Origin of the sequence: Lelliottia sp. RWM.1 (assembly GCF_016859735.1) — a bacterium.
GTDB lineage: Bacteria > Pseudomonadota > Gammaproteobacteria > Enterobacterales > Enterobacteriaceae > Enterobacter.
Map to the genome: position 1 here is coordinate 1 of NZ_WLVC01000023.1, position 57,671 is coordinate 57,671.

Annotated in this window: 55 protein-coding genes, 2 pseudogenes and 1 riboswitch (1 of these 58 running past the window's edge); of the genes and pseudogenes, 30 read left to right on the forward strand and 27 right to left on the reverse strand. The window is 50.8% G+C overall.

Annotated features, from left to right (window positions below; genetic code table 11):
• Positions 1 to 279: 279 nt before the first annotated feature.
• Positions 280 to 1,794: a diguanylate cyclase DgcJ gene (gene dgcJ / locus GF617_RS16075; RefSeq protein WP_203452082.1), complete on the reverse strand. Its 1,515-nt coding sequence runs from the start codon at positions 1,792 to 1,794 to the stop codon at positions 280 to 282.
• A 209-nt stretch (positions 1,795 to 2,003) separates the two neighbouring features.
• Complete coding sequence (locus GF617_RS16080) at positions 2,004 to 2,945, reverse strand: VirK/YbjX family protein (protein WP_203452083.1); 942 nt, start codon at positions 2,943 to 2,945, stop codon at positions 2,004 to 2,006.
• 179 nt (positions 2,946 to 3,124) lie between these two features.
• Between GF617_RS16080 and pphA the strand changes: the two genes are divergently transcribed.
• Positions 3,125 to 3,769: a protein-serine/threonine phosphatase gene (gene pphA, locus GF617_RS16085; protein ID WP_181619808.1), complete on the forward strand. Its 645-nt coding sequence runs from the start codon at positions 3,125 to 3,127 to the stop codon at positions 3,767 to 3,769.
• Positions 3,770 to 3,803: 34 nt separating this feature from the next.
• Here the strand turns inward: pphA and GF617_RS16090 are convergent, their stop codons facing one another.
• The 4 genes from GF617_RS16090 to yebS form a co-directional block, all read right to left on the reverse strand.
• A complete protein-coding gene (locus tag GF617_RS16090; RefSeq protein WP_181619807.1) occupies positions 3,804 to 4,043 on the reverse strand; it encodes a YebV family protein in 240 nt (79 codons plus the stop codon).
• Positions 4,044 to 4,146: 103 nt separating this feature from the next.
• Positions 4,147 to 5,589, reverse strand: coding sequence for a 16S rRNA (cytosine(1407)-C(5))-methyltransferase RsmF (gene rsmF, locus GF617_RS16095; RefSeq protein WP_203452084.1), 1,443 nt, complete (start codon positions 5,587 to 5,589; stop codon positions 4,147 to 4,149).
• Between the two features lie 76 nt (positions 5,590 to 5,665).
• Positions 5,666 to 8,299: a PqiB family protein gene (locus GF617_RS16100; RefSeq protein WP_203452085.1), complete on the reverse strand. Its 2,634-nt coding sequence runs from the start codon at positions 8,297 to 8,299 to the stop codon at positions 5,666 to 5,668.
• A complete protein-coding gene (gene yebS, locus GF617_RS16105) occupies positions 8,268 to 9,551 on the reverse strand; it encodes a membrane integrity lipid transport subunit YebS (protein WP_203452086.1) in 1,284 nt (427 codons plus the stop codon). Before yebS ends, GF617_RS16100 begins: the two co-directional genes overlap by 32 nt.
• A gap of 132 nt (positions 9,552 to 9,683) precedes the next feature.
• Here yebS and GF617_RS16110 point away from each other — a divergent pair, with 132 nt between their 5' ends.
• From GF617_RS16110 to htpX, 4 genes are all read left to right on the forward strand, one after another.
• Positions 9,684 to 10,181 carry a GAF domain-containing protein gene (locus GF617_RS16110; protein ID WP_181619803.1) on the forward strand — a complete coding sequence of 166 codons (498 nt, stop codon included), beginning with the start codon at positions 9,684 to 9,686 and terminating at the stop codon, positions 10,179 to 10,181.
• Positions 10,182 to 10,277: 96 nt separating this feature from the next.
• Entirely contained in the window at positions 10,278 to 10,964 is a 687-nt protein-coding gene (gene proQ / locus GF617_RS16115) for an RNA chaperone ProQ (RefSeq protein WP_181619802.1), read from the forward strand.
• A 19-nt stretch (positions 10,965 to 10,983) separates the two neighbouring features.
• Complete coding sequence (gene prc, locus GF617_RS16120; RefSeq protein WP_203452087.1) at positions 10,984 to 13,032, forward strand: carboxy terminal-processing peptidase; 2,049 nt, start codon at positions 10,984 to 10,986, stop codon at positions 13,030 to 13,032.
• A 191-nt stretch (positions 13,033 to 13,223) separates the two neighbouring features.
• Positions 13,224 to 14,105, forward strand: a complete 882-nt coding sequence (gene htpX / locus GF617_RS16125; protein ID WP_181619800.1) for a protease HtpX — start codon at positions 13,224 to 13,226, stop codon at positions 14,103 to 14,105.
• An 81-nt stretch (positions 14,106 to 14,186) separates the two neighbouring features.
• Here the strand turns inward: htpX and GF617_RS16130 are convergent, their stop codons facing one another.
• Positions 14,187 to 15,560, reverse strand: a complete 1,374-nt coding sequence (locus GF617_RS16130) for an MFS transporter (RefSeq protein ID WP_181619799.1) — start codon at positions 15,558 to 15,560, stop codon at positions 14,187 to 14,189.
• Positions 15,561 to 15,738: 178 nt separating this feature from the next.
• On the opposite strand from GF617_RS16130, the gene kdgR reads away from it, so the two are divergent.
• Positions 15,739 to 16,530, forward strand: a complete 792-nt coding sequence (kdgR, locus tag GF617_RS16135; protein ID WP_181619798.1) for a DNA-binding transcriptional regulator KdgR — start codon at positions 15,739 to 15,741, stop codon at positions 16,528 to 16,530.
• A gap of 64 nt (positions 16,531 to 16,594) precedes the next feature.
• On the opposite strand, the gene GF617_RS16140 is transcribed toward kdgR, so the two are convergent.
• Positions 16,595 to 16,834 (reverse strand): YobH family protein, encoded by a 240-nt coding sequence (locus tag GF617_RS16140; protein ID WP_181623777.1) that lies wholly within the window; start codon positions 16,832 to 16,834, stop codon positions 16,595 to 16,597.
• 160 nt (positions 16,835 to 16,994) lie between these two features.
• Between GF617_RS16140 and mgrB the strand changes: the two genes are divergently transcribed.
• From mgrB to rlmA, 7 genes and pseudogenes are all read left to right on the forward strand, one after another.
• On the forward strand, positions 16,995 to 17,138 hold the full coding sequence (mgrB, locus tag GF617_RS16145) for a PhoP/PhoQ regulator MgrB (protein ID WP_181619797.1): 144 nt from the start codon (positions 16,995 to 16,997) through the stop codon (positions 17,136 to 17,138).
• A 74-nt stretch (positions 17,139 to 17,212) separates the two neighbouring features.
• Positions 17,213 to 17,509, forward strand: a complete 297-nt coding sequence (locus GF617_RS16150; protein WP_181619796.1) for a YebO family protein — start codon at positions 17,213 to 17,215, stop codon at positions 17,507 to 17,509.
• Between the two features lie 23 nt (positions 17,510 to 17,532).
• Positions 17,533 to 18,522: pseudogene (locus GF617_RS16155) on the forward strand (MBL fold metallo-hydrolase).
• Positions 18,523 to 19,049: 527 nt separating this feature from the next.
• Positions 19,050 to 19,194, forward strand: a pseudogene (locus tag GF617_RS16160) (DUF2627 domain-containing protein).
• Positions 19,195 to 19,206: 12 nt separating this feature from the next.
• The gene (cspE, locus tag GF617_RS16165) at positions 19,207 to 19,416 is read left to right on the forward strand and encodes a transcription antiterminator/RNA stability regulator CspE (protein WP_001062678.1); all 210 of its coding nucleotides are present in this window, start codon (positions 19,207 to 19,209) and stop codon (positions 19,414 to 19,416) included.
• Between the two features lie 189 nt (positions 19,417 to 19,605).
• Complete coding sequence (gene ftsI / locus GF617_RS16170; RefSeq protein ID WP_239006505.1) at positions 19,606 to 21,354, forward strand: peptidoglycan glycosyltransferase FtsI; 1,749 nt, start codon at positions 19,606 to 19,608, stop codon at positions 21,352 to 21,354.
• A gap of 67 nt (positions 21,355 to 21,421) precedes the next feature.
• Positions 21,422 to 22,237: a 23S rRNA (guanine(745)-N(1))-methyltransferase gene (gene rlmA, locus GF617_RS16175; RefSeq protein WP_203452088.1), complete on the forward strand. Its 816-nt coding sequence runs from the start codon at positions 21,422 to 21,424 to the stop codon at positions 22,235 to 22,237.
• On the opposite strand, the gene mntP is transcribed toward rlmA, so the two are convergent.
• The 5 genes from mntP to manX all read right to left on the reverse strand — a co-directional run bounded on the left by mntP (position 22,234) and on the right by manX (position 26,390).
• Positions 22,234 to 22,800, reverse strand: coding sequence for a manganese efflux pump MntP (gene mntP, locus GF617_RS16180; RefSeq protein WP_181619790.1), 567 nt, complete (start codon positions 22,798 to 22,800; stop codon positions 22,234 to 22,236). The genes rlmA and mntP overlap by 4 nt on opposite strands.
• 10 nt (positions 22,801 to 22,810) lie before the next feature.
• Positions 22,811 to 23,002: riboswitch (yybP-ykoY riboswitch) on the reverse strand.
• 199 nt (positions 23,003 to 23,201) lie between these two features.
• Positions 23,202 to 23,660 carry a DUF986 family protein gene (locus GF617_RS16185; RefSeq protein ID WP_181619789.1) on the reverse strand — a complete coding sequence of 153 codons (459 nt, stop codon included), beginning with the start codon at positions 23,658 to 23,660 and terminating at the stop codon, positions 23,202 to 23,204.
• Between the two features lie 55 nt (positions 23,661 to 23,715).
• Positions 23,716 to 24,567, reverse strand: coding sequence for a PTS mannose transporter subunit IID (locus GF617_RS16190; protein WP_181619788.1), 852 nt, complete (start codon positions 24,565 to 24,567; stop codon positions 23,716 to 23,718).
• Positions 24,568 to 24,579: 12 nt separating this feature from the next.
• Positions 24,580 to 25,380, reverse strand: a complete 801-nt coding sequence (locus GF617_RS16195) for a PTS mannose/fructose/sorbose transporter subunit IIC (protein WP_203452089.1) — start codon at positions 25,378 to 25,380, stop codon at positions 24,580 to 24,582.
• A 47-nt stretch (positions 25,381 to 25,427) separates the two neighbouring features.
• Positions 25,428 to 26,390: a PTS mannose transporter subunit IIAB gene (gene manX / locus GF617_RS16200; RefSeq protein WP_203452090.1), complete on the reverse strand. Its 963-nt coding sequence runs from the start codon at positions 26,388 to 26,390 to the stop codon at positions 25,428 to 25,430.
• 317 nt (positions 26,391 to 26,707) lie between these two features.
• On the opposite strand from manX, the gene GF617_RS27540 reads away from it, so the two are divergent.
• Both GF617_RS27540 and yoaE read left to right on the forward strand, forming a co-directional pair.
• A complete protein-coding gene (locus GF617_RS27540) occupies positions 26,708 to 26,866 on the forward strand; it encodes a hypothetical protein (RefSeq protein ID WP_375290487.1) in 159 nt (52 codons plus the stop codon).
• Positions 26,854 to 28,413: a CNNM family cation transport protein YoaE gene (gene yoaE, locus GF617_RS16205; protein ID WP_203452091.1), complete on the forward strand. Its 1,560-nt coding sequence runs from the start codon at positions 26,854 to 26,856 to the stop codon at positions 28,411 to 28,413. Before GF617_RS27540 ends, yoaE begins: the two co-directional genes overlap by 13 nt.
• 6 nt (positions 28,414 to 28,419) lie before the next feature.
• On the opposite strand, the gene GF617_RS16210 is transcribed toward yoaE, so the two are convergent.
• From GF617_RS16210 to pabB, 4 genes are all read right to left on the reverse strand, one after another.
• On the reverse strand, positions 28,420 to 30,012 hold the full coding sequence (locus GF617_RS16210; RefSeq protein WP_203452092.1) for a cyclic diguanylate phosphodiesterase: 1,593 nt from the start codon (positions 30,010 to 30,012) through the stop codon (positions 28,420 to 28,422).
• Positions 30,013 to 30,145: 133 nt separating this feature from the next.
• A complete protein-coding gene (gene sdaA / locus GF617_RS16215) occupies positions 30,146 to 31,510 on the reverse strand; it encodes an L-serine ammonia-lyase (protein ID WP_181619783.1) in 1,365 nt (454 codons plus the stop codon).
• A gap of 184 nt (positions 31,511 to 31,694) precedes the next feature.
• On the reverse strand, positions 31,695 to 32,273 hold the full coding sequence (locus GF617_RS16220) for a CoA pyrophosphatase (protein WP_203452093.1): 579 nt from the start codon (positions 32,271 to 32,273) through the stop codon (positions 31,695 to 31,697).
• Positions 32,274 to 32,276: 3 nt separating this feature from the next.
• A complete protein-coding gene (gene pabB, locus GF617_RS16225; RefSeq protein ID WP_203452094.1) occupies positions 32,277 to 33,635 on the reverse strand; it encodes an aminodeoxychorismate synthase component 1 in 1,359 nt (452 codons plus the stop codon).
• 61 nt (positions 33,636 to 33,696) lie between these two features.
• Between pabB and GF617_RS16230 the strand changes: the two genes are divergently transcribed.
• Positions 33,697 to 33,882 carry a YoaH family protein gene (locus GF617_RS16230; RefSeq protein WP_181619780.1) on the forward strand — a complete coding sequence of 62 codons (186 nt, stop codon included), beginning with the start codon at positions 33,697 to 33,699 and terminating at the stop codon, positions 33,880 to 33,882.
• Between the two features lie 6 nt (positions 33,883 to 33,888).
• Here GF617_RS16230 and GF617_RS16235 read toward each other — a convergent pair whose 3' ends face one another.
• A complete protein-coding gene (locus GF617_RS16235; protein ID WP_181619779.1) occupies positions 33,889 to 34,233 on the reverse strand; it encodes a RidA family protein in 345 nt (114 codons plus the stop codon).
• A gap of 132 nt (positions 34,234 to 34,365) precedes the next feature.
• Between GF617_RS16235 and GF617_RS16240 the strand changes: the two genes are divergently transcribed.
• From GF617_RS16240 to rnd, 5 genes are all read left to right on the forward strand, one after another.
• Positions 34,366 to 36,276 carry an ATP-dependent DNA helicase gene (locus GF617_RS16240; protein WP_181619778.1) on the forward strand — a complete coding sequence of 637 codons (1,911 nt, stop codon included), beginning with the start codon at positions 34,366 to 34,368 and terminating at the stop codon, positions 36,274 to 36,276.
• Positions 36,277 to 36,342: 66 nt separating this feature from the next.
• On the forward strand, positions 36,343 to 37,038 hold the full coding sequence (gene tsaB, locus GF617_RS16245) for a tRNA (adenosine(37)-N6)-threonylcarbamoyltransferase complex dimerization subunit type 1 TsaB (RefSeq protein ID WP_181619777.1): 696 nt from the start codon (positions 36,343 to 36,345) through the stop codon (positions 37,036 to 37,038).
• A 37-nt stretch (positions 37,039 to 37,075) separates the two neighbouring features.
• The gene (locus GF617_RS16250; RefSeq protein WP_181619776.1) at positions 37,076 to 37,657 is read left to right on the forward strand and encodes a Slp family lipoprotein; all 582 of its coding nucleotides are present in this window, start codon (positions 37,076 to 37,078) and stop codon (positions 37,655 to 37,657) included.
• Between the two features lie 202 nt (positions 37,658 to 37,859).
• Positions 37,860 to 39,545, forward strand: coding sequence for a long-chain-fatty-acid--CoA ligase FadD (gene fadD, locus GF617_RS16255; protein WP_181619775.1), 1,686 nt, complete (start codon positions 37,860 to 37,862; stop codon positions 39,543 to 39,545).
• Positions 39,546 to 39,616: 71 nt separating this feature from the next.
• A complete protein-coding gene (gene rnd, locus GF617_RS16260; RefSeq protein ID WP_203452108.1) occupies positions 39,617 to 40,744 on the forward strand; it encodes a ribonuclease D in 1,128 nt (375 codons plus the stop codon).
• Positions 40,745 to 40,828: 84 nt separating this feature from the next.
• On the opposite strand, the gene minE is transcribed toward rnd, so the two are convergent.
• From minE to minC, 3 genes are read right to left on the reverse strand one after another with little or no spacing between them, the layout of a single operon-like run.
• On the reverse strand, positions 40,829 to 41,098 hold the full coding sequence (gene minE, locus GF617_RS16265; protein WP_181619774.1) for a cell division topological specificity factor MinE: 270 nt from the start codon (positions 41,096 to 41,098) through the stop codon (positions 40,829 to 40,831).
• 3 nt (positions 41,099 to 41,101) lie between these two features.
• Positions 41,102 to 41,914, reverse strand: coding sequence for a septum site-determining protein MinD (minD, locus tag GF617_RS16270; RefSeq protein WP_181619773.1), 813 nt, complete (start codon positions 41,912 to 41,914; stop codon positions 41,102 to 41,104).
• 23 nt (positions 41,915 to 41,937) lie between these two features.
• On the reverse strand, positions 41,938 to 42,645 hold the full coding sequence (gene minC / locus GF617_RS16275) for a septum site-determining protein MinC (protein ID WP_181619772.1): 708 nt from the start codon (positions 42,643 to 42,645) through the stop codon (positions 41,938 to 41,940).
• A 124-nt stretch (positions 42,646 to 42,769) separates the two neighbouring features.
• On the opposite strand from minC, the gene GF617_RS16280 reads away from it, so the two are divergent.
• The 3 genes from GF617_RS16280 to GF617_RS16290 all read left to right on the forward strand — a co-directional run bounded on the left by GF617_RS16280 (position 42,770) and on the right by GF617_RS16290 (position 44,287).
• Positions 42,770 to 43,045 (forward strand): YcgL domain-containing protein, encoded by a 276-nt coding sequence (locus tag GF617_RS16280; protein WP_181619771.1) that lies wholly within the window; start codon positions 42,770 to 42,772, stop codon positions 43,043 to 43,045.
• A 47-nt stretch (positions 43,046 to 43,092) separates the two neighbouring features.
• The gene (locus tag GF617_RS16285) at positions 43,093 to 43,752 is read left to right on the forward strand and encodes a fumarylacetoacetate hydrolase family protein (protein ID WP_181619770.1); all 660 of its coding nucleotides are present in this window, start codon (positions 43,093 to 43,095) and stop codon (positions 43,750 to 43,752) included.
• A 94-nt stretch (positions 43,753 to 43,846) separates the two neighbouring features.
• Positions 43,847 to 44,287, forward strand: coding sequence for a YcgN family cysteine cluster protein (locus GF617_RS16290; protein ID WP_181619769.1), 441 nt, complete (start codon positions 43,847 to 43,849; stop codon positions 44,285 to 44,287).
• Between the two features lie 125 nt (positions 44,288 to 44,412).
• Here GF617_RS16290 and dsbB read toward each other — a convergent pair whose 3' ends face one another.
• Together dsbB and nhaB are read right to left on the reverse strand one after the other, a co-directional pair.
• Complete coding sequence (dsbB, locus tag GF617_RS16295) at positions 44,413 to 44,943, reverse strand: disulfide bond formation protein DsbB (protein WP_181619768.1); 531 nt, start codon at positions 44,941 to 44,943, stop codon at positions 44,413 to 44,415.
• Between the two features lie 144 nt (positions 44,944 to 45,087).
• Entirely contained in the window at positions 45,088 to 46,626 is a 1,539-nt protein-coding gene (nhaB, locus tag GF617_RS16300) for a sodium/proton antiporter NhaB (RefSeq protein WP_203452095.1), read from the reverse strand.
• 198 nt (positions 46,627 to 46,824) lie between these two features.
• Between nhaB and fadR the strand changes: the two genes are divergently transcribed.
• Positions 46,825 to 47,544, forward strand: coding sequence for a fatty acid metabolism transcriptional regulator FadR (gene fadR, locus GF617_RS16305; protein WP_181619766.1), 720 nt, complete (start codon positions 46,825 to 46,827; stop codon positions 47,542 to 47,544).
• Positions 47,545 to 47,595: 51 nt separating this feature from the next.
• Here fadR and GF617_RS16310 read toward each other — a convergent pair whose 3' ends face one another.
• Positions 47,596 to 49,128 carry a SpoVR family protein gene (locus tag GF617_RS16310; protein WP_181619765.1) on the reverse strand — a complete coding sequence of 511 codons (1,533 nt, stop codon included), beginning with the start codon at positions 49,126 to 49,128 and terminating at the stop codon, positions 47,596 to 47,598.
• Between the two features lie 322 nt (positions 49,129 to 49,450).
• Here GF617_RS16310 and GF617_RS16315 point away from each other — a divergent pair, with 322 nt between their 5' ends.
• Both GF617_RS16315 and dadX read left to right on the forward strand, forming a co-directional pair.
• Complete coding sequence (locus GF617_RS16315; protein ID WP_181619764.1) at positions 49,451 to 50,749, forward strand: D-amino acid dehydrogenase; 1,299 nt, start codon at positions 49,451 to 49,453, stop codon at positions 50,747 to 50,749.
• A 12-nt stretch (positions 50,750 to 50,761) separates the two neighbouring features.
• Positions 50,762 to 51,832, forward strand: a complete 1,071-nt coding sequence (dadX, locus tag GF617_RS16320) for a catabolic alanine racemase DadX (protein WP_203452096.1) — start codon at positions 50,762 to 50,764, stop codon at positions 51,830 to 51,832.
• A 45-nt stretch (positions 51,833 to 51,877) separates the two neighbouring features.
• Here dadX and GF617_RS16325 read toward each other — a convergent pair whose 3' ends face one another.
• Together GF617_RS16325 and ldcA are read right to left on the reverse strand one after the other, a co-directional pair.
• Positions 51,878 to 53,611 carry a potassium/proton antiporter gene (locus GF617_RS16325; RefSeq protein WP_181619762.1) on the reverse strand — a complete coding sequence of 578 codons (1,734 nt, stop codon included), beginning with the start codon at positions 53,609 to 53,611 and terminating at the stop codon, positions 51,878 to 51,880.
• Positions 53,612 to 53,708: 97 nt separating this feature from the next.
• A complete protein-coding gene (gene ldcA / locus GF617_RS16330) occupies positions 53,709 to 54,623 on the reverse strand; it encodes a muramoyltetrapeptide carboxypeptidase (RefSeq protein WP_203452097.1) in 915 nt (304 codons plus the stop codon).
• A 108-nt stretch (positions 54,624 to 54,731) separates the two neighbouring features.
• Between ldcA and emtA the strand changes: the two genes are divergently transcribed.
• Positions 54,732 to 55,343: a membrane-bound lytic murein transglycosylase EmtA gene (gene emtA / locus GF617_RS16335; RefSeq protein WP_181619760.1), complete on the forward strand. Its 612-nt coding sequence runs from the start codon at positions 54,732 to 54,734 to the stop codon at positions 55,341 to 55,343.
• Between the two features lie 38 nt (positions 55,344 to 55,381).
• On the opposite strand, the gene GF617_RS16340 is transcribed toward emtA, so the two are convergent.
• Complete coding sequence (locus GF617_RS16340; RefSeq protein WP_181619759.1) at positions 55,382 to 56,113, reverse strand: flagellar brake protein; 732 nt, start codon at positions 56,111 to 56,113, stop codon at positions 55,382 to 55,384.
• A gap of 207 nt (positions 56,114 to 56,320) precedes the next feature.
• Here GF617_RS16340 and GF617_RS16345 point away from each other — a divergent pair, with 207 nt between their 5' ends.
• On the forward strand, positions 56,321 to 56,575 hold the full coding sequence (locus GF617_RS16345; protein WP_181619758.1) for a GlsB/YeaQ/YmgE family stress response membrane protein: 255 nt from the start codon (positions 56,321 to 56,323) through the stop codon (positions 56,573 to 56,575).
• 112 nt (positions 56,576 to 56,687) lie between these two features.
• Positions 56,688 to 57,671 carry the 5' end (the start) of a TonB-dependent siderophore receptor gene (locus GF617_RS16350; RefSeq protein WP_203452098.1) on the forward strand. Its footprint extends 1,119 nt past the window's final position, so the window shows 984 of its 2,103 coding nt (coding positions 1-984); the start codon lies at positions 56,688 to 56,690; its stop codon lies beyond the right edge, outside the window.

Sequence of the window (57,671 nt, forward strand, 5' to 3'; positions counted from 1 at the left end):
TTGGTGTTAACTTACTGAAGTATATGGATTATTGAGGTTTGAATTGTAAACAGGAATCGTATTCGGTCTCTTTTTATTTGTCTGTTTTCAGAGTGTTTTTCAGTGTTAACTTAAAATCCCCTGAAAGTTACTCGAAACTTCCATATCCTTTCTAAACCATAACACACTCTGCACCGCGTGCGTCCAGGTATTTTGGGGCGTTGTTAAATTTTTGCGGCTGACTGATCGTAGCATCAAAAGATATGCCGACAGACGCGTGAGTATGGTGTTATCAACATGTTATCGAGCCTCATACTTATTTCGTTTATGCTGATAAAGCAATTCGTCCGCTTTCAGGAAGGCGACTTCCAGGGTGTCGTCCTGGTGCAACTGATAGCTACCATATGAGAAGGCGACAATCTTATCCGTATCGATAGCCTGCAAATGATCCTGCGCCCGCGAAATAACATCCCGCGATTTCGATAATGTTGAATCGATAAGTATCAGGCTGAACTCATCTCCCCCCAGTCGTATCCCGTAATCACTTTTACGAATGGATTGCGCGAGAGCTGTGCCCAGGGATTGAATGGCTTTGTCTCCCATATGATGCCCGAGGGTGTCATTAATTTTTTTGAGACCGTCGCTATCAATGGCAACCACCGTAACAGGAATATTCTTTTCAATCAGAGTATTAATTTTATGTTCCAGCTCAGTAGTCAGAACTTTTCGGTTATAAAGTCCGGTCATTGCATCAGTGATGTTATCCCTTGATAGGGAATCATGACGCAGGAGTTGTTTTTGGGTATACCGAATTAATAACCAGGTACTTAGCAAATATAATGCAACCAACCACATGTTACTGATAATGATATATATAGCGTCGAGTTTTATGTGAAGGGTATAATATTTTGTAATGTCTTCTTTATGATTTATTAGATCAATGGACTTAATCGCGGGTTTATGGAATAAAATATCCGCACCTGTTGTGTTATCAGTGACGTATAAAGAAAGGAATTTCCAGAGTAAGGGGCGGTCGAATGTTTTAAATGATGTCGCCAGATCGTTAATATTAACATCAGTAATAAGAATTCCTTTGACTGTATTATTAATAAATACAGGGGTGAGCATGCTGATGATATTTTTCCTGGTGTAGCCATCTTTGTAAATATGTGACACGATATTTTCACCATGAATAAGGTCATTCAGGGCTGAGTCATCAATGGTGATGGTATGACCACTACGCGCAATATTAATACTATCTCCATCACCGACTAACCAGTTGCTAAATGTATAGTTGCGGCTGTCTACAAGATGATTGATATAAATATAATTATGTGCAAGATCAATATAATACCGAATGTTGTTGAAAGCGTATCCGGTGTAATTTGAAAAACTGTATTTAGGTGCGGTTTTTGTCTCAGTTTCGTGAAGGATCGGAAGTGCAGGGATATCGCTAATCCATTGCTCACACGATAAGTTCCGTGTCTGCAGAGTGCCATCAAGAGTCGCAACTTTTTTTGTCTTTAAGTTTAATCCAGAAATACTCCCCACTGTTTCGACATGGTGGCAAAGTTCCGCAAGTTTTTTTTGTGTATCACTATCCAGTGGTGCTTTCGACGAGAATGCTCTCGAAAGCCTGAATGCAATATTCTGATTAATGAACTCTTCATGAAAAAGTGCTGATTTACCATTTTCAGCAATATAGCCCATGTAATTTTGTAAGTTACGGACTTCGCGTAAAATAAGGGCGGAGAGAATAGAGGTTGTGCAAACAATGATAAGTATGGTTGCGCTAATGTACTTGCGTTGTGACAAAATGGTTATCTCCCTTTTAGAACCCCCCTAAAATACCTTCAAGTATAGCATTTATAATGGCAAGTTCTGTAAATCAGGAGTTTTTTGGAGTCGATTAAGAAACTTATACTTCTTATAAACCATCCCTTTTATTATTAAATAAAGAGTATGGAGATAAATTTCGCGTCTCCAGACAACAGAGACGCGCGGCCAAATGCAACAACGCCGGGTTAAAAGTGCGATTTCATGGCAGCTTCGATCTCATCCAGGAGTTCAAAGCGACGGCGATATTCAGCACGTTTTTTGCTGGCAATCTCTTCCAGGGATTTACGTTCCATTTGCAATGGTAATTGCCAGCGGAAAGTGGACAGTTTTTTTCCGTCGAGGGAACCCCAGAACTCATCATAGCTGGCGTGGAAATGGCGACCTTTGCTCAGGCGATAACGCAATGCACGAAATACATGGCCCTCATCACTCACCGCGTAGATGGCGCTGATGTTTGAGAGTGTTGCCAGCTGGAAAAGGACCTCCATCAGCACACGCTTTGGAAACAGTCCATGACAGGCGCGGGTTGCCAGCTTAATGGTGTCACGGGACACGCTACGGCGAGGACCTTGTAACCCGCCTATAATCAGTACGGATTGGCCATTTTCACGGGCAACGCTAAAGGTGAGGCTCGCAAGCAGTGTGTCTTCGTTGTCACGCAGCCACAATGTACTTTCACCTTCGCGCTCTGCCTTGCTGGCATTGGTTGCGTTGACGGAATAGCAGGCTCCGTCTTTGGCGTGAAACTGTACGATAGACTGCTCTTGTGGACTGGTCAGCGCATTGACAAGCTCTGCATCTTTCAGTGAGTCAATCCATTCATAGTGGCTCACAATCGCTTCCGCACGATCGTTAGCATTCATACCGCGCATAAGATACTGGCGATGCGTTTTACTCGGCAGCGTGATTTGCGATGCCAGCAGCTTGTCGAAGTCATCCCGACGAGACAAGGCTTCGAGCATACGGTGTGTTGACGACCAGAACAGCAAAGAGCGTAAAAGGAATTTCAACCGGTATTCGCGTTTTTGCCAGATGGGGCCTGGAACCCGTTTACCTTTCACCAGATCGGAAATGATAGTTGTGCGATGCGAATGTGGCGCATCGTTTTGCAGGCGCGTATTTGACACGTAAGAACCTCAGATTTTATGCATTGTATATTTTAGGGGGCATGCAAAAGTGGATTAATACTGGCGAGATCTTTATTTCCATTTAGTTTACTGTTTGTTTAGCTTCGTGGAAAGCAACAAAAAAACAGCGCCCTGAGCGCGTCTTTTGTGCGTAGCTATACTGCTTTAGAGGAGGCGCTATGTACCAGAGAATCAATGGTCAAGAGTGGCGGCACGTCTGGGTTGTCAGCGATATTCATGGCTGTTATCAGTGGCTGATGGAGGAATTAAAGCGCTGTCATTTTAATCCATATGAGGATTTGCTTATTTCCGTGGGAGATATCATTGACCGCGGACCAGACAGCGTGAAATGTCTGGAGCTCATGCATGAAAAATGGTTTCGTGCCGTCCGGGGAAACCATGAGCAAATGGCACTTGATAGCCTCGCCAATAATCACTTTGCTCTTTGGGCGATGAATGGCGGGCAGTGGTTTGCGGCGCTTGAAGAAGAGAAGAAGCAGCATGCATTCATATTGCTGGCTGCCTGTCGGGCATTGCCACATATTATTGAAATCACCTGTACAAATGGTCTGAACGTGATTGCACATGCTGATTACCCTGCTGCGGAGTATGCGTGGGGCAAACCCGTCAGTACCCACCGCGTGTTGTGGGAGCGTGAGCGATTAACGGGGTTTATGATTGGGAAAGGCCAGGGGATAAGCGGCGCGGATCACTTTTGGTTTGGGCATACGCCTGTCGATAAACGTTATGATTTTAACAATTTGCATTATATCGATACCGGGGCGGTCTTCGGCGGGGTTCTGACACTGGTGCAACTACAGTAATAAATAACCCGCCTTTGGGCGGGTTCTCTTTAGGTCAGGCAAGACGCATGACCCAGGCATCGGACTTACGATCGTAATGTTCACGGTAAAGAACGGAATGTTCGCCATCAAGAATCGCCGGGATGCTGATCTCGGCATCCCAGGCGTCCAGTTGCATGCACAAATCTGGATCAGATTTGCAGGGGATACTTAACGTTCGGTCACCTTGTGTTTCGCCGCGCAATTCTGCATCGTCGATTTCAAAAGCGCCTATTCGCACGCTGGTTTTCGTCATAATGCTCTCCGGTTTTTGCTGAAAATCTGGTATGACCAGTGTAGGCATACAATTTTTAGCGTAGACAAGGAGAGCAAAAGCGCCAGTAAAAAAATGCGTTTTTTTATGCGCTGCGATCGTTACCGGTAAACAAGCGACCATCACGAACCAGTTCGCGCGGATAGCTGTTTTTCAGTCGTGAACCGACTTTTTTCGCTAACCCTAATGGATAGCCTTGATACGTCACCACCACTTCATCACGCGAAGGACCCTTCTCCGGATAAATATCACGACCACGATACCATTCTTCGGCTTCCTGATGCGTCAGAGCGAATGTGTTTTCATTATCCGCTAATGCAATTACCGCCTCGTGCTGCCAGCGGTAGCCTTTGTTATGAACTTCGGCGAGCCTGATGCCGATGCGTGAAAAACGGACTTTACCGATGAGCGGTTCAATATTGACCGGGAAAAGCCAAATCTCTTTGTCACGTTGCCAGAGGCGAAGATTTTCGTTCCAGACAATTCCTGCTTTGTTTGCCGCCACTTCAGCCTGTGTGGCATCACGTCCTTTAAGCGGTGTGAAGGGGAAATTACCAACTTTGAATGTGGGCGCGGGTAAGGGAGGGATCGCGCGGGTTTTACGCAGGCGTGCCACAAAGAACCCCTCGCAGTCGAAGATCTGCGGGAAAACGTGCAAAAAACCTTCAGGCGTTACCGCGTCGTTTGCCGAGCTAAATAAATCGCCCAGTGGCAGAAACTCGACGGCATCCGGGTATTGTTTTTTAAGCCACAGGCAGACCTCTTCGTTCTCGTCACGGTTTAAGGTGCAGGTGGAGTAGACCAACGTGCCGCCTGGGCGCAACGCGTGGAATGCGCTGTCGATCAATTCGCGCTGTGTGGCGGCTATCTCCCGGTTACTCTCAGCAGACCAGTTCTTCAGTGCGTCAGGATCTTTACGCACCACCCCTTCGCCGGAGCAGGGGGCGTCCAGCAAAATAGCGTCGAAAGCTTCAGGTAATGCCGCGCCAAACACTCGCCCGTCAAAATGCGTCAGGGCAACATTGTGAATACCGCAGCGGCTGATGTTAGCGTGCAAGACTTTAACCCGGCTGGCTGAGAATTCATTCGCGAGGATCGTGCCCCGGTTTTCCATTCGTGCGGCAATCTGGGTGGTTTTTGAACCCGGTGCGGCTGCTACGTCCATGACCCGCTCCGGAGTATTACCCTCCGCGAAGAGGGCCGCGACGGGTAACATGGAGCTGGCTTCCTGAATATAAAACAAGCCGCTCAGGTGTTCTGCGGTGCTACCTAATGGCAGATCGTCTTCGCTATCCCGTTCAATCCAGAACCCTTCTTCACACCACGGAACAGGTGTCAGTTGCCAGTGATAGGGCGATACCCGTTCCAGAAATGCCTCCACGCTGATTTTTAGCGTATTGACGCGAATGCTACGGCGTAGCGGGCGCTGGCAGGCCGCAACAAAATCATCAAAGGAGAGGTGAGAAGGAAGCATCTCGCGCATTTGCGCCAGGAATTGATCGGGAAGAAAGACGGAATTTTGAGCCACGGGCACACCAAAGGGAATAAATCAGGCACGCAGTGTACCACAAAGGCTCCGGTGCGTTGACACCGGAGCCCGTCGATTATCGCGGCAGAGCCGTGCCCCACTCGCGCCATTCTTTTGGTTCACTTTCCAGTAGCAGGAAGTGTTTACCTGGCTGCGCCTTGGGTGCTAACGGTGTGCCAGGCGGCGTCGCGAAGGCAATTCCTCCCCGGATGAACTGATTGAATGTGCCGGTTTTCACCACACCGCCGGTCAGACCAAAGTCCAGCGAATAGCCTGATGCCAGCCAGAATACCGAGTTGTTACGTACGAGATGCTGATAACGTTCGCTAATTCGCAAGGCCACCATCACACGATCGGACAGTGTACCGAGCGTCAGGCCCGTTACTGTACCCACTTCAATACCGCGGAAAAGCACCGGCGTGCCGATGTTAAGTGAACCGGCTTCCGGAACCTCAACCACAATGCTCAGGCCATCAAGATAACGTGAGTCGGTGATGGTGGCTTCCTGCAATTCGAAATCGCGACGGGCATTGCCCTGGCCGGGTTCGACGTTGATGTAAGGCTGCAAAATAGTGTCGAGGTGCTCCACGCCAGCGGCCGAAATTTGTGGTGTGACCACAGAGAAACGTGTTCCTGTGCGGGCGAAGGTTTGTACATATTCCGGGTACAGTACGGCGGTTGCCTGCACTTCGTTGCGGGCGGTGATCAGCGTCAGCTTTTGGATCTGCCCAATATCTATCCCCAGGTAGCGAATTGGCATGCCTTCAGCCAGTTTCCCGGCGTCGAACGCATGCAGTGTAATTTGTCCGCCCACGGCGCGTGCTGCCGTTTCTGAAGGGAACAGAATGCGTTTATCTCCTTTGCGCAGGTTTGCTCCTGCGCCACTAAGATTGTCGAAACTGATCGCCCCCCGCAGAGCACGGGAGAGAGGAGAGGCCTGAACGGTCAGTCCGCTACCGTTGAGTTGCACTTTCGCACCCCCCTCAGCCCAGAACACGCTATTGCGCGTCAATAAATGACGGTACTCTGGTTTGATGTTCAGTTCGATATCAAAAGCATCCGCGCGTGGACGTACGGTAATTACTTCTCCTATCTGAAATTTGCGGTACAACACAACAGAACCGGTCTGGACATCAGGGAGTGTTTCCGCACTTAACGTCAGAGTGGTCGTGGGTAGATCGCTCAGGCTGTTCTCGACCGCTTTGTCCAGATTGGCGTACAGCGGGTAATTCTCGCGTAGCGGCCCCTTTTCACCGGGCAGAATACGAATACCGCCGTTTACCCATTCACTGGCGCTGGCGCCAAGAAATTCAATGCCATCTAGCCCGACTTTAACGTCAACGCGGCTATTGACCACAAATTTGCTGTCGCCATGCAACAGGTCACGGTATTGCGGATCGATGGCGACAGAAAAGGTTACGCCATTCTCTGTCAGCGTACGCTCCAGAACCTGGCCGACCTGGACACCGTGTAAAATCAACGGCTGCCCTGCGTCAATGCCATAGCTTTCGGGGGCATTGAGTGTGACGGTCACAACCCCTGGTTTTTGCAGAAGCGCCTTGTCTGCCGGGGCAATTGTGAATGTGCTGGTAGGTTCGCCATCACCTGGGATCAACTCAAAAGTGCTACCAGTGAGAAGACTGCTGATGCTGGTATCGCTCAGTGACAATTTAGGATTACGTAGTTCTAACCGGGTGTTGCTGCGCAGGAGATCCACAACGCTTGGGTCGACGGTCATTTCTCCGGATACAGAACCGCCAGGGTTAAGCGTCATTTTGGTCAGTTGCCCGACCTGTAATCCCTGATACATCAGTGGAGTCGAGCCGGCTTTTAACCCTTTAGCATCGGGTAACACCAGTTTTACGATCACACCACGCTGGCTGTGCGCCAAATCAGCATAGAGCCCGAAAATATCATCAGCCGTTGCGTCCGCAGAATGCTCCGGGGAATCGAATGCGATTGCGCCATTGACCAGTGCAGCAAGGCTTTCCAGTTTGACCTTCGCCCCGCTTAAGCTGAGGTCCGCGTCGACGCCGGAAACATTCCAGAAGCGGCTGCCTTTTTTGACCAGATTCGTGAAGCGTCGCTCGATTAACACATCGATGGTGACACCTTGTTTGTTTGGGTTAATGGTGTAGTCATACACACGCCCAACGGGGATTTTCCGGAAATAGACCAGCGAGCCACTATTGAGAGATCCTAAATCCGGCGCTTGCAGATGGATCATCAAATCACCGTTGTTCAGACGGTATTTGGGCTGCGTGTCGAGCGCGGTAAAATGGTCCTGAGGCTCACCTTTGCCAGGCATCATACCGATATAGTTACCGCCCACGAGGGCATCAAGTCCGGAGACGCCAGCCAGAGAGGCTTTAGGCGTCACTAACCAGAACTGGGTTTCGCTACGTAACGCATCTTGCATGTCTGACTTAATGCTCGCCCGAACCTGGATCTTATTCAGACTTTTTCCGAGTGTTATCTCCTGAACGGTTCCCACTTCGACGCCCTGGAAACGCACAGGCGTGCGTCCGGCAACAATGCCGTCAGCAGACTGGAAATCAATGGTGATGGTGTTACCGCGATCTTCATAGCTCGTCCAGATTAGCCAGCCGGCGATCATCAGGGCGATAACCGGCAGCAGCCAGAATGGCGAAATACGACGTTTTGTTTTAATTCTCGCTTCAGTCGGCGAAGCGGGCGTTTCCTGACTCATGTGCATCCCAAAGTAAGCGGCTATCCAGCCATTCCACTGCAAGAATAGTCAAAATCACCGCAGAGCCGAAGAAAAACGCTGCGGGTCCCATTGTAAAAGCAAGTAACTGGTCGCGATTAATCAGCGACATCATCAACGAAATCACAAACAAATCCAACATTGACCAGCGGCCAATCCAGGTCACGAGCCGCAGAAGCAAGATTCGCGTGCGTAACCCTTGTTCACATTTAAAGTGAATGCTGACGAGCAGAGTAAACATCACCACTACTTTGGTAAACGGAACGAGGATACTGGCAATGAAAACAACGCCTGCAATTGCGACGTTACTGTGGGCAAGCGAAATGATGCCGGACAGAATAGTATCCTCTTGCCTGCCGCCGTTAACGTAAATAACCGAAATCGGCAGCATGTTGGCGGGTATCAGCAGCACGACTGAAGCAATCAGAGCCGCCCAACATTTCTGTAGGCTATTGTTGCGTCGAAGCCTTAACGGAATATGGCAACGTGGGCATCGACCTCTGGCATCAGGCTGGCCGGTGTAATGACAGCCCAGACAGACGCGGAGATTCGCATCCGGGCGTGTGGCGGGGCGTTGCGGGTAAAAGCGTTCCCAAAGCTGCTCTACATTCAGGTGGATAAGCGTCAGAATGCTAAGTAATACCAGTGAGATGAAGGCAATCAGACCAATGCCAGGCTGTAAAAAAGCATAGTCTTGTACCTTAATAGATGCGACGCCAATACCGACCAGATAAATGTCGAGCATTACCCACTCTTTGAGTTTTTCGAGCATCAACAGGACTGGGCGTAAGTTCATTCCAAGGATGTTGCCAAACCACAAATAGGCAATGGCTGCGACCAGTATCAGTGGCGCACCTATAGTACAAAACAGGACCATTGTTGCGGTCAGTGGATCGCCCTGACGGGTCATTTGCCAAATTCCCTGAAGTACGTTGGCATCAATACGAACCCCAAGAAGATAGAGTTTGAGCAGTGGCTCACTCCAGGCAAAAGGCATTAACATCAGCATGGTGACGGCCATGGCGGCGAGTCGGGTCAACGACCAGTCACGTCCATCGCGGATTTTGGCGTTACAGCGTGGGCAAAACGCACTTTGATGCGATTTCATCTTCGGCAACATAAAAAGCGTATCGCACTGAGGGCAACGCTGATAATGTGCACGAGGCAGCGCATCGCTGACCGCATGGACTGTTATTTTTTTTGCCGGCGTAATTTTGGGTGTTTTTAAGGCCATCAGTCGCGCATAAATTAGAATTGTTAAGTGTTATCTTAACTCATGAATGGAATCATCTTGAGCATGAGCGCATTTAATGCTTATTTAAATAGGCTATGCAGTAATTTTGTAAGACAACCAAGTGATTGAATAATGAACAAAACAGAATTCTACGCGGATCTGAACCGCGATTTTCAGGCATTGATGGCAGGTGAGACCAGCTTCTTAGCCACTCTGGCAAATACAAGTGCATTATTGTTTGAGCGTCTGACTGACGTGAACTGGGCCGGTTTTTATCTTCTTGAAGACGATACGCTGGTGCTTGGGCCATTCCAGGGCAAGATTGCCTGTGTGCGTATCCCCGTTGGTCGCGGTGTGTGCGGTACTGCGGTTGCACAGAATCAGGTACAGCGCGTAGAAGATGTTCATGCTTTCGATGGACACATAGCCTGCGATGCTGCCAGCAATGCTGAAATCGTTCTTCCGCTGGTGGTGAAAAATCAGATTATTGGTGTTCTGGATATCGACAGCACGGCCTTCAGCCGCTTTACATCTGAGGATGAACAAGGGTTGCGTGAGCTGGTTGGACATCTGGAAAATGTACTGGTAGCGACCGATTATCAAAAATTCTTTGCGAGCGTCGCAGGATAATCAACGGATAACGTAGCATTTACTGATGGCGTCATTATAATGACGCCTGTTCATGCCTGCGCTAGTTGGCAACGTCCGTTGTAATCAGGAAATTTCATGGAAAATCAACCTAAGTTGAATAGCAGTAAAGAAGTTATCGCATTTCTGGCTGAGCGTTTCCCGCAGTGCTTTAGCGCTGAAGGCGAAGCTCGTCCCCTGAAAGTCGGTATTTTTCAGGATCTGGTAGCGCGAGTTGAGGGTGAGATGAATCTCAGTAAAACCCAACTTCGTTCCGCTCTGCGTCTTTATACGTCGAGCTGGCGCTACCTGTACGGTATCAAACCGGGCGCAACCCGAGTCGACCTCGACGGCAACCCTTGTGGTGAGCTGGATGAGCAGCATGTTGAGCACGCACGTAAACAACTGGAAGAAGCGAAAGCGCGCGTCCAGGCTCAGCGTGCAGAACAGCAGGCTAAAAAACGCGAAGCCGCAGCGGCAAATGGCCAGGAAGAAACCCCTCGTCGTGAACGTAAACCACGTCCTGCACCGCGTCGTAATGACAATAGCGATCGCAAGCCGCGTGCTGATAAACCAGCAGCTAAAGCCCCTCGTGCGCCTCGCGAAGAGCAGCGCCACACGCCAGTTTCTGACATTTCCGCGTTAAGCGTGGGTCAGGCTCTGAAAGTAAAAGCGGGTAACAATGCGATGGACGCCACCGTACTGGAAATCACCAAAGATGGCGTTCGAGTACAGCTGACTTCTGGTATGTCAATGATTGTACGCGCAGAACACTTGTTGTTCTGAAACGGAGGCCAAGCCTGGCATGAACACTTTTTTTAAGCTCACCGCGCTGGCTGGCCTGTTTGCTATAACAGGTCACGCTTTCGCTGTGGACGATATTACGCGTGTTGATCAAATTCCTGTATTAAAGGAAGAAACACAGCACGCGACGGTGAGTGAACGCGTGACGTCGCGTTTCACTCGTTCGCATTATCGTCAGTTTGATCTCGATCAGGCCTTTTCGGCCAAAATCTTCGACCGCTATCTGAACTTGCTGGATTACAGCCATAACGTATTGCTGGCCAGCGATATCGAACAGTTCGCAAAACGTAAATCCGACGTGGGCGATGAGCTACGTTCTGGTAAGTTGGATCTGTTCTACGACCTGTATAATTTGTCACAAAAGCGCCGCTTTGAACGTTATCAATATGCGCTGAAAGTGCTGGAGCGTCCAATGGACTTTACCGGCACTGACACCTTCAATCTGGACCGCAGTAAAGCGCCCTGGCCGAAAGATGAAGCCGAGTTGAATGCGCTGTGGGACGCGAAAGTTAAGTATGATGGGCTGAGCCTCAAACTCACCGGTAAAGATGATAAAGAGATTCGTGAAACTCTGACGCGTCGTTATAAATTTGCCATTCGTCGCCTCGCGCAGACCAACAGTGAAGATGTTTTCTCACTGGCAATGACTGCGTTCGCTCACGAAATCGACCCGCATACAAACTACCTTTCCCCGCGTAACACCGAGCAATTCAACACTGAAATGAGCTTGTCTCTGGAAGGTATTGGCGCGGTGCTGCAGATGGATGATGACTATACCGTGATCAACTCAATGGTCGCGGGTGGTCCTGCATCCAAAAGTAAAGCGATTAGCGTAGGCGATCGCATTGTGGGTGTGGGTCAGACAGGACAGAATATTGTCGACGTGATCGGCTGGCGTCTTGATGACGTTGTGGCTTTGATCAAAGGCCCGAAAGGCAGCAAGGTACGCCTTGAGGTTCTGCCTGCAGGCAAAGGCACGAAAACCCGTATCGTTACCCTGACCCGTGAACGGATCCGCCTGGAAGATCGCGCGGTAAAAATGTCAGTGAAAACGGTGGGTAAAGAGAAGGTGGGTGTTCTGGATATTCCCGGCTTCTACGTTGGTTTGACGGACGATGTAAAAGTACAGTTGCAGAAACTGGATAAGCAGAATGTCAGTAGCATCATCATTGATTTGCGTAGCAACGGTGGTGGCGCATTGACGGAAGCTGTCTCCCTTTCCGGTCTGTTTATCCCATCGGGTCCTGTGGTTCAGGTGCGTGATAACAACGGTAAAGTGCGTGAAGATGCAGACACTGATGGTGTGGTTTATTACAAAGGCCCACTGGTGGTACTGGTCGACCGCTTCAGTGCTTCGGCGTCCGAAATCTTTGCCGCAGCGATGCAGGATTATGGCCGCGCACTGATCGTCGGTGAACCGACCTTCGGTAAAGGTACGGTACAACAATATCGTTCACTGAATCGTATTTATGATCAGATGCTGCGTCCAGAGTGGCCTGCACTGGGTTCCGTCCAGTACACCATTCAGAAATTCTACCGTGTGAATGGCGGCAGTACGCAGCGTAAAGGCGTCACCCCGGATATCATGATGCCAACGGGTACGGAAGAGACCGAAACGGGTGAAAAGTTTGAAGATAATGCGTTGCCGTGGGATAGCATTAATGCCGCGACATACGTTAAATCTGGCGACATGACCCAGTTTGGCCCTGAACTGCTGAAAGATCATAATGATCGTATTGCCCAGGATCCTGAATTCCAGTACATCATGAAGGACATTGCTCGATTCAATGCTCTGAAGGATAAGCGGAATATTGTTTCTCTCAATTATGCCCAGCGTGAGAAAGAGAACACCGAGGATGATGCAACACGTCTGGCGCGTATTAATGACCGCTTTAAACGTGAAGGTAAGACTCCGCTTAAAAAACTGGAGGATCTGCCTAAGGATTACCAGGAGCCTGATCCGTACCTGAATGAGACGGTGCATATCGCCCTCGACCTGGCACATCTGGAAAAAGAAAAGCCCGCTGAGCAACCAACTCCGGCAAAATAACCCCCAACAGGCACAAGATATTGTGCCTGTTTTTTTAGTTCTGCATCTTCCCGTCAAGCAGATTTTCAATTGTGTAAAGTTGTGTCTTTCTGGTGACTTACGCACGCTGAATCCTTGAAAATAGCCACAATACCCATACGATGTGGGTAATCGCATAGTGCGTTTTGTTAAACTGAGGTTAAAAGAAAATTATGATGCGAATCGCGCTCTTCCTGCTCACCAACCTGGCGGTTATGGTGGTTTTCGGGCTCGTGCTAAGCCTGACAGGAATTCAGTCGAGCAGCGTTCAGGGCCTGTTAATTATGGCGCTGCTGTTTGGTTTTGGTGGCTCCTTCATCTCACTGTTAATGTCGAAGTGGATGGCGTTGAAGTCTGTCGGTGGCGAGGTTATCGAACAACCACGTAACGATATGGAACAATGGTTAATGAACACCGTTGCGCAGCAATCCCGTCAGGCGGGTATTGCCATGCCGCAGGTTGCTATTTACCACGCTCCGGATATTAACGCGTTCGCAACGGGGGCTCGGCGTGATGCGTCGCTTGTCGCTGTCAGCACCGGGTTGTTGCAAAACATGAGCCGTGACGAGGCTGAAGCGGTGATTGCTCACGAAATTAGCCATATCGCAAACGGAGATATGGTGACCATGACCCTTATTCAGGGTGTGGTGAACACCTTCGTGATCTTCATTTCCCGTATTCTGGCGCAGATTGCGGCTGGGTTCATGGGGGGCAACCGTGATGACGGTGAGGAAAGCAATGGTAACCCTCTGATCTATTTCGCAGTTTCGATGGTACTGGAGCTGGTATTCGGCATCCTGGCAAGCATCATTACCATGTGGTTCTCCCGTCACCGTGAATTCCACGCGGATGCGGGTTCTGCGAAACTGGTTGGGCGTGAGAAGATGATTGCTGCGCTACAGCGACTGAAAACCAGCTATGAGCCGCAGGAAGCGACCAGCATGATGGCCTTCTGCATAAACGGTAAATCGAAATCGCTGAGTGAGCTGTTTATGTCTCACCCGCCGCTGGATAAGCGTATCGAAGCCCTGCGTAGTGGCGAATACATCAAATAACTAAAGGTGTTTGCCGGAGATTCCGGCAAACACGTCTAACGTTCCAAAGGCCGGGTATAGCATCATCGCCACCCGGTTTTTTTACGCCTCAGTTCGGGGTTGGGTCACACGCAGACCGCTTATAATGGCAGCGAAAGTGGCAAGTGAGCCGGCCAGCAGCAGGGCAACATGTGTACCGCTTTGGCCTGAAAGATTGAACATCAAAGCGACCAGTGCTGCGCCTGTACTTTGTCCAAGTAAACGCGCAGTGCCCAGCATTCCGCTGGCTCCGCCACTCCGGTTTCGTGGAGCTGCGGTGATAATCGTATGGTTGTTAGGTGACTGGAACAGACCAAAACCTGCGCCACACAACACCATGCGCCAGATGATGTCGGCATCTGTTGGTGATGACGGCAACAGCGCGAGGGCAAAAAGACCTGCTGCCATCACCAGTAGCCCCAGAGCCCCCAGTAAACCTGCATGAACTCGCTCAATAAGATAACCTGCCAGTGGAGCCATCACCATTGTCGCCAGCGGCCATGGAGTGAGAAGTAACCCTGTTTCGACTTCGGTACGGCCGACGATGCTTTGCAGGAAAAAGGGCAGAGATACCAGGGCCAACATTTGGGCGCAGAAGGAGCAAATGGATGTACCGATGGAAAGCGAAAACAGTGGAATACGCAACAAGTCGACAGGCAGCAGTGGAACAGGCATCGCCAACTGGCGACGCACAAAGAAGAAACCAATGACCAGCATCGCCACGATTTCGACTGCGATTAATGCGAGTGATTGCCCTTGAGCAAAGCCGCTAAGCGCAGTAATGAGCAGACCGAAGGTCAGGGCATTCATCACAGCACTGGGCAGATCGAAACGTGGGGCGGTGCTTTTTGCGCCATTAGCAGGTAAAAAGCGAAGGGCAAAAACCAAGGCAATGACCCCAAGCGGTACATTAATCAAAAACAGCCATTGCCAGGATGCGACGGACAAGATGGCTGCAGCAATAGTGGGGCCAGCAGCGGAAGAGACAGCCACAATGAATGAGTTAATGCCCATGCCACGCCCAAGGTGACGTTGTGGATAGATGAGGCGTATTAACGCTGTGTTGACGCTCATTAAGGCCGCCCCTCCAAAACCTTGCGCGATACGGGCTATGGTCAGGGTGTGAAGTGAATCAGACAAAGCGCAAAACAGAGAGGTCAGCGTAAAAACCACCAGACCACATTGATAAACGCGGCGGTAACCAAACATATCACCCAGAAAAGAGAGTGAAAGCAAAGAGACAACAATGGCTATCTGATACGCGTTAACTATCCAGATGGAACTGGCAGGAGAGGCGTGCAGATCGCTGGCGATAGTGGGTAATGCAACGTTAGCAATTGCACCGTCGAGAACCGCCATTGAAATGCCAATAATGATTGTGGCAATTGCGCCATAGCGCTGGGGCAATGGCAGACCATCGGAAAGGTTTTTTTCCATTATTGATGAATAGCTCAGTGTGTAATTATTCTCAGAGTAACTATTTTAGCATTGTTAATTCGGTTTTATGTCGCAGATTTGTAACGAAGTAAACGCGGATTGATTGCAGGGAGCCGACCGTGAATTTATAATAAAAACCGGTTCTGATTTTTATAAAACACTCTCTATGAGGTGATAAATGGCAATCGCAGATTTGGATAAGCAGCCAGATTCTGTTTCTTCCGTGCTGAAGGTGTTTGGCATCTTGCAGGCGCTCGGAGAAGAGCGTGAAATTGGTATTACAGAGTTGTCGCAGCGTGTGATGATGTCGAAAAGCACCGTTTATCGCTTTTTGCAAACCATGAAATCTCTGGGTTATGTCGCGCAAGAAGGTGAGTCTGAAAAATACTCTCTGACGCTGAAGTTGTTTGAATTAGGTGCTCGGGCGTTGCAAAACGTAGATCTCATCCGTAGTGCCGATATTCAGATGCGCGAACTCTCTCGTCTGACGAAAGAGACGGTTCACCTGGGGGCGCTGGATGAAGACAGTATTGTCTATATCCACAAAATTGACTCTATGTACAACCTGCGTATGTATTCGCGTATTGGCCGACGTAATCCACTCTATAGTACCGCGATTGGTAAAGTACTGTTGGCCTGGCGCGATCGCGAAGAGGTAGTGCAAATCCTCGAAGGGGTTGAGTACAAACGTAGTACGGACCGCACTATCACCAGTACCGATGAGCTATTAACGGTACTGGATCAGGTTCGTGTACAGGGTTACGGCGAAGATAACGAAGAACAGGAAGAAGGCTTGCGTTGCATTGGTGTTCCTGTATTTGACCGTTTTGGCGTGGTTATCGCGGGGCTGAGTATCTCTTTCCCAACACTGCGCTTCTCGGAAGAGCGTTTGCACGAATACGTTGCGATGTTACATACCGCAGCCCGGAAAATCTCCGAGCAGATGGGTTACAACGACTATCCGTTTTAACGTATTAACGGAAATAAAAACGCCGCACATGTGCGGCGTTTTTTTGTGGGCCAATAGTTATAAATTAGCCATTATCAATAACGACAGCCATCTTACGCAGAACAGGGCAGTTCGTCAGGCCGATAAAGCCGCTGTTCGAATGGAGATACTGCGCTGTGCTGATGCCTTGCGCTGTGATGTACTTGCACTGGATACCTAAGCCAGCAGCGTTCTCGGCGCTTCCTACCAGTATGCCGTAACCCGACAGCAGCAGGCCAATCCACAGAATTGCCAATACAACAATGGTTCGAATGAGTAGACGCATCATGCCTCTTTTTCTTACTTGTCATACTATTAAGCGTATCCAGTTTATGCCATGAAGCAAGAGTATGATTCTGAAAAAACACTTGATGCAGTTACAGTTAGTCCTTGTTTAAGATAAGCGTGATAACCTGGACACATCAGGTCTTAAGACGGAGTGTGGAGTGAAAAAAATACGCTGGGTAATTCTGGTTATTGTGCTGATAGCAAGCGTTGTGCTTTGGACGCAAACTATCAATGTGATGTGCGATCAGGATGTACAGTTTTTTAGCGGCGTTTGCGTAATCAATAAATTTATCCCGTGGTAAGACGCATTTTTTCTCAAGATGATTTCCTTCTTTCCCACCAGTGGTAAAATGGGTGCTTTTATTGAGGTGGTGAAATGGGTGAGTTACAAAATTCGGGGCTGCTGAACATGGCATCCCTGGTGGTCTCTTTGGTCGTACTGATTGTAGGGCTGGTTCTTTGGTTTTTTGTTAATCGCGCCAGTTCTCGCACCAGCGAGCAGATCGAACTGTTGGAAGCGCTGCTCGATCAGCAAAAACGACAGAATGCCTTGCTGCGTCGACTATGTGAAGCAAACGAACCTGAAGAGAAAGAAGCACCAAAAGAAGCGTCAGCGGAAGTGAAAGAAGACGAAGGCGACGATGATTTTATTCGCCTGGTTGCTGAGCGTTAATCTGCCGTAAGTGGGAGGTGGCTGTGGTCCGGAAGAATCCCTGGTATGACCCCTCCCTGAAACATCACACGCCGACCGGTTTTCGTAATACCTATTCTGTCGAACACCGGCCTGGTGATGTCGATCGCTGGCGCAAAGAGCGTAAACAGGCGAGCTTACCCAAACCTCCCTCAGCGGGCTATGCCGCATTTATCAGTGAATGGTGGCAACCTGTTGAACTGAATGATGTACAGGCCGACGCAGTTTGGTGGCTGGGTCATGCGAGCCTGCTGCTGCGAATGGATGGTAACTACATTCTTACCGATCCGGTTTTTTCCCGACGCGCATCACCAATACCCTTTTGAGGTCCTGAACGTAAAACCCCGCCAGCCATTACCGTAGAAAAACTCCCGCACCTTGATGCGCTGGTTATCTCTCATAATCATTATGATCATCTCGATGTTGCTACGGTTCATCGCATATTGCGGCGTTTTCCCGATGTGAGCCTCTTTGTACCTTTGGGGTTGGCAAGCTGGTTTCGCCGGCGTGGGGCGAAAAATGTGTTTGAACTTGACTGGTGGCAAAGCGTCATTTGGCAAGGGATGACAGTGACTGCCGTTCCGGCTCAGCACTGGAGTATGCGTACATTGTGGAATCGCAACCAGTCGCTTTGGTGTGGTTGGGTATTTGAGGGCCGCAATCATCGTTTCTGGTTTAGTGGTGATACGGGATTTTCTCCTGATTTGCTCAGCATACCTGAACGACTCGGAAAAATTGATGCCGCAGCGTTACCGATTGGAGCCTATGCACCACGGTGGTTCATGTCAGCCCATCATATGGATCCGCAGAGTGCCGTGTCGCTTTGGCTGCAACTGGGCCAGCCACTCGCCTTTCCGATCCATTGGGGCGTTTTTGAATTGGGGGATGAGTCCCTTGATGACCCTGTTTGTGAGTTAACACAGACACTCTCTAATTTAGCAGCAGTAAATGATTCATTCAGGATACTTAAAGTTGGTGAATATTTATCCTTGTAAACAATATGTCGTTCTATTGCATATATTCTGTATTTGAAGCCCTTAACTATTGTTTTATTTTAATCGAAACGTTTTGCTTGCCTTCTTTTGAGGCAGAGTCATAAAAATTTCATTATTTTGGTGCATATAGGACAATTATTAATTGTCTAATTTTAATACAAAGCAAGAGAGTGTATTAACATTGAATTGTCATCATAACAATCCCGATGCGTTACGATGATTTCAGCATAACTTTTCATAAATTGTTCTAACTCAATCATTGCAATCAAGAAACTTTTTTTGAGGTGTAGACGGGGTGAAATGATTGAGCTATGGTAAAAAAGTCTTAGATTACAGCGGTTGTTAACACAACGGAAAGCGCGTAAGACTGGCTATGCGGTTCCTGCTCATTACGCATAATTGTGCAGTATGTTGCAGGGCAGCATCGGAATTTGTGCAGCGGATCTAGACACGTTTAAAAATGGCTTGCCATAATTAACGTTGTATGTGATAACACGTTTTGGGTCAAACGAGGTACAGTTCTGTTTATGTGTGGCATTTTCAGTAAAGAAGTCCTGAGTAAAGACGTTGTCGTTGAATACCGCTTCTCTGCCGAACCTTATATTAGTGCCTCAAGCAGTAATGTCTCAGTTTTATCTAAGTCAATGCCTGCGGGCTAAGAAAACACTCTAAGGAATTTTGCAAATGGCAAAGATTAAAGGTCAAGTTAAGTGGTTCAACGAGTCTAAAGGTTTTGGTTTCATTACTCCTGCTGACGGCAGCAAAGACGTGTTCGTACACTTCTCTGCAATCCAGGGTAATGGCTTCAAAACTCTGGCTGAAGGCCAGAACGTTGAGTTCGAAATTCAGGACGGCCAGAAAGGTCCGGCTGCAGTTAACGTAACCGCTATCTGATCGAACCTCTGCTGACAGAAGTGCATTCGCGCTTCGCACTCAGACATAAAGCCTCGCGTTTCGCGGGGCTTTTTTATTACCTTATCTTTCAGAATATTACGAATTCGCTCCTTGTTAGTAACTTGTTGCAAAGCTACGAGGTTTTTAGCATAGTTTTTTCCCCATCTGGACGTCTTTTCTCGTTAAATCATGGCGTTGTTTAACAAACCTGGGGTTCAGGTGAAAAAGAAAACTATCACTTCTGCCGGAAGCTTTACGCCGGCTCGTTTTGCACTGCTGTGTTTTGCCATTTTCTGTAGTCTGGCATTTCTGTTGGGGCGTGTCGCCTGGCTGCAGATTGTTAAACCTGACAATCTGGTTAAACAGGAAGATATGCGCTCATTACGTGAGGTGGCAATTGATTCACCAAGGGGAATGATCGTCGATCGTGAAAACCGACCTCTCGCAGTAAGTGTTCCGGTAAGAGCTGTGTGGGCCGATCCTAAAACGGTGCTGGCAAAAGGCGGTGTCGGGTTTGATGATCGTTGGCAGGCGCTTGCAAATGCGCTCCATATTTCTCTTAGTACTCTGGCATCCCGAATTAACAGTAATCCACAAGGACGTTTTATCTATCTCGCACGCCAGGTTGACCCTTCACAGGCGCAGTGGATCGACAAACTCAATTTGCCTGGTATCAATTTACGCGATGAATCCCGGCGCTTTTACCCAGCAGGGCATGTTGCTGCGAATCTCATTGGGTTTACCAACATTGATGGGCAAGGTATCGAAGGTATTGAAAAAAGCTTTAACGCACAGCTCACAGGCAAGGCGGGTGTCAGACAGGTGAGGGAAGATCGCTACGGGCATGTCATCGAGAATCTGACGGAGAATGCGCCAGTACCTGCACATAACATCCAGTTGAGTATTGATGAACGCCTGCAAACGATCACAGAAGATGCGCTGGATAATGCCGTTGTCTGGAATAAAGCCGATTCAGGCGCATCCGTTTTGATCAATGTGCAAACCGGTGAGATCCTCTCCATGGCGAGTTTCCCGGACTATAACCCAAATAATCGTGATGGTGCTACGCTCAATGATTTCCGCAATCGTGCCATTAGCGATACCTTTGAACCGGGCTCTACGGTTAAACCTCTGGTGCTGATGACCGCACTACAGCAAGGTCTGGTACAGCCTGATAGCGTCATTGATACTCATCCCTATACACTTGATGGGCATCGGATCCGCGATGTTGGTTATTATCCCGAGCTGAGCATGACAGGTATTTTGCAAAAATCGAGTGATACCGGCGTTTCCCGCTTATCGTTGGCTATGCCTATCCAGCGACTGCTTGATACGTACAAGAGTTTTGGCTTTGGTACGACAACGGGTCTTGGTTTAACCGGTGAAAGTGATGGGTTAGTACCCCAGCGTAAATTCTGGAGTCAACTGGACCGAGCAACGTTTGCCTTTGGTTATGGCCTGATGGTGACGCCATTACAACTGGCACATGTTTACGCGACAATTGGCAGCTATGGGCTTGAGCGTCCCTTATCGATCACTCGGATCGATCCTCCGGTGATCGGTCACCGGGTAATGCCTGAAAACATTGCTCATGAAGTTGAGCATATGATGGAAAGTGTCGCACTACCAGGCGGCGGAGGGATTAAGGCTGCTGTTCGCGACTATCGTGTGGCGGTAAAAACTGGTACAGCCAAAAAAATTGGTGATGACGGTAAATATGTCGACAAGTATGTTGCCTACACGGCAGGTGTTGCACCTGCCAGCAATCCGAGATTCGCGCTGGTGGTGGTGATCAATGATCCACAAAATGGCGATTACTATGGTGGAGCTGTGTCTGCACCGGTTTTTAGCGAGATAATGGGTAATGTTCTGCGTATTGAAAATGTTCAGCCTGATGGATTACCTGCAGATTCCAGCCATCTTATTGTGATGCGTTAACCCAGGCGTTTTCTACCAGGGCGAATAGCGGTACACTTTCGCCCTTTCAATATTGTCTGGAGTCACTATGTCTTTCAGTTGTCCACTTTGCCATGCCCGGTTAATGCGCTCTGAGAAAAGTTTCATTTGTCCGCAGGGGCATCAATTTGATATGGCAAAAGAGGGATACGTGAATCTTCTTCCTGTCCAATATAAGCGGTCCCGTGACCCGGGAGACAGCGCGGAGATGATGCAGGCACGACGGGCATTTCTTGATGCCGGACATTATCATCCCCTCAGGGAAACCGTTGCAGGCATCCTGAAAGAAATACTTCCTGAAAGCGCGGCAGCAATCCTTGATATCGGGTGTGGTGAAGGTTACTACACTGCGATGTTTGCCGATGTGGCGCGTGAGAAGGGGGCTGAAACCTATGGTCTTGATGTCGCAAAAGTGGCTATCCGTGCGGCCGCAAAACGTTATTCGCAGGTGGTATTCTGTGTGGCATCCAGTCACAGGTTGCCATTTGATGATGAAAGTATGGATGCTGTCATCCGTATCTATGCTCCCTGTAAGGCAGAAGAACTTGCACGAGTCGTCAAACCCGGAGGCTGGGTGATTACAGTCACGCCGGGGCCACGACATCTTATGGAACTGAAAGGGCTGATCTACAATGAGGTGCACTTGCACGCATCGCATTCTGAACAACTGGCCGGTTTTGCGCTGAAACAAGAACTGTCTGTGGCCTATGATATGTCGCTGAAGGGAGAGGAAGCCGTCGCCTTGTTACAAATGACACCATTTGCCTGGAGAGCGAAACCGGAAGTGTGGGAAACGTTAGCGAAACAAGCTGAGTTTTGCTGCCAGACAGATTTCAGTATCCACTGCTGGCAGCGAGAAGATTAACCGGCGAAGTGGGCCCACAGAATTTGAGCCCCGATTCCGATCAGGACAATACCGCCGAGGATCTCGGCGCGTTTGCCAAGCAGTGGACCGATGAATCGACCGACCATCATACCCAGCGTGGACATGATCAATGTGGCACAGCCAATAGCCAGGGCGGTGGCAATAATATTGACCTGCAGGAATGCCAGGCCGACGCCGACCGCCATAGCATCAAGGCTCGTCGCGATAGCGGTTGTTACCAGTAGCCAGAAACCATGGCGATGCTGAGGTTCTTCGTCTTCATCGCTGTTCCCACGAAAACCTTCAATGACCATTCGCCCGCCCAGAAATACCAGCAGTACAAATGCAATCCAGTGGTTCCATTCCAGAACAAATTGACTGGCCAGCATTCCCATTGCCCAGCCAACCAGAGGCGTCAGCGTTTCGATAGCACCAAAGATAAGACCTGTACGTAGTGCTTCAGAGAATTTTGGTTTGTGGAGCGTAGCACCTTTACCAATAGAGGCTGCAAAGGCGTCCATTGACATGCCAAAGGCAAGAAGGATCGTAGCTGAGATATTCATGTGTGCGTCCAGACCGGGGATATCCATATGACACATCACTGCCCCCAGTAAACAGCAGTTGATGTATCTATGGTCTCGCCTGATCCTCTTTGCACCCAGAAAAGTGCAGAAAGCGATCCGTACGTGCCACGTTTTTCAACGAGTATGTTGACACGCACATTTCCTGAAAACAGGAAATCGGCTACTCCCCAACGACGGGCGCAACCTTAACATATTTTGAGAATATAAAACAACAACAGGAAAGTATTAATTCATTAACTAATTGATAACGATTTTCATTTAGATTTAATCGTGAAAGAAACGTTAATAAATATACGTGAATTAAATGGCATAATATAGCTTTGGCTATATATATATTGCATAAAATTATCGCAATATATAGCCAATGCTATAATATTAACTCATTGAATATTAACCATTAATTTGTATATTTTCTCCAGATCATCAATATTTTTAACCCGAATTAGCAGACGTCGCTGTTCTAATTGCATGACCAGAACGCCATCCTCAGATAAATTCATCTCTTTAATACGGTTATATTCTATCCACACATTAGCAAAGAAAAATCCGCGATTTTTAAAGAGTATTTTCGGTGTGCGGATCCAAAACAGGTAAACGGCCATTAATGCCAGCGCACATAATAACCATGTGGTTAATATTGCACCGTGGTTCATTACATTATTGTAAATCAGGATCATCACCAGACCCGCGAAGATGAAGGCATCGACGCGTCCGCGGCGCAGGAGAGGGATGGTAAGCAGCGTCTCGCCATTGCGGCGGGGCATAATGAATTCGTCATAGATGGCGTAAGCCAGAAGGGCAACAATAAACAAAACCAACACGATGTCCGTGACAGTCATTCTACCTCCAGATAAAAAAACCGGGGGCATGCCCCCGGTTGCGTTACACGATAACTTACAGACCTAACAGGCCGATAGCATAGCCGACGATGCCGATGACAAAGAAGCCAACGATGATCCACAGCGCATTCACTTTCTTACGCAGCAGCCACATACAGGCGAAGGTCAACAACAGTGGGACCAGGCCCGGCATCAGTTGGTCGAGGATAGTTTGCACGGTAGTAACACGAGTCTGACCATCCTGACCAGTGATGGTGGAAACCACCAGTGGTATGTTGACGTGCGTCCACTTGTTAACCAATGCGCCCATAACAAACAGGCCGAGAATTGACGCCCCTTCGGTCAGTTTCTGCAGGAAGCCACCGCCCATATCTTTAACGATATCGACACCTTTGCTGTAACCGTAAGCTACGCCGTAGTAGCGGGTTAACAGACGGACCGCGTTGAAGAGGATAAAGAACAACAATGGGCCGAGCAGGCTGCCACTCATCGCGATGCCTGCACCGAGAGCTGCAAACACAGGACGAACCGTACCCCAGAAGATGGGGTCACCAACACCCGCCAATGGTCCCATCAGGCCAACTTTGATACCGTTGATTGCACCATCGTCAATCTCTGCACCGTTTGCGCGTTGTTCTTCCATTGCCAGTGTTACACCCAGAACTGGCGCGGCAACATAAGGATGGGTGTTAAAGAATTCCAGATGGCGTTTAATCGCCTGGCGGCGCGCTTCATTGTTCTCCGGATACAGGCGTTTAATTGCCGGAACCATAGAAAAACAGAAGCCCAGCGCTTGCATACGTTCGAAGTTCCATGAACCCTGGAACAGGTTAGAACGAATGAACACGCCACGAATATCACCCGGAGTGAGTTTCTTCTCAGTGGTAGTTTTAGTCATATCAACCATTTCGCTCACCTGCTAGTCCAGTTCGTTATCGAGATCGTTGTTACCAGCAGCCTGCGCTGGTGCACCCACTACGCGGTTATATTTCGGGCTAAGCTGGATGTACAGAATAGCCATTACTGCGCCAATCACACCCAAAGCAACGAGGTTGAAGTTAGTGAACGCCGCAGTCACGAAGCCGAGATAGAAGAACGGCATCAGGTAGCCCGCGCGCATCATATTGATGACCATTGCGTAACCGACTACAACGATCATGCCACCTGCGATATTCAGACCACCGGTAACGACTTCTGGAATCGCATTCAGCAGGCCCTGCACTTCGCTAGTACCGACAGAAATAGCAACGATGACCGCTGGAATGGCAATACGCATCGCCTGCAGGAACAGAGACGAAACGTGGAGCCATGAAAGTGCCGTCAGGTTTCCGCTGTCAGCGGCTTTATCAGCCGCGTGCTGGAAGGCAACGGTGATAGTACGAACGATAATGGTCAGAACCTGACCCGCAGCTGCCAGCGGGATTGCAAGCGCAATACCAGCACCAATATTTTGGTGACCCGCGATGACCAGAACGGTAGAGATGATGGATGCCAGTGCTGCATCAGGTGCAACAGCTGCACCAATGTTCATCCAGCCCAACGCAATCATTTCCAGCGTACCACCGATGATGATGCCGGTTTTCATGTCACCCAAAACGGCGCCAATTAACGTACAGGCCACCAGAGGGCGGTGGAACTGAAATTCATCAAGTACGGATTCCATACCCGCAATACACGCAACGATGAACACCAGCACAATCTGAAGAGTGGTAATCTCCATTGTACTTCTCCTATAACATAAGCTTTATGTGAAAAATCAGCGTGGGGTTATTTCCCAACTTTGCCGATCAAATCCATCATTTTCAGTTTCTGGTCAGTGGAAACCTTACGGGCTTCCAGCTCAATACCGCGTGCATTTAGCTTGTTGAATGCTTCGATATCTTTCTCATCGACTGAAATCGCGTTATTCACCTGCGTTTTACCCTGACGGAAAGCCATACCGCCGATATTAACTGAGGTGAGTTTCACTCCCCCCTCAACCACACGCTCAACGTCAGTGGGGTTGGTGAAGAGGAGCATTACACGCTCACCCGCATATTTCGGGTTGTTGTAGACGCGGATCATCTTGGCAACATCCACAACGTGGGCAGTCACGCCCGGAGGTGCGACCTGGGTGAGAAGCGTTTTACGTACGGTGTCTGCCGCGACTTCATCGCTAACCACAATGATGCGTTTGACGTTCGTTTCTTTCGTCCAGCGAGTTGCCACCTGACCGTGAATCAAACGGTCATCGATACGTGCAAGCCCGATAACCATGTAATCGTTCGGCCCCATGGGTTTCGAGGGTGCAGCCGCTTTAACTGCAGCAGCAACAGGTGCAGGCTTCGCGACCGATTGTGCTTTGAGCGCTTTCACGCCTTCACGACCCGTTTCGACCGCCAGCGCAACCAATTCGTCAAAACTCGGATTGTCATCGCGTGCCATCAGTGTTTCCACCAGCATGGGAATATTTACGCCTGCGACAACTTCATAATGCTCTTTATCGACGACAATGCGGCTGGCAGCATTGAATGGACTGCCTCCCCATGTATCAACGAGAAATAGCACGCCTTTGCTGGTGTCCAGTTTCTCCAGCTGAGCAGTGTATTTTTCAATCAGCGTTTCGGCATTTTCACCGGGAACGAAATCGATCCAGCCGACGTTTTCCTGCTCGCCCAGCAGCATTTCTGCTGTTTTGAGCAACTGCTCTGCAGCCCAACCATGTGTGCCTATCACAATAGCAATGGTCACTTGCTACCTCCTTTTATTATCATTGATACGCCTGCAAGGCAGGTGTATTAAGAATCGTCGTCGGCGAACCGAATCGATTCAGATAAGGGTTAGAGTTAAATTAACGAAGACTTCCGCGAATTATTTTAGATAGTGAAAAAATAATTTATGTGATGAAGATCCGTAATTTAGCTTCGCATTGCAGAAAGTCCTGTAATGAAAAGCGGTTGTGTTACAGATGTTTGCAAAGGAAAGTAAATCTTTGCCAAAAAGTCATTGTCTCTGATATGTTTAGCCTCCGTTTAATGATTCAGGAGTAGAGGGCAGTAGCCCACCGTATGGACCGTCACCGACGTCAGTCATCTACCAGGCCATTTCGCGCCTTGTTCATTGGCGATTCTCGCCACGCACCTGTTCTTTCTACCTTTGATTTGCCCGTCACTTTCAGGGCACCGTTCTGTCATTCCTTTAGCAGGAGTCTGTCATGGAATTCTTAATGGACCCGTCAATCTGGGTAGGTTTGCTTACGCTTGTTGTGCTTGAGATCGTTCTCGGCATAGATAACCTGGTGTTTATTGCCATCCTTGCGGACAAATTGCCTCCAAAACAGCGCGACAAAGCGCGTTTGATTGGCCTGTCGCTGGCGCTGATTATGCGTCTGGCACTGCTGTCCGTTATCTCGTGGATGGTTACACTGACGAAGCCACTCTTTTCCGTCATGGATTTCACCTTCTCAGGGCGTGATTTGATCATGCTATTAGGGGGGCTATTCTTGCTCTTCAAGGCGACGACAGAGCTGCATGAACGGCTGGAAAACCGTCAGCACGATGATGGTCACGGCAAAGGCTATGCCAGCTTCTGGGTGGTCGTACTACAGATTGTGGTGCTTGATGCGGTCTTTTCTCTGGATGCCGTGATCACCGCGGTAGGTATGGTGAACCACCTTCCGGTAATGATGGCGGCCGTAGTGATTGCGATGGCGGTGATGCTGCTGGCGTCTAAACCACTGACGCGTTTTGTGAACCAACATCCTACGGTTGTGGTGCTGTGTCTTAGCTTCCTGCTGATGATTGGCCTGAGCCTGGTTGCTGAAGGTTTCGGCTTCCATATTCCGAAAGGTTATCTGTATGCTGCGATTGGTTTCTCGATCCTGATTGAACTGTTTAACCAGATTGCTCGTCGTAACTTTATCAAGCAACAGTCCAGCCAGCCGCTTCGTGCCCGTACGGCTGACGCTATTCTGCGTTTGATGGGTGGTCGTCGTCAGGTGAATGTGCAGTCTGATACAGAGAGTCGCACGCCTGTTCCTGTGCCGGAAGGGGCGTTCGTTGAAGAAGAACGCTATATGATCAACGGGGTACTTTCCCTGGCTTCTCGTTCACTGCGCGGGATTATGACGCCACGGGGTGAGATCAGTTGGGTAGACGCTAAACTGAGTGTGGCTGAAATCCGTCAGCAGCTCCTGTCCTCGCCGCATAGCCTGTTCCCGGTATGCCGTGGCGAGCTGGATGAAATTATCGGTGTGGTGCGTGCCAAAGAAATGTTGGTTGCGTTGGAAGAGGGCGTTAACGTTGAGGCTATTGCAGCGGCCTCACCTGCTATTGTCGTGCCTGAAACACTTGATCCCATCAACTTGCTCGGCGTATTGCGTCGTGCGCGTGGTAGCTTTGTGATTGTCACCAACGAATTTGGTGTCGTGCAGGGGCTGGTTACTCCTCTGGATGTACTCGAAGCTATCGCTGGTGAGTTTCCTGATGCCGATGAAACACCTGAAATTGTTAGAGACGGTGATGGTTGGTTGGTCAAAGGTACAACGGACTTGCACGCACTTTCCCATACATTAGGCCTGGAAAATGTGGTTAACGATGAAGATGATATTGCGACGGTTGCTGGCCTGGTGATTGCTGTGAACGGTCAGATCCCGCGACCAGGTGATGTGATTGAACTGCCATCCCTGCATATCACCATCGTCCAGGCGAATGATTATCGCGTTGATATGGTACGTATTGTTAAAGAACAATCTGCCCACGATGAGGAAGAATAGCCTTATCTAGGGTAGAGGCATGAAAGGCATAATGTGCCCGTTGTGATGCGCTGGCGGAGGTGAACTCTCCGCCAGCCATTTTGGAAATTCTCTCAGCGGCATGGGCCGCGCATAGAAAAAACCCTGTAAGATGTGAACACCGTGGCGGCGTAAATAACGAGCCTGCTCTTCGGTTTCAACCCCTTCTGCCACTAATTCAATATTCAGCCGCTGCCCCAGTGCAATGATGATATCCGTGACCGTTGAGTTCACGGCGTCCGTCCCTATCGCAGTGGTAAAGGATTGGTCGATTTTCAGCACATCCGGGTGGAGTTTTTCGAGCCAGGAAAGTGAGCTATTTCCTGTTCCAAAATCATCAATTGCTAACTTCACATTTTTTCGGTGAAGCTCACGTACAATGCGATAATCCACATCCATCAGAGCATCACGTTCCGTGAGTTCGATCACCAGTTGTTGCACCGGGTGAGCACTGAACCAGGCGCGATTGAGATCCTGTAGCAACGTCGCGCGGCGAAAATGGCTGGCGGCAACATTAATACCGATTTGAAAACCGGAGGTTGTAGGGAAATAACCTATCTGGCGCACTGTTTCGGCAATCACGTAACGTGTCAGCGGGATAATCAGGTTATGTTCTTCCGCTAGCGGGATAAAAACCTCGGGTGAGATCCAGCCCTGACGTGGATTATTCCAGCGCAGTAAAATTTCAACCCCAACGCAGTTCTGCGTCCGGGCGTTCACCAGTGGCTGACAAAAAAGCTCAAATTCACGTGCGGCCAGCCCCATGTTAATTTCCCATGTAAAGCTCATTCGGCTCGCTGTCGCCAGCCACGCAATATATCCCAGTAACAAACTTAGCATCAGCGCCAGGGGCAATTGAGTAGGAAGGTTTCGCAGCGCCAACGCCTCCGCCCCCGGACCACTCACCGTGATGCTGAAGGGAAATCGCGTGGACGTTGTGTGCAATAGAGCATCGTCAAAAGGCTGTGTCGCGGTGACCCGCAGATCATGGCGCAGTGAGTTCTCACCGACAGTGAGAATAACGTCGGTAATCAGCGGACGAAGAGGCTCCAGCATCATTTCAGTAATAAGATCGATATTAACGATTTCTATCACGCCATCTTCACCGCCAGTGGATACGGGATACCACTGGATGAGAATAGGGCTGCCTTTCAGTAGCCATTGATCGGTGGATAAAATGAGTTTCGGTTCACTGGCAGGTAATGTCGGCTGACACTGACGGACAGGAATATTTCGGTTTCCGAAAATACTCGAACAATACAAGATGCCGTCTTTAATCAATGCTATCGAACGGACGGTTTGCAGAATAGCCGCCTGCTTGCGTAATACCAGATGGGCTTGTAAGCAGGGCTCCCCTACAAGGGATTGCAGTACTTCTCGGCGGCTCTCTAATGAAATCAGAATATTATCAAGTGAGGTGACGGTATGACGGGTAAAGTCGAGAATCCGCTCCTGATTAACATTACGCTGTGAAATAAAGCGAATGCCCAACGTCAGGATGAGCGTAAGAAGCGCAACCATCACACAGACGATAACGCGCTTTCGTCGATATTGTTTAATGATCGTTTGCGCAGTTTGCATGAAACGGTCGCCCGATACGCTACCGGCCCCAAAAGCCAGAGACAACAGAGAAAGTGTAGTGGGGAAATAGTAAGGAGACGAGAAATAAGGGGAAAATTCGCCCATCCGTTGCAGATGGGCGAAAGGCAATGTATTAGTCGCACTGAACCTTAATGGCCAGACCACCGCGCGAGGTTTCGCGGTATTTCGCGTTCATATCTTTACCGGTTTCGTACATCGTTTCGATGACCTTATCCAGCGAAACACGCGGTTCACTGGTCCGGCGCATTGCCATGCGTGAAGCGTTGATCGCTTTCACTGACGCAATCGCATTACGCTCGATACACGGAACTTGCACCTGGCCCGCAACCGGGTCACAGGTCAGCCCAAGGTTATGTTCCATCCCGATCTCTGCAGCAATGCAGACCTGCTCAGGGCTTGCACCCAGCAACTCGGCAAGCCCTGCGGCAGCCATTGAACAGGCAACGCCCACTTCACCCTGGCAACCGACTTCAGCACCGGAAATAGATGCGTTCATTTTGTACAGCGCACCAATCGCTCCTGATGCCAGGAAATAGCGGATGTAGATGTCCGGCGTGACAGGTTCGATAAAGTGATCGTAGTAGGCAAGTACAGCTGGAACAATACCGCATGCACCATTGGTTGGTGCTGTCACTACGCGTCCACCTGCGGCATTTTCTTCGTTCACGGCAAGCGCAAACATGTTCACCCAGTCCACTACGTTCATTGGATCATTAGAGAACTTATCCGTTGTCACCAGCATACGGCGAAGCGCAGAAGCACGACGTGGGACGCGCAATGGCCCAGGCAACACACCTTCGGTATTCATCCCACGATCGATACAGGCACGCATGGTCTGCCAGACGTTAGCAAAATAGTCTTCAATTTCTTTCTTGCTGTGCAGGGCCAGTTCGTTTTGCATCACCATGCCAGAGAGCGACAGACCGGTCTCTTTACAGTAATCCAGCATCTCTTTTGCTGATTTGAACGGGTACGGGACAGTGACATCACCCGCTGTATCCTTGCCAAAATGCGCTTCATCGACGATGAAACCGCCACCGATAGAGTACCAGGTGTTGCTGTAGATCTCTTTTTCGCCGTTGTAAGCGTGGATTGTCATGCCGTTTTCATGCAGCGGCAGGTTGTCGCTACGAAAGCGCATACCGTCATCCAGCGGGAAATCTACCTCGTGCTGACCGTTTGCCAGCAGCAGACGACCGCGCGTTTCAACGTCACGAATAAATGCCGGAATGGCATCAATATCAACAGTATCCGGCATATTGCCTGCCAGACCCATAATAATGGCGATATCGGTGTGGTGGCCTTTACCCGTTAATGAGAGAGAGCCGTAAACATCCACGGCAACACGGGTAACGCTTTCCAGTAATCCTTTTTCGACCAGGTCATCGACGAACTGTTTACCGGCCTTCATGGGCCCTACAGTATGGGAAGAAGAAGGGCCAATTCCCACTTTGAACATGTCGAATATACTAATCACTTTCACACTCCTGACAGGGTTACCGGGTTTCCAGTAACGATGTTATAACTGCGCATAGTGTATGAGGGAACACCAGCCTCGGCTTAACTATTCACATGAATTAAACTAATAGCTAACACCGATTTTGCTAATAGTGCGACGACGTTCGCAAACCGGCTAAAACGAGGCTGAATGTAAAGTATAGTCAAGGCTTGAGGCCGATTTGCAGTGCCAGCTCACGAATGATGCCCGCGGTCATGCCCCAGACAAAATAATGTTGATACCAGGATAACCATACCCGATGTGCATGACCCCGGCGCTGGATATCCAGCGGGTGATAACGACCCAAACGAAGTGCTTCCTCGAGCGGCATCTCAAACACCGCAGACACCTCATCCACGCTGGCGTGATACTGAAGGTCGGGTGGAATAATGCCGACAACGGGAGTGACCTGAAAACCCGTCACGCTGTCGACCGGTGGCAGGACACCAATAATGTCGACGGCTTCAGGAGGGATTGCCACCTCTTCCTGCGCTTCACGCAACGCGGCAGCAATTAATGAGGCGTCGGTACTGTCAACGGCCCCACCGGGGAAGGCGACCTGGCCGGCGTGTTTGCGCAGATGAGGTGAACGTTGGGTGAGCAGCAAGCCTGGCTGTTCACGCCGTACTACCGGGATAAGTACTGCAGCCTGACGGTGATTCAGGGTTTCGCGGCTGACCTGCGGACGCAAAAGCTGAAAGCGCGACAGAAAATCATCCAGCGTCAGATTGTCTTTCTCCACCCGTTAATTCTCCAGTTGATGCAATATGCGGTTCACCTTATCAAAGGTTTCCTGATATTCCGCGTCCACTTCACTATCCGCCACAATTCCGCCGCCTGCTGAGCAATAAAGTTGTCCCTTGCAGGCTGTCAGGGTGCGGATCGTAATGCTGGTGTCCATCGTCCCACACAGACTCAGATAGCCAATACTGCCGCACCAGGCATTACGGCGGTGAGGTTCGAGTTCGTCGATAATCGCCATGGCGCGCACTTTTGGCGCACCGGTGATTGATCCCCCAGGGAATGCGGCCCGCAACAGATCGCAGGCTGTGCGTGAGTCCGGCAGGTGTGCGGTAATGGTACTTACAAGATGATGAACGGCAGGGAAGGGTTCAACAACGAACAGTTCAGGAACACGGACACTGCCTGGTTCAGCGACGCGTCCAATATCGTTACGCATGAGATCGACAATCATCAGATTCTCTGCGCGATCCTTTGACGAGGCAGCCAGTCTCTCTGCCTGCTGATGGTCAGCTTCAGGATCGGCCAGCCGGGGGAGCGTCCCTTTAATGGGGCGCGTCTGAATTGCACCGTTGGCAAGGTGGATAAACCGCTCTGGTGACAGGCTCAGAATGGCTCCCTGTTCAAGGCGCAAAAATGCACTGAACGGCGCGCGATTATTGGCATTGAGGTGCATAAAAGCTTGCCACTCATCGCCCTCATAAGTCGCCTGAAAACGTTGAGCGAGGTTGACCTGATAACAGTCACCGCTTTGCAGATACGCCTGAACCCTGGCGAATTTTTCGGCGTACTCTTGCCTGGTCATGTTTGAGTGCCAGGTGGATGTCAGGCGAAATGTTTCAGACTCAGGGGATTGTTGTGCCTCAAGCCAGGCCAGTCTGGCATTGACATCATCGTGGCTGAGCAGTGAGACCACCTGTTTCTGGTGATCGACAATCAGCGCCCAGGTGTACAGCCCGACGGCCAAATCTGGCAGGGAAATATCATCCGTTGCGAGTGCTGGTAGCGTTTCAAAACGCCGGCCTAAATCGTAGCCAAATAGTCCCAGAGCACCGCCCTGAAAGGGCAGGTTCGCGTCGGGCAAGACTGGTAAAGCCAGTGAATCCAGCGCCTGTTGCAGCAATGTGAGTGGGTCCTCAGTGGCGGTCCGGGATTCACCGAATGATACCGTGGTCGTCTTACCCTGCGTGACCAGCGTACCCACTGGGTCGGCGACCAGGATATCAAAGCGACTGTACGGGTGGTCAGCATGGCCTGAATGTAACAACATCGCCCAAGGGAGATGGCTCAGGTGCGTAAACCAGAATTCAGCGGCGTCAGAACGCCACGGCAAAGTCATGACTGCAGGGGATAACGTCTTCATGTGTGGCAAACAACCGGGCAGCGTGGAATAATTAGCGCAAATAATTTAGCAGGAGTTGACAATGTTTGCAGGTTTACCTTCTCTTAGCCACGAACAACAGCAGAAAGCCGTCGAGCGAATTCAGGAGCTGATGTCCCAGGGAATGAGCAGCGGACAGGCGATTTCACAGGTAGCTGAAGAACTTCGCGCCACGCATACCGGAGAGCGGATTGTGGCGCGTTTCGAGGATGATGAAGAAGAAGAGTAATCGCGCTTACACAGCTGCGATGATCTTAATTTCCACTTTGTATTCTGCCTTCATCAGCGCGGCCTGTACGGTACATCGTACAGGCGCGTGACCCGCCACAACCCAGGCATCCCAGGCCCTGTTCATTGCTGCAAAATCCTCTTTATTGGCGAGGAAAATGGTGGCATCGAGAATGCGTGATTTGTCACTGCCTTGCTTCTCCAGCACGGCATCAATTTGTGCCAGCGTATTGGCTGTCTGTTCAAAGGCCTCTGCATCCAGATTTTCTGGCACGCCGGTGTAGTAGAGCGTCTGGTTATGGATGACGACATCAGACCAGCGGGCTTCGGCATCAATGCGCACAATTGTCATAAACGTTTCCTCGTTATTTTTCGTTTCAGGCGGCAAGACTGCCATATTGTTTCTTCCTCGTCACTATTTGGGGTGGCACAGGCGAGGGCAGACTGACATAATCCCTGTGCAAAAATACAGTGAGAGAGCACCGTGGCAGACGATTTTTCATCAGATGGTCAGTTAGCACAGGCTATTTCCGGCTTTAAGCCGCGTGAGCCTCAGCGCCATATGGCGCACGCCGTTGCACGCGCCATCGAAAATACACAACCGTTAGTGGTAGAGGCGGGAACCGGTACGGGGAAAACCTATGCTTACCTGGCTCCGGCGCTGCGCGCGAAAAAGAAAGTGATCATCTCCACGGGGTCAAAAGCTCTGCAGGATCAGCTCTATAGCCGCGATTTACCTACGGTAGCAAAAGCACTGAAATACAAAGGACGTCTGGCGCTTTTGAAAGGACGCTCAAATTATTTGTGTCTGGAGCGTCTTGAGGCGCAGGCCCTGGCTGGCGGTGACTTGCCTGTACAAACGCTGAGTGATGTCATCATTCTGCGGGCGTGGGCGAATCAGACCCTCGACGGAGATATCAGCACCTGCGCAAGCGTTGCCGAAGATTCTCAGGCCTGGCCACTGGTCACGAGCACCAACGATAACTGCCTTGGCAGCGACTGCCCTCTGTATAAAGACTGTTTTGTCGTGAAAGCGCGTAAAACCGCGATGGATGCAGATGTGGTGGTCGTTAACCATCATCTGTTCCTGGCCGATATGGTGGTCAAAGACAGCGGTTTCGGTGAGCTTATTCCTGAAGCGGAGGTCATGATTTTCGATGAAGCCCATCAGCTACCGGATATCGCCAGCCAGTATTTCGGCCAGTCTCTCTCCAGTCGTCAGCTTCAGGATCTGGCGAAAGATTTCACCATTGCCTATCGTACAGAGCTGAAAGATACCCAACAGTTGCAAAAATGTGCCGATCGCCTGGCGCAAAGTGCGCAGGATTTCCGCCTGCAACTCGGCGAGCCAGGGTATCGCGGTAATCTGCGTGAATTACTGGCTGACAGCAATATTCAGCGTGCGTTGCTGTTACTGGATGATGCCCTTGAACTGTGTTACGACGTGGCAAAACTGTCGCTTGGGCGCTCTGCACTTCTGGATGCCGCTTTTGAACGCGCTACGCTCTACCGCACGCGGTTGAAGCGCCTGAAAGAGGTCAACCAACCGGGTTTCAGCTACTGGTACGAATGTACTTCGCGTCATTTCACGCTGGCACTCACCCCGCTGACGGTCGCAGATAAATTCAAAGAGGTGATGGCGCAAAAACCAGGCAGCTGGATATTTACCTCCGCCACCTTATCGGTCAATGACGATCTGCATCACTTTACTGAGCGTCTGGGCATTGAACAGGCAGAATCTCTGTTATTGCCCAGTCCGTTCGATTACGAAAAACAGGCGTTACTCTGTGTTCCCCGCAATCTGCCGCTTCCTAACCAGCCGGGCGCTGCACGTCATTTGGCCGCCATGCTTAAGCCGATGATCGAGGCCAACAATGGACGCTGCTTTATGCTTTGCACCTCGCACGCCATGATGCGTGACCTGGCAGAACAGTTCCGGGCAACGATGACATTGCCGGTGCTGCTTCAGGGGGAAACCAGCAAAGGTCAGCTGTTGCAGCAATTTGTTCAGGCTGGTAATGCGCTGCTGGTAGCGACAAGCAGTTTTTGGGAGGGGGTTGACGTTCGGGGCGATACGCTATCGTTGGTCATCATCGATAAACTCCCGTTCACCTCGCCGGACGATCCGTTGTTGAAGGCGCGCATGGAAGATTGTCGCTTGCGTGGGGGCGATCCCTTCGACGATGTGCAGTTGCCTGATGCAGTGATCACCCTCAAACAGGGCGTGGGACGCCTGATTCGTGATGTGGACGATCGTGGCGTGTTGGTTATCTGCGACAACCGTCTGGTGATGCGTCCTTATGGTGCGACCTTTCTGGCAAGTCTGCCGCCAGCCCCACGAACGCGGGATATTAATCGCGCTGTCCGTTTTCTGGCGAACCCAACGGCGGAGTAATTTGCCCTGAGGTGTGCTAAAATGCGCGCCATTTTGTGACTGACCACTGCGAGAGCGCGACGACGCATGCGAATTCTGGCTATTGATACCGCCACAGAGGCCTGTTCTGTTGCCCTGTGGAACGACGGTGCTATCTGTGCTCATTTCGAAGAATGTCCACGGGAACATACACAACGTATTTTGCCTCTGGTAAAAGAGATCCTCGCCCAGGGCAATACGGCCTTAACCCACCTTGATGCACTGGCCTATGGCCGTGGCCCCGGAAGTTTTACCGGGGTCCGCATTGGCATCGGTATTGCGCAGGGCTTAGCTCTGGGCGCAGATCTGCCAATGATTGGGGTCTCCACTCTGATGACGATGGCGCAAGGGGCATGGCGAAAAACAGGGGCAACACATGTGCTGGCGGCAATTGATGCACGCATGGGCGAAGTTTACTGGGCCGAATACACCCGTAATGAGCAAGGCGTGTGGCAGGGTGAAGAGACCGAAGCCGTACTTAAACCTGAAGCAGTAACGGAAAGACTGAAACAGCTTTCAGGTGTCTGGGCGACGGTGGGAACCGGCTGGCCGGCATGGCCTGAGATGGCAAACGACACTGGGTTGACGCTGGTCGATGGCAACATGCTGCTGCCCGCTGCTGAAGATATGCTACCTGTTGCCTGTCAGTTGTTTACGGCCGGAAAAACCGTTGCAGTTGAACACGCTGAGCCGGTTTATTTGCGAAACAACGTGGCGTGGAAGAAACTTCCTGGCCGGGAGTGAATCTCAGTAACAGGAACTGAGAAAAAGGAGTCGCATCATGGCGGTTCAGACTAAAGTTGTACGCCTTTTTATGGCAGGCGTTGTTGCCATAGCATTGAGCGGATGTGTTACCGTTCCTGACGCGATAAAAGGATCAAGCCCGACGCCGCAGCAGGACCTGGTACGTGTGATGAACGCACCGGAACTGTATGTGGGTCAGGAAGCGCGCTTTGGTGGCAAGGTGGTTGAGGTCGTAAACCAGCAGGGGAAAACCCGTCTGGAGATCGCCACCGTCCCACTGGATAGCGGTGCTCGACCTGTACTGGGCGAAGCCTCGCGTGGGCGTATCTATGCCGACGTCAGCGGTTTCCTTGACCCGGTTGATTTCCGGGGACAACTGGTTACGGTTGTAGGGCCGATTACCGGAACGGTTCAAGGTAAAATCGGCAGCACGCCGTATAAATTTATGACCATGCAAGTGAACGGTTACAAACGCTGGCGGATTGCCCAGCAAGTTGTCATGCCTCCACAGCCGATGGATCCATGGATGTGGGGTCCACACCCTTATCGCTATGGTTACGGTGGATGGGGCTGGTATAACCCCGGTCCCGCGCAAGTTCAAACGATCGTAACAGAGTAACTTACTGTTATTCATAGGAAAGAGACAGCGGCTCAGCCGCTGTCTCTGTTTTTTACGGATAAAACGAAAAAAAAGAGTGACGCGCTTCGCAACCTTAAATCTGAACAATTAATAAACTGGTACGCTGAGTTAATATAATGTTAACAAACTGTTTGTTATCGGGGTTGTGATGACGACGAACACTCATTTCAGAGGTGATGCATTGAAAAAGGTTTGGCTTAACCGTTATCCCGCAGATGTTCCTGCGGAGATCGATCCTGACCGTTATCAATCCCTGGTTGAATTATTTGAAAATTCAGTAGCACGTTATGCGGATCAACCTGCATTCGTGAATATGGGCGAGGTGATGACGTTCCGTAAACTAGAGGAACGTAGCCGTGCGTTTGCCGCATATCTCCAGCAGGGGTTAGGGCTACAGAAGGGCGACCGTGTCGCGTTGATGATGCCAAACCTGCTGCAATACCCGGTGGCTCTGTTTGGTATTTTGCGTGCCGGAATGATCGTGGTTAACGTTAACCCCCTGTACACCCCGCGTGAACTGGAACATCAGCTAAACGACAGTGGCGCAGCGGCAATCGTCATTGTCTCCAACTTTGCGCATACGCTCGAAAAAATCGTCGATAAGACCCAGGTTAAGCACGTTATTCTGACGCGAATGGGCGATCAATTGTCCACAGCCAAAGGCACGCTGGTGAACTTTGTCGTCAAATACGTCAAACGTTTGGTTCCCAAATATCACCTGCCTGATGCTATTTCGTTCCGTCGTGCGCTGCATAACGGTTACCGTTTGCAGTATGTTAAACCCGAGGTTGTGCCGGGCGATCTGGCATTTTTGCAATACACGGGCGGAACGACAGGGGTCGCGAAAGGCGCGATGCTTACCCATCGCAACATGCTGGCGAATCTTGAACAAGTTAACGCAACCTATGGGCCGTTACTGCACAGAGGCAAAGAACTGGTTGTTACAGCGCTTCCGCTCTACCACATCTTTGCGTTAACCATGAACTGTCTGTTGTTCATCGAACTGGGCGGCCAAAACCTGTTAATCACCAACCCGCGTGATATTCCGGGCCTCGTCAAAGAGCTGGCGAAGTATCCATTTACCGCGATGACCGGGGTCAATACCTTGTTCAACGCGCTGCTTAACAACAAAGAGTTCCAGCAGCTTGATTTTTCCACGCTGCATCTCTCTGCGGGGGGCGGTATGCCTGTTCAGCAGGCTGTTGCGGAACGTTGGGTGAAACTGACCGGACAATACCTGCTGGAAGGCTATGGTCTGACGGAGTGTGCTCCGCTGGTGAGTGTGAATCCGCATGATATCGATTACCACAGTGGCAGTATTGGTCTGCCAGTGCCCTCAACGGAAGCAAAGCTGGTGGATGATGACGATAATGAAGTCGCGCCAGGTGAACCGGGTGAGCTCTGTGTCAAAGGTCCTCAGGTGATGCTTGGCTACTGGCAACGTCCTGATGCCACTGATGAGATCATTAAGGACGGCTGGTTACATACCGGTGATATCGCCGTGATGGATGATGAGGGCTTCTTACGTATTGTTGATCGTAAAAAAGACATGATTCTCGTCTCCGGCTTCAACGTCTACCCTAATGAAATTGAAGATGTGGTGATGCAGCACAATGGCGTGCAGGAAGTCGCCGCGGTCGGTGTTCCTTCTGGTAGTAGCGGTGAGGCGGTGAAAATTTTCGTCGTTAAGAAAGATCCTTCGCTGACGGAAGAAGAACTGGTGACATTCTGTCGCAGACAGCTTACGGGTTACAAAGTACCGAAGCTGGTTGAATTCCGCGATGAACTGCCAAAATCAAATGTCGGAAAGATATTACGACGAGAATTACGTGACGAAGCCCGTGCCAAAGTGGACAATAAGGCCTGAGCTTCACGCTAATCGCCATGACGCCGGTTAAGCCGGCGTTTTTTATGGGCGCAAACAAAAGAGAAACCGTTTTGAATTACCAGATGATCACGACCAATGATGAGCTGGCTTCGCTGTGCGAGGTTACGCGCGACTTTCCTGCCATCGCCCTGGATACCGAATTTGTCCGCACCCGGACCTATTATCCGCAGTTAGGTCTGATCCAGATGTACGACGGCAAACACGTGTCGCTGATCGACCCACTGAGCATTACTGACTGGGAGCCGATGCGCTCGTTGCTGCTTGACACTACCGTCACGAAATATCTGCACGCGGGCAGTGAAGATCTGGAAGTGTTTCTCAATACTTTTGGCATCATGCCATCTCCCTTGATTGATACGCAGATCCTTGCCGCGTTCAGTAACCGTCCACTCTCATGGGGATTTGCGGCCATGGTGGAAGAGTACACCGGCCTGACGCTGGACAAGAGTGAATCTCGTACCGACTGGCTGGCGCGTCCGCTGACGGAACGTCAGCTGGATTATGCCGCTGCAGATGTGTTTTATCTGTTGCCGATTGCCGGCCAACTGATGAAAGAAGCGGAAGCCTCAGGCTGGCTTCCCGCAGCGCTGGATGAGTGCCGTATGACACAGCAGCGTCGGCAGGAAGTGGTCGATCCGAAAGAGGCCTGGCGCGATATCAGCAATGCATGGCAACTGCGTACGCGTCAGCTTGCGTGTCTGCAACTTTTGGCGGACTGGCGTCTTCGTAAAGCTCGCGAGCGCGATCTTGCCGTGAACTTTGTGGTGAGAGAAGAGCATCTCTGGGCCGTTGCACGTTATATGCCAGGCAGCATGGGAGAACTCGATAGTATTGGTCTTTCAGGCAGTGAAATTCGTTTCCACGGCAAAACGCTGCTTGCGCTGGTGGCGAAAGCCCAGCAAACCCCGGATGATGAACTGCCGGAGCCGCTACAAAATCTGATGGATATGCCTGGCTATCGTAAAGCCTTTAAAGACATTAAAACGCTGGTGCAGGACGTGGCAACGGAGAGCAAACTGGATGCTGAATTGCTGGCATCACGTCGTCAGATCAATCAGTTATTAAACTGGCACTGGAAGCTGAAGTTGCAAAATGGATTACCGGAGTTGATGGCGGGTTGGCGCGGGGAATTGATGGCCGATCGTCTTAAAACGCTGTTGGAAGCTTATCCGCGATAATAAAAACAGGCCGGGCAGTATTATTCCGCCCGGCATATCCCCGGTAGGCTTTGCTTCCCGGAGTGACAAGACTACGACTACAGTTTACGGACGTGACTCTTCCGCTTCAGGTAACGTCACGTTGAGTTCCAGAATCGAGATATCCCCGTCTTTCTGCTCAAGCTGAACCGTAACCATTTCCGGGTCAATCTGTACGTATTTACAGATGACTTCCAGAATATCTTTGCGCAGTTGCGGCAAATATTGTGGCTCGGCGTCACTACGACGGCGCTCTGCAACAATGATCTGCAGTCTTTCTTTTGCGATGTTGGCGGTGTTCTTTTTCCGCGAGAGAAAAAAGTCCAGTAATGCCATAACTTATCCTCCGAACAGGCGTTTGAGGAAACCTTTCTTCTCTTCTTCAATGAAGCGGAAAGGACGTTCTTCTCCCAGCAGGCGATCTACGGTATCGGCATACGCTTTACCCGCATCGGCCAAGGTATCAAGGATCACAGGCTCGCCCTGGTTGGACGCACGTAACACGGATTGATCTTCCGGGATCACGCCCACCAGTTTGATGCGCAGGATCTCCAGTACGTCTTCCATGCTCAGCATGTCACCTTTGTTGACGCGTCCAGGATTGTAACGTGTCAGCAGAAGGTGCTCTTTAATTGGGTCTTCGCCATTTTCCGCACGACGGGATTTAGAGGCGAGAATACCCAGAATTCGGTCAGAGTCACGTACGGACGATACTTCAGGGTTGGTGGTAATAATGGCTTCATCGGCGAAGTAGAGCGCCATCAGCGCCCCGGTTTCGATACCGGCAGGGGAGTCGCAGACTACAAAGTCGAACTCCATCTTCTTCAGTTCGTCGAGTACCTTCTCCACGCCTTCGCGGGTCAGAGCATCTTTATCGCGCGTCTGTGAGGCAGGAAGAATAAAGAGATTTTCGGTGCGCTTATCTTTAATCAGCGCCTGGTTCAGTGTGGCATCGCCCTGAATGACATTAACGAAGTCATACACTACGCGGCGCTCACAGCCCATGATCAGGTCCAGGTTACGCAGGCCGATATCGAAATCGATAACGACCGTTTTCTTTCCCTTCTGGGCCAAACCAGTAGCGATGGCCGCGCTGGAGGTGGTCTTGCCAACGCCTCCTTTACCCGAAGTCACAACAATAATGCGTGCCATAGAAATTCCTTGTTAAAAAGGGATCAATTCAACGGTTGAACAGTCAAAGCATCGTCTGCTAATCGCAGGCGAGCCGCTTTGCCATAAAATTCGGCTGGGATCTTATCGCTCAGCCAATATTCTCCTGCGATGGAAACCAGTTCCGCCGTCAGGTGAGTACAAAAAATTTGCGCATCCCGGTCACCACCCGCACCGGCAAGTGCACGCCCACGCATCATACCGTAGACGTGAATGTTGCCATCTGCAATCAGTTCTGCGCCAGCACTGACGTGGTTTGTAACAATCAGATCACAGTTTGGTGCATAAATACGCTGACCGGAACGGACCGGCACATCAATCAATCGTGTTTTTGTGATTGGTGTAACGTTTTGCACAGGTGCTGGAGGGGGCTGAGATGCGACAGGAGCCGGACGTGAGGTTTTTTCCTTACCCTCGGTCAGAATCGGCAGCCCGGCACGATCAATCTCTGCTTTCAGCTCCGCATCTTTGCAGCCGCTAATTCCCACGATACGCAGTCCCGTTGATGCGACAGCCTGCTGGAGACGCAGCCAGTTAACCGGCGCATCCAGACCGCTGACATTGACGACGACGGGGGCGTGTTTCAGGAAGGCGGGGGCCTGAGCGATTTTGTCTTCTAACGCCTGACGAATAACCTCGGGTTTTGCATCATGCAAATGAACCACTGATAAGGTGAAGCTACTGCCTTTAAGCTCGATGGGCGTGTTTGACATCCTGGCCTTACTCAATTTGCTATTAACCGCAACGTAGCCGTTACGATATTCCGAAGAGTATCAGGCATGTTATAGTCAGGAGTATATTGAGGCAAGCAACCACCCATTAATTCAGAGTAAAAACATGTTTTGTGTGATCTACAGAAGTACAAGCCGCGACCAGACCTACCTTTATGTCGAAAAGAAAGACGATTTTTCTCGTGTGCCTGAAGAATTAATGAAAGGTTTTGGTCGACCGCAGCTGGCGATGCTGTTACCGCTGGATGGGCGTAAAAAACTGGTGAATGCCGATCTGGAAAAAGTAAAAACGGCATTAGCCGAGCAAGGTTATTATTTGCAGCTTCCACCGCCACCCGAGAATTTATTAAAACAGCATCTTGAGGTGAACGGAAAGAAATAGTCCCGGTCATTTTCGGGCACAACATATCAACCGTTTAGGGGACGTAAATGTATCAACATCATAACTGGCAAGGTGCATTACTGGATTATCCCGTCAGCAAAGTTGTCTGTGTAGGCAGCAATTATGCGAAGCACATTCAGGAAATGGGCAGTGCGACGCCAGAAGAACCGGTATTGTTTATTAAACCGGAAACGGCGCTCTGCGACATTCGTCAACCTCTGGCCCTTCCGCAAGGGCTGGGTTCGGTTCACCATGAAGTGGAGCTTGCTGTACTGATTGGCGCGACCCTGCGTCAGGCCTCCGAAGAGCACGTCCTTAAAGCCATTGCCGGATACGGTGTCGCACTGGATCTGACCCTGCGAGATGTTCAGGGCAAAATGAAGAAAGCGGGTCAGCCCTGGGAAAAAGCGAAAGGGTTTGATAATTCATGTCCGATCTCCGGTTTTGTTCCCGTTGGTGAGTTTACGGGTGACCCGCAGGACACGCCGCTCAGCCTGAAGGTCAACGGAGAGTTCCGCCAGCAAGGGACGACGGCGGACATGATCCACAAGATTGTACCGTTGATTGCATACATGAGCCGTTTCTTTACCCTTAAACCCGGCGATGTGATTCTGACCGGCACACCAGAAGGCGTGGGGCCGCTGCAAAGTGGCGATGAACTGGAAGTGAGTTTTAACGCGCTTTCACTGAAAACCCGCGTCCTGTAAAAGCATCTTGCCGCCTCAGAAAGGCGGCAAAGCTTGCATCAATGAGTCAGACTCGTTATAAGGTGCGCTTTCTCTTTGACGTGTGGACATCCTGATGAACGAAATCCCTTTCTGGCAAAGCAAAACGCTCGACGAAATGACCGACGTGGAGTGGGAATCGTTATGTGATGGTTGTGGGCAGTGTTGCCTGCATAAGCTGATGGATGAAGATTCTGACGAAATTTATTTCACTAACGTTGCGTGCAAGCAGCTGAACATCAAAACGTGTCAGTGTCGCAACTATGAACGTCGTTTTGAGTACGAACCCGACTGCATCAAACTCACCCGTGATAATTTGCCGACCTTTGAATGGTTACCGCATACCTGTGCTTATCGCCTGCTGGCCGAAGGGAAAGGTCTGCCGGACTGGCATCCTCTGCTGACGGGCTCAAAAGCGGCGATGCACGGTGAGCGTATCTCTGTGCGGCATATTGCGGTGAAAGAGTCTGAGGTCCGGGACTGGGAAGATCACATTATGAATCACCCCAATCGATGAAATAAAAAAACCGCCTCGGCGGTTTTTTTATTTCGGGGTGTGTCGCCTGATGCCCTCACCCCAATCTTCTCCCACGGGAGAGGGCGCAAAGACTAAAAACGGCAACCGAAGTTGCCGTTTTGTTTTTACCTGCCAAACAAATCACGTTTTTTCGGTTTAAACGGCTGGGCAATCAGCACCAGTAATGCCACGACGAAATAAGCAACGAAAATGCCTACCAGCCATTGCGGCATCTCCAGTGTCAGGAATTCCCACTGGCGAACAGAGCAGTCACCGGATGCGACAAACACCTGAGGCAGCCATTTATCCAGTGGTAGCCAGCTTGGGAAGCGGGCGGCAAAATCACAGGTCATAAATGGCGACGGGTGTAACTGCATCATGGTGTGCTGCCAGGACAGCTCGATGCCTTTCCATGCGCTGTAAAGCCAGATAGCGATACCGGCATAGCGAAGGGGTGATTTTGGTGCGATCGCACCCACCAGCCCTGCGCCCATAATGCCGAAAAGCGCGCAACGTTCATAAATGCACAGCACACAAGGCTTCAGCAACATTACATGCTGGAACCACAGCGCCACCATCTCCAGTGCGAAGGCGGTCAGTGCCATTAACAACCACGCTCCGCGACCGCGGGAGCACTGGTTTAAAAATCTCAACATAATCATTTCCCTGGAACATGCTTAGAAAGCGCAGTGTAAACGAATTCACTACTTGCGCCACCTGGTCTTGGCGAAATAAAGCGTAATTGGATGTTTATAATGCGAAAAGTCAAACCGGGCAGTGAACTGCCCGGTTGCATTGCTTTACTGCGTCGCCAGTATACCTATTTGCATCAGCCAATGCGTATAGGGAATGAGGGTAAATTTGACGCACAGCAATCCGACGAGAGTGAGCACCAGGGTATAGGGCAGAGCCATCCACACCATCCGGCCATAAGAAAGTCGTATGAGTGGTGCAAGCGCCGACGTTAACAAAAACAGAAATGCCGCTTGCCCATTCGGGGTGGCAACGGAGGGCAGATTGGTTCCGGTATTAATGGCGACGGCCAGCAGTTCGAACTGACCTGCACTGATTATCCCATGCTCCATAGCGGCTTTTGCCTCATTGATATAGACCGTCCCGACAAAGACGTTATCGGAGATAGACGACAATAATCCATTGAACAGATAAAAGAGCGATAGTTGGGCATCCGGGTCTGCTCGCAACACGAAGGCAATAATAGGAGAAAACAGCTGCTGATCGATAATTACTGCGACAATGGCAAAAAACACCGCCAGCAGAGCGGTGAAGGGTAAGGCTTCTGTGAAGGCTTTGCCGATGGCATGTTCATCGGTAATACCGGTAAAAGTGGTTGCCAGAATAATCACCGAAAGCCCGATGAGCCCAACCTCAGCAAGATGAAAGGCCAGTGCGGCGATCAGCCAGATGCCGATGATGCTCTGAGCCACCAGTCGCAACGTTTCCTGGCGTGTTCGCAGGCTACGGCTTTGTACATCAAATTTATGCAACTCTTGACGTACAGCTTCCGGAAGTTGTGCGCCGTAGCCAAATCCCCTGAATTTCTCAAGAAGGAAGCAGGTCAATAATCCGCATAAGAGAACCGGTAAACTGACCGGCGCCATACGCAGGAAAAACTCGCCGAAGTTCCAGCCAGCCGCCTTGGCAATGATCAGATTTTGAGGCTCCCCAACCATGGTCATTACGCCGCCGAGAGCCGTTCCGACACCTGCATGCATCATCAGGCTACGCAAGAATGCGCGGAACTGTTCCAGAACCTCGCGATTGTGCTTATCTACATGGCTATCATCCTGGAGATCGTCACTGGGACGGGAAGAGGCCACACGGTGATAAATGCCGTAAAACCCGACGGCAACGCTAATCACGACGGCAACAACCGTTAAGGCGTCCAGGAAGGCAGAAAGAAAAGCGGCAGCAAGACAAAAGGCGAGTGATAACACCGTTTTGGACGGAATACTCAACAGTAGCCGGGTGAAAATAAACAGCAGCAACTGCTTCATAAAGTAGATCCCGGCCACCATGAACATCAACAGCAGGAGGACTTCCAGGTTTGCCGCTATCTCTTGTTTGACATGTTCTGCGTGGGTCATGCCAATCACGACGGCTTCGATGGCCAGCATGCCACCAGAAAGTAGCGGATAACATTTAAGCGCCATTGCCAGCGTGAAAATAAACTCCACGACCAGCAACCAGCCTGCGATAAAGGGATCAATCCAAAAAATAATGGGGTTGATCACCAGGAAAATGAGAAGGGTGAGTTTGTACCAGTCAGGCGACTGGCCTAAAAAATTGCGCCACAGTGCGCGACTATAAGAAATTTCCACGACAGATGTCCTTCCCGTCTAACCAGACAAAACATCAGTATACGCAAAAAGAAGGTGGGAAGGGTTGTTACAGCGTGTTGAGTATTTGATAAAAATGAAACAGCGATCCCTCTTTTCTCGGTTTGCTGTGCTATCTGCCTCTGCGTCCCTCTGGTATGATGAGTCCATTAGCTAAAGCTGTGTAATGGAAATCTCACTATGGTCATTAAGGCGCAGAGCCCAGCGGGTTTCGCGGAAGAGTACATCATTGAAAGCATCTGGAATAACCGTTTTCCTCCGGGAACCATTTTACCAGCTGAACGCGAACTTTCTGAACTGATTGGCGTCACCCGCACCACGTTACGAGAAGTGCTTCAGCGTCTGGCGCGTGATGGATGGCTGACGATCCAGCACGGCAAGCCGACGAAAGTGAACAACTTCTGGGAAACCTCGGGGCTGAATATCCTCGAAACACTGGCACGCCTCGATCATGAAAGCGTGCCGCAGCTGATCGATAACCTCCTGTCCGTGCGTACCAATATCGCGACGATCTTTATTCGTACGGCATTCCGCCAGCACCCCGACCATGCTCTTGAAGTGTTGGCCAGTGCCAAAGCGGTAGACGATCATGCAGATGCGTTTGCAACGCTGGATTACAATGTGTTCCGTGGTCTGGCGTTTGCTTCTGGTAACCCAATTTATGGCCTGATTCTGAATGGCATGAAAGGGTTGTATACCCGAATTGGTCGTCACTATTTTGCGAATCCGGAAGCCCGCAGCCTGGCGCTCGGTTTCTATCACAAACTGAGTGAGCTCTGTACTGAAGGTCTGCACGATCAGGTTTATGAAACGGTTCGCCGGTACGGCCATGACAGCGGAGAGATCTGGCATCGGATGCAGAAATCGTTGCCGGGTGACCTGGTTATTCAGGGCCGATAACGTAAAAAACCTCTCAACTGAGAGGTTTTTTATTGCGACTGCAACGTTGAATTACAGAGCGTTTAACCGTGCAGGGCAACGGTCCAGTAATTCGACGCTTCCGTCTTCATTCTGCTGCTCCAGCAAAACGTCAAAACCCCAAAGACGATGCACATGCTTCAGCACCTCTTTACGTCCTTTATCCAGCGGCGCGCGGTTATGCGGGATATAACGTAGCGTCAGAGAGCGGTCACCGCGTAAATCCACATTCCAGACCTGAATGTTTGGTTCAAGGTTACTCAGGTTGTACTGAGAAGAGAGGCGAGAGCGGATCTCCCGATACCCTTCTTCGTTGTGGATGGCTGAAATTTCCAGATAGTTATTGCGGTCATCGTCCAGCACGGTGAAGAACCGGAAGTCACGCATAATTTTCGGCGACATAAACTGGCTGATGAAGCTTTCATCTTTGAAATCGCGCATGGCGAAGTGCAACGTCTCCAGCCAGTCAGAACCGGCAATGTCCGGGAACCAGTAGCGGTCTTCTTCGGTGGGAGACTGACAGATCCGTTTGATATCCTGGAACATGGCAAATCCCAGCGCATACGGGTTAATCCCGCTGTACCAGGGGCTGTTGTATGGCGGCTGGAAGACCACGTTGGTATGGCTGTGCAAAAACTCGAGCATGAAGCGCTCGGTCACTTTTCCTTCATCGTACAGATGGTTAAGGATGGTGTAATGCCAGAATGTCGCCCAGCCTTCGTTCATCACCTGGGTCTGTTTTTGCGGGTAGAAATACTGGCTCACTTTGCGCACGATGCGCAGGATTTCACGCTGCCACGGTTCCAGCAACGGGGCGTTTTTCTCCATAAAGTAGAGCAAGTTTTCCTGAGGCTCAGACGGATAACGACGTGCCTCCGCAATGGTTTTCTCTTCCTCACGTTTTGGTAACGTACGCCACAGCATATTCACCTGGCTCTGAAGATACTCCTCACGGCTTTTTTGTCGCGCTTTCTCCTCCTGCAAGGAGATTTTTTGCGGACGTTTGTAGCGGTCAACGCCATAGTTCATCAGGGCGTGGCAGGAGTCGAGTAGCTTTTCCACCTCATCCACACCAAAACGTTCTTCGCATTCGGTGATGTATTTACGGGCAAAAATCAGGTAATCGACAATAGAACTGGCGTCCGTCCAGCTACGGAAAAGGTAGTTATTTTTGAAAAAGGAGTTATGTCCATAGCAGGCATGCGCCATGACCAGCGCCTGCATGGTAATGGTGTTCTCTTCCATCAGATAGGCAATGCAGGGGTTGGAATTGATAACGATTTCATACGCCAGGCCTTGCTGACCATGCTTGTACAGCCGTTCTGTCTCGATGAATTTTTTGCCAAACGACCAGTGCGGATAATTGATGGGCATCCCAACGCTGGAATAGGCATCCATCATTTGCTCCGAGGTAATCACTTCAATCTGATGAGGATAAGTATCCAGTCGATAGAGCTTCGCTACCCGGTCAATTTCAGCCAGATAGACATCCAGTAACTCAAACGTCCAGTCGGGTCCATCGCTCAGACGTGTGCTGTCCTTATTCATGGAATCAATTGTAGCCATTAGCGCGCCCTCATTGTTGTTAGCCCTCTCTGTCTGGAGAGCCTCTTTTCAAGCATAGAACAACGCATTGAAAAGCGTGTTGGTGCAGAAATTTTTTCTTTGCGATTTCGCTTTTTTGAAACGGTAAAAGGCGGGGGTGTAACAGGATTTTGTGCTGGTTAAAAATAACGCACAGCAGGAGATACCAAATATGCCCTGAGCCCACAGGAAAGGGGAGGTGTGAGATAAGTCACCATAAAAAAGTCGTATGTTGAATAATATTTTCAACTAGGTTATCAATCTGTAATTAGAAGATTGTTCTTTTGCACATAATGGAGCGACTATGCGTGTTGTCATACTGGGAAGTGGCGTCGTGGGTGTCACCAGCGCCTGGTACTTAAGTCAGGCCGGGCACGAGGTGACGGTTATCGATCGTGAGCCAGGTGCAGCACTGGAAACCAGTGCGGCAAATGCCGGGCAGATCTCTCCGGGTTATGCTGCACCCTGGGCTGCACCGGGTGTCCCGCTGAAGGCGATTAAATGGATGTTCCAGCGCCATGCACCGCTGGCGATAAGTCTCGACGGCACGCAGTTCCAGCTCAAATGGATGTGGCAGATGCTGCGCAACTGCGACACCCGGCACTACATGGAAAATAAAGGGCGTATGGTCCGCCTGGCGGAATACAGCCGCGACTGTCTGAAAGCGTTGCGCGCCACAACCGGTATCGAGTATGAAGGCCGGCAGGGCGGTACATTGCAGCTATTCCGTACTGAACAGCAGTTTGAAAACGCCACTCGCGATATCGCTGTACTCGAAGACGCTGGCGTCCCTTATCAGCTGCTTGAGGCCAGCAGGCTGGCGCAGGTCGAACCGGCGCTGGCTGAAGTAGCACATAAGCTGACGGGAGGGTTGCGTTTGCCGAATGATGAGACGGGCGATTGCCAGCTTTTCACTCAGCGTCTGGCGAAGATGTGTGAGCAGGTGGGCGTAAAATTCCGCTACAACACTTCCGTTGATAAGCTGCTCGCGGAAGGTGAAAACATCTACGGTGTGAAGTGTGGCGATGAGGTGATCAAAGCCGACGCCTATGTGATGGCATTCGGTTCCTACTCTACTGCGATGTTGAAAGGTCTTCTGGATATCCCGGTTTACCCCCTGAAAGGCTACTCCCTCACACTTCCGGTGAAAGAAGAGAGCGGCGCACCGGTCTCCACCATTCTGGATGAAACCTACAAAATTGCGATCACCCGCTTTGATAACCGCATTCGTGTGGGCGGTATGGCGGAAATCGTGGGCTTTAACACTGAGCTGCTACAACCGCGTCGTGAAACGCTGGAAATGGTTGTCGGCGATCTCTTCCCCCGTGGTGGTTTTATCGAACAGGCCACATTCTGGACCGGACTGCGTCCGATGACACCTGACGGCACACCGATTGTCGGCCGCACGCCATTTAAGAATTTATGGACCAACACCGGACACGGCACGCTGGGCTGGACAATGGCTTGTGGATCTGGCCAGTTGTTGAGCGATCTGATTTCCGGCCGTACGCCTGCCATCCCATTTGATGATTTATGCGCTGCACGCTATCGTTCGGGGTATACCCCATCACGCCCGCAACACCTGCACGGCGCACATAATTAACAAGGAGTCGTCATGTCCCGTCCTATTCTGGCTCAGTTGGATCTGAAGGCCCTCAGGGATAACCTGCAGATTGTTCGCCGCGCTGCGCCAGGCTCACGTGTGTGGTCGGTCGTGAAGGCCAACGCCTACGGCCATGGTATCGATCGTATCTGGAGTGCGCTGAATGCTACCGATGGTTTTGCGTTACTGAATCTTGAAGAAGCTATCTTGCTGCGCGAACGCGGCTGGAAAGGGCCGATTCTCCTGCTCGAAGGGTTCTTCCATGCGGATGACTTACCGTTACTGGATAAGTACCGTTTAACCACCAGCGTGCACAGCAACTGGCAAATCAAAGCGCTGCAAAACGCCAAATTGCAGGCGCCTCTCGACATCTACGTCAAGGTGAACAGTGGGATGAACCGCCTGGGCTTCCAGCCTGAGCGCGTACATACGGTCTGGAAACAACTTCGGGCTCTGCAAAATGTCAGTGAAATGACGCTGATGGCGCACTTCGCAGACGCGGAAAAACCGGACGGGATTAATGATGCAATGACGCGTATTGAACAGGCGGCAGAAGGGCTGGACTGTCCACGCTCGCTGTCCAACTCCGCCGCGACGCTCTGGCATCCTGAAGCGCACTATAACTGGGTGCGTCCGGGTATCATTCTTTACGGTGCATCCCCCTCAGGCCAGTGGCAGGACGTTGCCAACAGCGGCCTGAAGCCGGTGATGACCCTGCGCAGTGAGATCATCGGTGTGCAAACGCTGAAGGCGGGAGACACTGTGGGCTATGGGAGTCGCTATAGTGCAACAGGCGAGCAGCGCATCGGGATTGTTGCCGGGGGATATGCAGACGGCTATCCACGGCTCGCGCCGACGGGAACGCCTGTGTGGGTCGATGGCGTACGTACAGGCACGGTAGGAACTATCTCCATGGACATGATGGCGGTGGATTTAACGCCCTGTCCGCAGGCTGGGATTGGCTCGCCCGTGGAGCTGTGGGGCAACGAAGTGAAAATTGACGATGTGGCTTCAGCGGCGGGTACGGTAGGGTATGAACTGATGTGCGCTTTAGCACCACGTGTTCCAGTTGTGACGGTGTAACGTCAATATTGGCCGGGCGACATCATCGTCGCCCGGCCAATACGCTTATTCGGTCTCTTCTTCCATAGGACGTACACCGACTTTACGCACCGCGTTATCTTCTTTCTCCGCCACCGTCCAGATCATTCCGGCAAATTCGACCTGATCGCCTACCACCGGCGCTGCGCCCAGTAGCTGCTGAATGATTTCGCCCAGCGTTTGTTGTTTATCCCGATATTCCAGACCTTCATCCAGGCCGTAAATCAGAGCGACATCGGCAAACTTGGCATTGGCTTCCAGAATAAAATCCCCGAAGAACCGCTGATCAAGTGCAACGGGCGGCGACTGGCTGAACAGTTTGCCGAGTGCGGGGAGGTCGCGCTCGCGGCCTATTACACACAAAATATCCCCTTCACGCAGACGGGTACTGCCGGTCGGGTGCAACAAAATATTGTCGCGGAACAGGGCTGCAATGCGTGTTTCCGCTGGCATATGCAGGTCACGCAGCGATGCGCCGACACACCATTTATCGGCGCTGAGCTGATAGACAAACTGCTCCCACGGATTTTCGGGATGGATATCCAGTCCCACACGGGAGACCGGCCAGCCGACAGGAGGAATGACCACTTTGGCTTTTTTCGCGGCCCATCCCAGGGACGTTCCCTGCAACAACAGGGAAACCAGCACGACAAAGAAGGCGACGTTGAAGAAGAGGCGAGAGTTATCCAGCCCGGCCATCATCGGGAACACCGCCAGGATGATGGGGACAGCCCCACGAAGTCCTACCCAACTGATGAAGATGCGCTCGCGCAGGTTGAACCCGCGAAACGGCAGCAGACCGGCAAACACCGACAGCGGGCGGGCAAAGAAAATCATCCAGGCGGATAAAATCAGCGCAGGAACAGCGATTGGCAGGAGATCGGACGGCGTCACCAGCAGACCGAGTACCAGGAACATACCGATTTGTGCCAGCCATGCCAGCCCGTCAAAGTTCTGCAAAATGGCGTGACGGTTGCGAATCGGGCGATTCCCCAGCAGGAAACCACATAAATACACGGCAAGGATACCGCTGCCGTCCATCGCCGTGGTCAGGGCAAAAATCAGAATGCCGCCGCTCAATGCCAGTAGAGGGTAAAGCCCGGCGGGGAGCGAGATACGGTTAATCATTTGCTGGAGCAGGTAACCGCCGGAAAGCCCGATAGCAATGCCCAGGCCAAACTGTTGCACTATTTCCCAGGCAAACATCCAGCTCAGACCGGCTTCGTGTTGCTGGATCATTTCAATCAGGGTGATGGTGAGAAATACCGCCATGGGATCGTTACTGCCGGACTCAATTTCGAGCGTGGAGCCGACGCGTTCGTTCAGCCCCTTTCCTCCCAGCAGAGAGAAGACCGCCGCTGCATCGGTTGAACCGACGATCGCGCCAATCAGTAAACCTTCCATCAGGTTCAGGTGGAATAACCATGCGGCCATCATGCCAGTAAGTCCGGACGTAATCAGGACGCCAATGGTGGCCAGCGACAGGGCCGGGCCGAGGGCAACACGAAATGAACTTGCCTGGGTACGCATCCCGCCATCCAGCAAAATGACTGCCAGCGCGAGGTTACTCACCATATAGGCGAAGGGATAATTATCGAATGGGATACCACCGATACCGTCGATGCCCGCCAGCATGCCGATAGCAAGGAAGATGACCAGAATAGGTATGCCGAGACGCGACGAAAATGAACTTAATAAAATACTGCAGGTTACAAGTACCGAACCCAGAATGAAAAGACTGATTATCGCTGCGGCATCCAATGTTGTCTTACTCCCACCTCAATATTGCTGTTTCTCCTAAAACCCTAACATATTAACGACAGAAACAGCGTTTTATTGAGGCGGTTTAACGGCTTTTTTATGCCTTTATATGGGGATGGCCGCTGATTGTTAACCGACTGCCTGACGTATCGTGGGTCAATATCGCCTGCGCCCCGAGTGGAAGGGTGACCGTTTGCTGTTCATGACCAAATGCCAGGCCGGTTATCACAGGAATATCCAACCGGGAACGGATAAAATCGACCATGGTGTCGAGTGAATAACCCGCGTCGTAATCATTGGGTTGTGCGCCACTAAAACTGCCCAGAACAATGGCAGACTGACGCGAAAGAATACCCGCGTGATAAAGTTGCAATAGCATACGCTCGACCCGGAACGGGTGTTCATTAATGTCCTCAAGCACCAGAATGCCATCCTCGATGGTGGGGAGCCACGGCGTGCCAATCAGTGACACCAACATAGCCAGATTTCCTCCCCACAACTGACCTTCACACGCCCATTGGGGGCCTTCGCCTTGCCACGTCACATCGAAGACTGGATTCTGGAGCGCGCGCCAAAAGTGTTCCTGCGTGAATGCATCCAGTTCGGGCGCGCCAACGTTCCCTGCCAGCATGGGGCCGCTGAAGGTAATGATATTGTGTAAGGCCAGAAGACCCAGTTGGATCACGGTGAAATCGCTGTGCCCGCAGATCAGCAGTGGGTCCTGCTGCTGGCGTTTTGCCAGCCCCGCCCAGTCGATACTCTCCAGCAAACGACTTGCGCCATAACCGCCGCGAACCGCCATTACGATGGTGTTTTCTCCGTTCAGGGAGACCAGATCGTTTATATCGGCCAGACGTTGCGTTTCGGTTCCGGCGAACCGCTGCTGGCGGCGAGGGATAATTGTCTGATTTGTGACGCGATGGCCCGATTCCAGTAAGCGCTGAACACCGCGCTGTGCGGCGTCCTGGTTAATGCAGTACCCGGATGGCGCGATAAGATGAAACTGAGACATGGCAATTCCTTGCTGAATGAGAAACTAAATGCTTATATCATGCCGCCTATGCACGCTCTCCATCAAGGGGGCTGCATAAGGTAATGACCGGCTATAAGGATAGATGACGTGAAATTGAGATGGTTTGCTTTTTTGATTGTGTTGCTTGCAGGCTGTAGTACAAAACATGACTATCAAAATCCACCGTGGAACCCGGAAGTACCTGTTAAACGGGCAATGCAGTGGATGCCAATCAGCGAGAAAGCGGGCAAGGCATGGGGCGTGAGTCCGCGTCTGGTCACGGCGATTATTGCGGTCGAATCAGGCGGAAATCCAACGCTGGTCAGTAAATCGAATGCGGTGGGGCTGATGCAACTCAAAGCCTCGACGGCGGGGAAAGAGGTTTATCGGTATATGGGCTGGAGCGGACAGCCATCAACCAGTGAGCTGAAAAACCCGGAGCGTAACATCTCAATGGGAACTGCCTATTTGAGCATTCTGGAACATGGCGTGCTGAAGGGGATTCAGGATCCTGAAGTGATGCAGTATGCGCTGGTGGTCTCTTACGTCAACGGTGCAGGGGCGTTGCTGAGAACCTTCTCATCAGACCGTCAAGCCGCTATCCAGGAGATCAACGGCATGGATAAAGATGAATTCTTTAATCATGTGGTGAAAAACCATCCGGCCCCGCAGGCTCCACGTTATATCTGGAAAGTCCAGAAAGCGATGGATGCGATGTAAGGCCGTTGTCGGGCGGCGCACATGCTGCCCGACGTCACTTACAGAACTTTATTTGCCCTTTCCCGTGCTTCTCGTTCCAGTGAAAAAATAATACGTTGTAATTCGCGCTCTGCTCCTGGGCCAACATTCAGAAAACGGAAGCTCAGGCGCGGGGTGGTAATGGTTTCATTTTTACTGTCCACCACTTTACGCTCGCTGATCGCAATCAACTGGGCATCGAAGTAAAAACGCCCCCATCCGCCCATATCCAGTTCTATTTGCGTGAACCGCATGCCTTCAACCAGCCCGTCGGGTTTTGCTGTGTCCATCAATGCGCCCATGCCACCGAGCGACAGATCGAACAAGCGGAAGCGGATCTCTTTTTTATCCGGCATTTTGGCTTTACAAAAATACGAAGGATGAAGCGGGGCGCTGATGCGAAAATACTCACGGCGCTGCACAAACCAAAGGTTAGTGGGTAATGGCGCAACAAATGCCGGAAGACCCTGATAGTCATCCTGTTCGAGCCGCGGCAGAACGAATTCGACTTTCGCCCCCTGGGTTTCGGCCAGCACAGAAATATTCGCCGCACGCAATACGGCGCGGTTCTCATACTCCTGGCTACCCAGATCAACCACCAGGCGCTCCGGCGTGACCTCAAGGATCTTGCTGATGAACTGGTTCGTTGACCAACTGATGCGCAATGGCACTTCGCCTTTTTGCAGGTCGCGTAATACCCCTAATACAGCCAGCGGATTTTGTTTCAGGAACTGCTCACTGTAATTACTCACGCCGAATGGCTCCTCGATGTGTGACAGACTGTCATAGCGTTATCGGCAGACTCAAATGAAACTTAATACAAACCGGTGAGTTTTTTTCACCGCGTCAGGCAATTTAAGTCGGTGAGATGAAACTGGTTTTCCGGCGATGACCTATACTGAGTGTAACTGCACAGAAGGTTTTCTGCGCACGAATTAAACCTGCAAGAGGGCATCGCTATGGGTATCATCGCCTGGATTATCTTCGGTCTTATCGCTGGTGCTATCGCCAAACTCATCATGCCTGGGCGTGATGGCGGTGGCTTTATTTTGACCTGTATCCTTGGCGTCGTGGGTGCGGTTGTTGGTGGCTGGCTAGCGACAATGTTTGGCGTTGGTGGCAGCATCAGTGGTTTTAACCTGCACAGCTTCCTGGTCGCTGTGGTGGGTGCGGTTGTCGTGCTAGGGGTGTTCAGGTTACTCAGACGAACATAAATTACCCGGAAGCGGCTCTCCTGTGAGGGCCGTTTTTTTGTGCCTATCTTGATTTGCAAATAGGAATGAGAATAATTGTCGTTTCTGAATTACCCAATAATAAGACGACAATATGAACACCTCGCGTTTTGCATTATGTGCGTTGGCAGGAGCCGTGACGCTGGCATTTCAGGCACAGGCTTTTGCCGAAGAATCAACCGTCGTGGTGACGGGCTCAGAGCAGGGAAGTGAGCTTCCCGTCTGGACCAATAGCGCAACCAAATCGGCAGTTGCCGAAAGTAAAACGCCCCAGGTGATCAATACCCTGTCGGCACAAGAAATTGAACAGCGTCATGCGAACTCGGTGAATGAGATCCTGCGCTATGCCCCAGGGGTATCGACTGAGGTGCGCGGGAATACCTCTTACATGAGCGAATACAAAATTCGCGGGTTTACGGTTGAGCAGGAGTTCTATAACGGGCTTCAGTTACCCTATAACGTCACCGGGAATACCAAAGCGCGTATCGACCCCCTGTTGATTGACAGCATCGACATCCTGAAAGGACCGTCATCGGTGTTGTACGGTGGGGGCTCCCCCGGTGGGCTGGTTAATATTCAGGGTAAAAAGCCGCAAAAAGAGGCGAAAACCGAGCTGGGGTTCAGCACCGGAAACCGTAATCTGAAAGAGGGTTATCTGGACTCGACCGGGCAAATTGCCGACAGTGACTGGAATTATCGTCTGCTGGGCAAGGCGACAGAGAGCGACGACCAACCGCACACCACGCGCTATGAAAACTATCTGGTTGCACCGTCCGTCACCTGGCAGCCCGACAGCAAGACGCGTCTCACCCTTGACGCGCTGGCACAAAATACCCCGAGTTTATCTCCGTCTAACCCGTTGCCTCTGTCCTATTTACGCTCGAAATATGCCGGTCGTCGCGACTATGCGGGTGATGAGTGGAACGGCTTTAAGCAGCGCCAGTGGATGCTCAGCTACCGTTTTGAGCATGCATTTGACAATGGCTGGGGGGTGAGTCAGAAGACCCGCTATTTCGATGTTGATACACATCAGCGTAGTGCCTACCCGACGGGACCGGGTAGCGATGTCTATGACCTT

Bases quoted from the DNA above. Each gene is read 5' to 3' on its own strand.
- pphA (WP_181619808.1), top strand. From the start codon at position 3,125: ATGTACCAGAGAATCAATGGTCAAGAGTGGCGGCACGTCTGGGTTGTC.
- GF617_RS16090 (WP_181619807.1), bottom strand. From the start codon at position 4,043: ATGACGAAAACCAGCGTGCGAATAGGCGCTTTTGAAATCGACGATGCA.
- GF617_RS16100 (WP_203452085.1), bottom strand. From the start codon at position 8,299: ATGAGTCAGGAAACGCCCGCTTCGCCGACTGAAGCGAGAATTAAAACA.
- yebS (WP_203452086.1), bottom strand. From the start codon at position 9,551: ATGGCCTTAAAAACACCCAAAATTACGCCGGCAAAAAAAATAACAGTC.
- GF617_RS16110 (WP_181619803.1), top strand. From the start codon at position 9,684: ATGAACAAAACAGAATTCTACGCGGATCTGAACCGCGATTTTCAGGCA.
- proQ (WP_181619802.1), top strand. From the start codon at position 10,278: ATGGAAAATCAACCTAAGTTGAATAGCAGTAAAGAAGTTATCGCATTT.
- prc (WP_203452087.1), top strand. From the start codon at position 10,984: ATGAACACTTTTTTTAAGCTCACCGCGCTGGCTGGCCTGTTTGCTATA.
- htpX (WP_181619800.1), top strand. From the start codon at position 13,224: ATGATGCGAATCGCGCTCTTCCTGCTCACCAACCTGGCGGTTATGGTG.
- GF617_RS16130 (WP_181619799.1), bottom strand. From the start codon at position 15,560: ATGGAAAAAAACCTTTCCGATGGTCTGCCATTGCCCCAGCGCTATGGC.
- kdgR (WP_181619798.1), top strand. From the start codon at position 15,739: ATGGCAATCGCAGATTTGGATAAGCAGCCAGATTCTGTTTCTTCCGTG.
- GF617_RS16140 (WP_181623777.1), bottom strand. From the start codon at position 16,834: ATGCGTCTACTCATTCGAACCATTGTTGTATTGGCAATTCTGTGGATT.
- GF617_RS16150 (WP_181619796.1), top strand. From the start codon at position 17,213: ATGGGTGAGTTACAAAATTCGGGGCTGCTGAACATGGCATCCCTGGTG.
- cspE (WP_001062678.1), top strand. From the start codon at position 19,207: ATGGCAAAGATTAAAGGTCAAGTTAAGTGGTTCAACGAGTCTAAAGGT.
- ftsI (WP_239006505.1), top strand. From the start codon at position 19,606: ATGGCGTTGTTTAACAAACCTGGGGTTCAGGTGAAAAAGAAAACTATC.
- rlmA (WP_203452088.1), top strand. From the start codon at position 21,422: ATGTCTTTCAGTTGTCCACTTTGCCATGCCCGGTTAATGCGCTCTGAG.
- mntP (WP_181619790.1), bottom strand. From the start codon at position 22,800: ATGAATATCTCAGCTACGATCCTTCTTGCCTTTGGCATGTCAATGGAC.
- GF617_RS16185 (WP_181619789.1), bottom strand. From the start codon at position 23,660: ATGACTGTCACGGACATCGTGTTGGTTTTGTTTATTGTTGCCCTTCTG.
- GF617_RS16190 (WP_181619788.1), bottom strand. From the start codon at position 24,567: ATGGTTGATATGACTAAAACTACCACTGAGAAGAAACTCACTCCGGGT.
- GF617_RS16195 (WP_203452089.1), bottom strand. From the start codon at position 25,380: ATGGAGATTACCACTCTTCAGATTGTGCTGGTGTTCATCGTTGCGTGT.
- GF617_RS27540 (WP_375290487.1), top strand. From the start codon at position 26,708: ATGGACCGTCACCGACGTCAGTCATCTACCAGGCCATTTCGCGCCTTG.
- yoaE (WP_203452091.1), top strand. From the start codon at position 26,854: ATGGAATTCTTAATGGACCCGTCAATCTGGGTAGGTTTGCTTACGCTT.
- GF617_RS16210 (WP_203452092.1), bottom strand. From the start codon at position 30,012: ATGCAAACTGCGCAAACGATCATTAAACAATATCGACGAAAGCGCGTT.
- pabB (WP_203452094.1), bottom strand. From the start codon at position 33,635: ATGAAGACGTTATCCCCTGCAGTCATGACTTTGCCGTGGCGTTCTGAC.
- GF617_RS16230 (WP_181619780.1), top strand. From the start codon at position 33,697: ATGTTTGCAGGTTTACCTTCTCTTAGCCACGAACAACAGCAGAAAGCC.
- GF617_RS16235 (WP_181619779.1), bottom strand. From the start codon at position 34,233: ATGACAATTGTGCGCATTGATGCCGAAGCCCGCTGGTCTGATGTCGTC.
- tsaB (WP_181619777.1), top strand. From the start codon at position 36,343: ATGCGAATTCTGGCTATTGATACCGCCACAGAGGCCTGTTCTGTTGCC.
- GF617_RS16250 (WP_181619776.1), top strand. From the start codon at position 37,076: ATGGCGGTTCAGACTAAAGTTGTACGCCTTTTTATGGCAGGCGTTGTT.
- minE (WP_181619774.1), bottom strand. From the start codon at position 41,098: ATGGCATTACTGGACTTTTTTCTCTCGCGGAAAAAGAACACCGCCAAC.
- minD (WP_181619773.1), bottom strand. From the start codon at position 41,914: ATGGCACGCATTATTGTTGTGACTTCGGGTAAAGGAGGCGTTGGCAAG.
- minC (WP_181619772.1), bottom strand. From the start codon at position 42,645: ATGTCAAACACGCCCATCGAGCTTAAAGGCAGTAGCTTCACCTTATCA.
- GF617_RS16280 (WP_181619771.1), top strand. From the start codon at position 42,770: ATGTTTTGTGTGATCTACAGAAGTACAAGCCGCGACCAGACCTACCTT.
- GF617_RS16285 (WP_181619770.1), top strand. From the start codon at position 43,093: ATGTATCAACATCATAACTGGCAAGGTGCATTACTGGATTATCCCGTC.
- GF617_RS16290 (WP_181619769.1), top strand. From the start codon at position 43,847: ATGAACGAAATCCCTTTCTGGCAAAGCAAAACGCTCGACGAAATGACC.
- dsbB (WP_181619768.1), bottom strand. From the start codon at position 44,943: ATGTTGAGATTTTTAAACCAGTGCTCCCGCGGTCGCGGAGCGTGGTTG.
- fadR (WP_181619766.1), top strand. From the start codon at position 46,825: ATGGTCATTAAGGCGCAGAGCCCAGCGGGTTTCGCGGAAGAGTACATC.
- GF617_RS16310 (WP_181619765.1), bottom strand. From the start codon at position 49,128: ATGGCTACAATTGATTCCATGAATAAGGACAGCACACGTCTGAGCGAT.
- GF617_RS16315 (WP_181619764.1), top strand. From the start codon at position 49,451: ATGCGTGTTGTCATACTGGGAAGTGGCGTCGTGGGTGTCACCAGCGCC.
- dadX (WP_203452096.1), top strand. From the start codon at position 50,762: ATGTCCCGTCCTATTCTGGCTCAGTTGGATCTGAAGGCCCTCAGGGAT.
- ldcA (WP_203452097.1), bottom strand. From the start codon at position 54,623: ATGTCTCAGTTTCATCTTATCGCGCCATCCGGGTACTGCATTAACCAG.
- GF617_RS16345 (WP_181619758.1), top strand. From the start codon at position 56,321: ATGGGTATCATCGCCTGGATTATCTTCGGTCTTATCGCTGGTGCTATC.